This window comes from Caballeronia sp. LjRoot34 (assembly GCF_964253815.1).
Classification (GTDB): domain Bacteria; phylum Pseudomonadota; class Gammaproteobacteria; order Burkholderiales; family Burkholderiaceae; genus Caballeronia.
Window position 1 is genome coordinate 3,170,054 of record NZ_CAXUSB020000001.1, and the last position, 56,489, is coordinate 3,226,542.

56 protein-coding genes and 1 pseudogene (2 of these 57 running past the window's edge) are annotated in these 56,489 nt (G+C 63.0%); 22 read left to right on the plus strand and 35 right to left on the minus strand.

The annotated features are described in order from the left end of the window. On the plus strand, positions 1-226 hold the 3' portion of the coding sequence (locus ACSQ36_RS14255; protein WP_436182353.1) for a GIY-YIG nuclease family protein. The gene continues 80 nt to the left of window position 1, outside the view; 226 of the gene's 306 nt are visible here — the last part of the coding sequence; the start codon falls outside the window, past its left edge; the stop codon is at positions 224-226. A gap of 643 nt (positions 227-869) precedes the next feature. Here the strand turns inward: ACSQ36_RS14255 and ACSQ36_RS14260 are convergent. From ACSQ36_RS14260 to ACSQ36_RS14365, 22 genes and pseudogenes are all read right to left on the minus strand, one after another. Continuing rightward, entirely contained in the window at positions 870-1,211 is a 342-nt protein-coding gene (locus ACSQ36_RS14260; RefSeq protein ID WP_436182354.1) for a hypothetical protein, read from the minus strand. 29 nt (positions 1,212-1,240) lie between these two features. After that, positions 1,241-1,403 (minus strand): annotated as a pseudogene (locus ACSQ36_RS14265) (DNA adenine methylase); the annotation flags it as partial. Positions 1,404-1,420: 17 nt separating this feature from the next. Next, positions 1,421-2,434 carry a relaxase/mobilization nuclease domain-containing protein gene (locus tag ACSQ36_RS14270; RefSeq protein WP_436182355.1) on the minus strand — a complete coding sequence of 338 codons (1,014 nt, stop codon included), beginning with the start codon at positions 2,432-2,434 and terminating at the stop codon, positions 1,421-1,423. Position 2,435: 1 nt separating this feature from the next. Next, entirely contained in the window at positions 2,436-2,978 is a 543-nt protein-coding gene (locus tag ACSQ36_RS14275) for a plasmid stabilization protein (protein ID WP_436182356.1), read from the minus strand. 8 nt (positions 2,979-2,986) lie between these two features. Continuing rightward, positions 2,987-4,633 carry an LPD7 domain-containing protein gene (locus ACSQ36_RS14280; RefSeq protein ID WP_436182357.1) on the minus strand — a complete coding sequence of 549 codons (1,647 nt, stop codon included), beginning with the start codon at positions 4,631-4,633 and terminating at the stop codon, positions 2,987-2,989. A gap of 60 nt (positions 4,634-4,693) precedes the next feature. After that, complete coding sequence (locus tag ACSQ36_RS14285) at positions 4,694-6,625, minus strand: PriCT-2 domain-containing protein (RefSeq protein WP_436182358.1); 1,932 nt, start codon at positions 6,623-6,625, stop codon at positions 4,694-4,696. Further along, positions 6,625-8,430, minus strand: coding sequence for a type IV secretory system conjugative DNA transfer family protein (locus ACSQ36_RS14290; protein ID WP_436183178.1), 1,806 nt, complete (start codon positions 8,428-8,430; stop codon positions 6,625-6,627). Before ACSQ36_RS14290 ends, ACSQ36_RS14285 begins: the two co-directional genes overlap by 1 nt. An 8-nt stretch (positions 8,431-8,438) precedes the next feature. Further along, positions 8,439-8,924 carry a hypothetical protein gene (locus tag ACSQ36_RS14295; protein ID WP_436182359.1) on the minus strand — a complete coding sequence of 162 codons (486 nt, stop codon included), beginning with the start codon at positions 8,922-8,924 and terminating at the stop codon, positions 8,439-8,441. Between the two features lie 25 nt (positions 8,925-8,949). Beyond that, positions 8,950-10,071 carry a P-type DNA transfer ATPase VirB11 gene (gene virB11, locus ACSQ36_RS14300; protein ID WP_436182360.1) on the minus strand — a complete coding sequence of 374 codons (1,122 nt, stop codon included), beginning with the start codon at positions 10,069-10,071 and terminating at the stop codon, positions 8,950-8,952. Continuing rightward, entirely contained in the window at positions 10,068-11,291 is a 1,224-nt protein-coding gene (gene virB10, locus ACSQ36_RS14305) for a type IV secretion system protein VirB10 (RefSeq protein WP_436182361.1), read from the minus strand. The genes virB11 and virB10 overlap by 4 nt, the downstream gene beginning before the upstream one ends. Further along, a complete protein-coding gene (locus ACSQ36_RS14310; RefSeq protein WP_436183179.1) occupies positions 11,284-12,081 on the minus strand; it encodes a TrbG/VirB9 family P-type conjugative transfer protein in 798 nt (265 codons plus the stop codon). Before ACSQ36_RS14310 ends, virB10 begins: the two co-directional genes overlap by 8 nt. 23 nt (positions 12,082-12,104) lie before the next feature. After that, the gene (locus ACSQ36_RS14315; protein WP_436182362.1) at positions 12,105-12,827 is read right to left on the minus strand and encodes a virB8 family protein; all 723 of its coding nucleotides are present in this window, start codon (positions 12,825-12,827) and stop codon (positions 12,105-12,107) included. Then, entirely contained in the window at positions 12,824-12,991 is a 168-nt protein-coding gene (locus ACSQ36_RS14320) for a hypothetical protein (protein WP_436182363.1), read from the minus strand. The genes ACSQ36_RS14315 and ACSQ36_RS14320 overlap by 4 nt, the downstream gene beginning before the upstream one ends. A gap of 11 nt (positions 12,992-13,002) precedes the next feature. Next, positions 13,003-13,707, minus strand: a complete 705-nt coding sequence (gene virB5 / locus ACSQ36_RS14325) for a P-type DNA transfer protein VirB5 (protein WP_436182364.1) — start codon at positions 13,705-13,707, stop codon at positions 13,003-13,005. Positions 13,708-13,723: 16 nt separating this feature from the next. Then, positions 13,724-14,941, minus strand: a complete 1,218-nt coding sequence (locus ACSQ36_RS14330) for a type IV secretion system protein (protein WP_436182365.1) — start codon at positions 14,939-14,941, stop codon at positions 13,724-13,726. After that, on the minus strand, positions 14,938-17,406 hold the full coding sequence (locus ACSQ36_RS14335; protein WP_436182366.1) for a VirB4 family type IV secretion/conjugal transfer ATPase: 2,469 nt from the start codon (positions 17,404-17,406) through the stop codon (positions 14,938-14,940). The genes ACSQ36_RS14330 and ACSQ36_RS14335 overlap by 4 nt, the downstream gene beginning before the upstream one ends. A 1-nt stretch (position 17,407) precedes the next feature. Continuing rightward, complete coding sequence (locus ACSQ36_RS14340; protein ID WP_436182367.1) at positions 17,408-17,728, minus strand: type IV secretion system protein VirB3; 321 nt, start codon at positions 17,726-17,728, stop codon at positions 17,408-17,410. A 23-nt stretch (positions 17,729-17,751) separates the two neighbouring features. Further along, positions 17,752-18,093, minus strand: a complete 342-nt coding sequence (locus tag ACSQ36_RS14345) for a TrbC/VirB2 family protein (protein ID WP_436182368.1) — start codon at positions 18,091-18,093, stop codon at positions 17,752-17,754. Between the two features lie 48 nt (positions 18,094-18,141). Beyond that, positions 18,142-18,837 carry a lytic transglycosylase domain-containing protein gene (locus ACSQ36_RS14350; protein WP_436182369.1) on the minus strand — a complete coding sequence of 232 codons (696 nt, stop codon included), beginning with the start codon at positions 18,835-18,837 and terminating at the stop codon, positions 18,142-18,144. Beyond that, positions 18,837-19,403, minus strand: a complete 567-nt coding sequence (locus ACSQ36_RS14355) for a hypothetical protein (protein ID WP_436183180.1) — start codon at positions 19,401-19,403, stop codon at positions 18,837-18,839. The genes ACSQ36_RS14350 and ACSQ36_RS14355 overlap by 1 nt, the downstream gene beginning before the upstream one ends. Positions 19,404-20,756: 1,353 nt before the next feature. Further along, positions 20,757-21,083, minus strand: a complete 327-nt coding sequence (locus ACSQ36_RS14360; RefSeq protein WP_436182370.1) for a hypothetical protein — start codon at positions 21,081-21,083, stop codon at positions 20,757-20,759. Beyond that, positions 21,080-21,322, minus strand: coding sequence for a helix-turn-helix transcriptional regulator (locus ACSQ36_RS14365; RefSeq protein ID WP_436182371.1), 243 nt, complete (start codon positions 21,320-21,322; stop codon positions 21,080-21,082). The genes ACSQ36_RS14360 and ACSQ36_RS14365 overlap by 4 nt, the downstream gene beginning before the upstream one ends. Before the next feature lie 491 nt (positions 21,323-21,813). Here ACSQ36_RS14365 and ACSQ36_RS14370 point away from each other — a divergent pair, with 491 nt between their 5' ends. Further along, entirely contained in the window at positions 21,814-21,981 is a 168-nt protein-coding gene (locus tag ACSQ36_RS14370) for a hypothetical protein (protein WP_436182372.1), read from the plus strand. A gap of 67 nt (positions 21,982-22,048) precedes the next feature. Here ACSQ36_RS14370 and ACSQ36_RS14375 read toward each other — a convergent pair whose 3' ends face one another. The 8 genes from ACSQ36_RS14375 to urtB (ACSQ36_RS14410) all read right to left on the minus strand — a co-directional run bounded on the left by ACSQ36_RS14375 (position 22,049) and on the right by urtB (ACSQ36_RS14410) (position 29,800). After that, positions 22,049-23,083 (minus strand): porin, encoded by a 1,035-nt coding sequence (locus tag ACSQ36_RS14375; protein ID WP_436182373.1) that lies wholly within the window; start codon positions 23,081-23,083, stop codon positions 22,049-22,051. A 74-nt stretch (positions 23,084-23,157) separates the two neighbouring features. Beyond that, a complete protein-coding gene (locus tag ACSQ36_RS14380) occupies positions 23,158-23,703 on the minus strand; it encodes an amino acid synthesis family protein (protein ID WP_436182374.1) in 546 nt (181 codons plus the stop codon). After that, positions 23,700-25,130: an amidase family protein gene (locus ACSQ36_RS14385; protein WP_436182375.1), complete on the minus strand. Its 1,431-nt coding sequence runs from the start codon at positions 25,128-25,130 to the stop codon at positions 23,700-23,702. Before ACSQ36_RS14385 ends, ACSQ36_RS14380 begins: the two co-directional genes overlap by 4 nt. A gap of 54 nt (positions 25,131-25,184) precedes the next feature. After that, positions 25,185-26,363, minus strand: a complete 1,179-nt coding sequence (locus ACSQ36_RS14390) for an ABC transporter substrate-binding protein (protein WP_436182376.1) — start codon at positions 26,361-26,363, stop codon at positions 25,185-25,187. A gap of 18 nt (positions 26,364-26,381) precedes the next feature. Next, complete coding sequence (locus tag ACSQ36_RS14395; protein ID WP_436182377.1) at positions 26,382-27,125, minus strand: ABC transporter ATP-binding protein; 744 nt, start codon at positions 27,123-27,125, stop codon at positions 26,382-26,384. Next, on the minus strand, positions 27,112-27,846 hold the full coding sequence (locus ACSQ36_RS14400) for an ABC transporter ATP-binding protein (protein ID WP_436182378.1): 735 nt from the start codon (positions 27,844-27,846) through the stop codon (positions 27,112-27,114). Before ACSQ36_RS14400 ends, ACSQ36_RS14395 begins: the two co-directional genes overlap by 14 nt. Beyond that, on the minus strand, positions 27,846-28,919 hold the full coding sequence (locus ACSQ36_RS14405) for a branched-chain amino acid ABC transporter permease (protein WP_436182379.1): 1,074 nt from the start codon (positions 28,917-28,919) through the stop codon (positions 27,846-27,848). The genes ACSQ36_RS14400 and ACSQ36_RS14405 overlap by 1 nt, the downstream gene beginning before the upstream one ends. Before the next feature lie 5 nt (positions 28,920-28,924). Beyond that, entirely contained in the window at positions 28,925-29,800 is an 876-nt protein-coding gene (urtB, locus tag ACSQ36_RS14410; protein ID WP_436182380.1) for an urea ABC transporter permease subunit UrtB, read from the minus strand. 172 nt (positions 29,801-29,972) lie between these two features. On the opposite strand from urtB (ACSQ36_RS14410), the gene ACSQ36_RS14415 reads away from it, so the two are divergent. From ACSQ36_RS14415 to ACSQ36_RS14425, 3 genes are all read left to right on the plus strand, one after another. Continuing rightward, complete coding sequence (locus ACSQ36_RS14415; protein WP_436183181.1) at positions 29,973-30,323, plus strand: helix-turn-helix domain-containing protein; 351 nt, start codon at positions 29,973-29,975, stop codon at positions 30,321-30,323. Positions 30,324-30,387: 64 nt separating this feature from the next. After that, on the plus strand, positions 30,388-30,717 hold the full coding sequence (locus ACSQ36_RS14420) for a helix-turn-helix domain-containing protein (RefSeq protein ID WP_436182381.1): 330 nt from the start codon (positions 30,388-30,390) through the stop codon (positions 30,715-30,717). 332 nt (positions 30,718-31,049) lie between these two features. Further along, entirely contained in the window at positions 31,050-32,465 is a 1,416-nt protein-coding gene (locus ACSQ36_RS14425) for an amidase family protein (RefSeq protein WP_436182382.1), read from the plus strand. A gap of 64 nt (positions 32,466-32,529) precedes the next feature. Here the strand turns inward: ACSQ36_RS14425 and ACSQ36_RS14430 are convergent, their stop codons facing one another. After that, positions 32,530-33,366, minus strand: a complete 837-nt coding sequence (locus ACSQ36_RS14430; RefSeq protein WP_436182383.1) for a FadR/GntR family transcriptional regulator — start codon at positions 33,364-33,366, stop codon at positions 32,530-32,532. Positions 33,367-33,602: 236 nt separating this feature from the next. Here ACSQ36_RS14430 and ACSQ36_RS14435 point away from each other — a divergent pair, with 236 nt between their 5' ends. From ACSQ36_RS14435 to ACSQ36_RS14490, 12 genes are all read left to right on the plus strand, one after another. Then, on the plus strand, positions 33,603-34,901 hold the full coding sequence (locus ACSQ36_RS14435) for an acyl-CoA dehydrogenase family protein (RefSeq protein WP_436182384.1): 1,299 nt from the start codon (positions 33,603-33,605) through the stop codon (positions 34,899-34,901). Further along, a complete protein-coding gene (locus ACSQ36_RS14440) occupies positions 34,891-35,169 on the plus strand; it encodes an acyl carrier protein (protein WP_436182385.1) in 279 nt (92 codons plus the stop codon). Before ACSQ36_RS14435 ends, ACSQ36_RS14440 begins: the two co-directional genes overlap by 11 nt. Continuing rightward, complete coding sequence (locus ACSQ36_RS14445) at positions 35,153-36,169, plus strand: 3-oxoacyl-[acyl-carrier-protein] synthase III C-terminal domain-containing protein (RefSeq protein WP_436182386.1); 1,017 nt, start codon at positions 35,153-35,155, stop codon at positions 36,167-36,169. Before ACSQ36_RS14440 ends, ACSQ36_RS14445 begins: the two co-directional genes overlap by 17 nt. A gap of 2 nt (positions 36,170-36,171) precedes the next feature. After that, positions 36,172-37,119 carry a 3-oxoacyl-[acyl-carrier-protein] synthase III C-terminal domain-containing protein gene (locus ACSQ36_RS14450; protein WP_436182387.1) on the plus strand — a complete coding sequence of 316 codons (948 nt, stop codon included), beginning with the start codon at positions 36,172-36,174 and terminating at the stop codon, positions 37,117-37,119. 25 nt (positions 37,120-37,144) lie between these two features. Then, positions 37,145-38,749 carry an acyl-CoA ligase (AMP-forming), exosortase A system-associated gene (locus tag ACSQ36_RS14455; protein ID WP_436182388.1) on the plus strand — a complete coding sequence of 535 codons (1,605 nt, stop codon included), beginning with the start codon at positions 37,145-37,147 and terminating at the stop codon, positions 38,747-38,749. Then, positions 38,746-40,011, plus strand: a complete 1,266-nt coding sequence (locus tag ACSQ36_RS14460) for a pyridoxal-dependent decarboxylase, exosortase A system-associated (RefSeq protein ID WP_436182389.1) — start codon at positions 38,746-38,748, stop codon at positions 40,009-40,011. Before ACSQ36_RS14455 ends, ACSQ36_RS14460 begins: the two co-directional genes overlap by 4 nt. Next, positions 39,978-41,063, plus strand: coding sequence for an acyl-CoA dehydrogenase family protein (locus tag ACSQ36_RS14465; RefSeq protein WP_436182390.1), 1,086 nt, complete (start codon positions 39,978-39,980; stop codon positions 41,061-41,063). The genes ACSQ36_RS14460 and ACSQ36_RS14465 overlap by 34 nt, the downstream gene beginning before the upstream one ends. A gap of 82 nt (positions 41,064-41,145) precedes the next feature. Next, positions 41,146-41,697, plus strand: coding sequence for a GNAT family N-acetyltransferase (locus ACSQ36_RS14470; RefSeq protein ID WP_436183182.1), 552 nt, complete (start codon positions 41,146-41,148; stop codon positions 41,695-41,697). Continuing rightward, complete coding sequence (locus ACSQ36_RS14475) at positions 41,694-42,755, plus strand: 3-oxoacyl-ACP synthase (protein ID WP_436182391.1); 1,062 nt, start codon at positions 41,694-41,696, stop codon at positions 42,753-42,755. Before ACSQ36_RS14470 ends, ACSQ36_RS14475 begins: the two co-directional genes overlap by 4 nt. After that, positions 42,752-43,678 (plus strand): 3-oxoacyl-[acyl-carrier-protein] synthase III C-terminal domain-containing protein, encoded by a 927-nt coding sequence (locus tag ACSQ36_RS14480; RefSeq protein ID WP_436182392.1) that lies wholly within the window; start codon positions 42,752-42,754, stop codon positions 43,676-43,678. The genes ACSQ36_RS14475 and ACSQ36_RS14480 overlap by 4 nt, the downstream gene beginning before the upstream one ends. Before the next feature lie 399 nt (positions 43,679-44,077). Continuing rightward, positions 44,078-44,773 (plus strand): LuxR family transcriptional regulator, encoded by a 696-nt coding sequence (locus ACSQ36_RS14485; RefSeq protein WP_436182393.1) that lies wholly within the window; start codon positions 44,078-44,080, stop codon positions 44,771-44,773. 167 nt (positions 44,774-44,940) lie between these two features. Then, the gene (locus ACSQ36_RS14490) at positions 44,941-45,759 is read left to right on the plus strand and encodes an acyl-homoserine-lactone synthase (protein ID WP_436182394.1); all 819 of its coding nucleotides are present in this window, start codon (positions 44,941-44,943) and stop codon (positions 45,757-45,759) included. On the opposite strand, the gene ACSQ36_RS14495 is transcribed toward ACSQ36_RS14490, so the two are convergent. From ACSQ36_RS14495 to ppa, 4 genes are all read right to left on the minus strand, one after another. After that, a complete protein-coding gene (locus ACSQ36_RS14495) occupies positions 45,695-46,261 on the minus strand; it encodes a hypothetical protein (RefSeq protein WP_436182395.1) in 567 nt (188 codons plus the stop codon). The two genes, ACSQ36_RS14490 and ACSQ36_RS14495, sit on opposite strands and share 65 nt — an antisense overlap. 654 nt (positions 46,262-46,915) lie before the next feature. Then, the gene (locus ACSQ36_RS14500; protein ID WP_436182396.1) at positions 46,916-47,506 is read right to left on the minus strand and encodes a ferritin-like domain-containing protein; all 591 of its coding nucleotides are present in this window, start codon (positions 47,504-47,506) and stop codon (positions 46,916-46,918) included. A 139-nt stretch (positions 47,507-47,645) separates the two neighbouring features. After that, on the minus strand, positions 47,646-48,002 hold the full coding sequence (locus ACSQ36_RS14505) for a PKD domain-containing protein (protein ID WP_436182397.1): 357 nt from the start codon (positions 48,000-48,002) through the stop codon (positions 47,646-47,648). A 459-nt stretch (positions 48,003-48,461) separates the two neighbouring features. Then, a complete protein-coding gene (gene ppa / locus ACSQ36_RS14510; RefSeq protein ID WP_436182398.1) occupies positions 48,462-48,989 on the minus strand; it encodes an inorganic diphosphatase in 528 nt (175 codons plus the stop codon). A gap of 346 nt (positions 48,990-49,335) precedes the next feature. Here ppa and ACSQ36_RS14515 point away from each other — a divergent pair, with 346 nt between their 5' ends. From ACSQ36_RS14515 to urtB (ACSQ36_RS14535), 5 genes are all read left to right on the plus strand, one after another. Then, entirely contained in the window at positions 49,336-50,775 is a 1,440-nt protein-coding gene (locus ACSQ36_RS14515; protein ID WP_436182399.1) for an aldehyde dehydrogenase family protein, read from the plus strand. Positions 50,776-50,808: 33 nt separating this feature from the next. Further along, a complete protein-coding gene (locus ACSQ36_RS14520) occupies positions 50,809-51,567 on the plus strand; it encodes an SDR family oxidoreductase (protein WP_436182400.1) in 759 nt (252 codons plus the stop codon). Positions 51,568-51,714: 147 nt separating this feature from the next. Then, a complete protein-coding gene (locus ACSQ36_RS14525) occupies positions 51,715-53,034 on the plus strand; it encodes an MFS transporter (RefSeq protein ID WP_436182401.1) in 1,320 nt (439 codons plus the stop codon). A gap of 606 nt (positions 53,035-53,640) precedes the next feature. Further along, on the plus strand, positions 53,641-54,942 hold the full coding sequence (gene urtA, locus ACSQ36_RS14530; protein ID WP_436182402.1) for an urea ABC transporter substrate-binding protein: 1,302 nt from the start codon (positions 53,641-53,643) through the stop codon (positions 54,940-54,942). A gap of 226 nt (positions 54,943-55,168) precedes the next feature. Then, a protein-coding gene (urtB, locus tag ACSQ36_RS14535) for an urea ABC transporter permease subunit UrtB (protein WP_436182403.1) crosses the window boundary here: on the plus strand, positions 55,169-56,489 show its 5' portion. It continues 299 nt past the right edge of the window; the window shows 1,321 of its 1,620 coding nt (coding positions 1-1,321); its start codon is at positions 55,169-55,171; the stop codon falls past the right edge of the window.

Here is a 56,489-nt window from a genome sequence, read left to right on the forward strand (position 1 = left end):
CGCGAAGCATGCGAGCGGCGATGGCGCAAGATATACCCGATCGCGTAAGCCCGTGGCCGTGCGCGCTTCGTTTGAGCTGAGTGGCCGGGCGGAAGCGTCGCGTGCCGAGTACTGGGTGAAGCGATTACCAGTAGCGCGGAAATGGAAGTTGGTACGGGGAGATCTGGAATTGGCAGCAGTAATGCCGGCCGTGGAAGTGGAAACCGACTCCAGCACTCACGCCTAAACGCGATAAGCGATAAGCGATACACCCCGGGCGCTCACCACGTTGCGATTAATAAGCGGCAGCATTCAGACCGCTGACTCACGATCAACACAATCAGCTGCTGCGCCAACGATCGAAACCCGCTGGCGCAGAACCGTCTTTCTGCTTTTAAAGTGGGGCCGTCGTCAAAATGCCACCGCCGACTGCCAAAGCAGAACTTCCCAGAACTTTCCCACTGGCGCCGCGCGCAAATGAGGTGAGTCCGGACTCTGAACTGGCCATGCCAAGTTTTGCCCGGTTCAGTCCACCGTCCTTTGTGTCGTAGACCTCACCGAACATCTCGAGTGCGAATCCCTAAGCCGGGGTGATGAAAAGAAGATCCGTGATACGCGTGGTATCCGGAATCGTCAATGCACTCCATGTCACACCGCCGTCGATGCTCTTTAGTACAGGGCCGGAAGTTCTGTTGCAGATCGGAGCCGACGCGTATCCGGTTTACGCATCGACGAAAAACGGACTGGCGCCAAAATGCCACTCTGGATCCGGTATCTGAGCGGACGTCCACGTTGTTCACCGTCGGTCGTCCTCGCAATCTGCATTTTCGAAACGAGGTCGGTGCCCAAAATCTATCCATTGCGCATCAATTGCATGCGTCGGGCGTGCATCAGAGTATCCGCTTGGAAACTGCACGTTTACCGCCGTCGATCGTATTCGCCACAATCCCAGCGGCACGAACAATCCATCCGTTTTGACCAACAAATTGAACTGCTCGGATGCATCGCCCTTCGAGGGGTACACTCAAACGGACGTTTTCCCAAGAAACGCCTGCATCGGAGGAGTGCATAACGCCAGCATAGGTAAAATCAAGTCGCGATCCGCCTTCGACTGGAAGCAATTTCTGCTGTGGACAACCGACGACCCAGACGTTCTTGTTGTTCTTGTTGTCAGCGACTGCGATGTCGCCAAAGCCTGCACCGCCCTTGACGTCATCGGCCTTCAGCAGCATCCGTGTTGCCCACCGTTATCAGTCGACTTCACGTCGTTCAGGACTTCGACCTCCGCTGGTGGCCGCATAAGGAAGAGCACCGCGGCACCCGCGAAGACCTCAACGTAGCAGCTGTGCGCAGGAAAATCACGGAATCAGGATGTCGGCGAGACGTCGCTTGCCACCAAGCCATGGAACAATCGGTATCGCCATGGTCATCACCTCGCGTATCAGCGGTACACTTGCGGACCACCCGTGTTTGGCTGACTGTCACGATCCGGCAGGGGCCGGTCTGACCGCTCGCGTCGAGCCGGCGCCATGGGCGCCACCAACGGCCCATCCTGCTGCACCGGCATATTGCGTACGAAGTCGACAATCTCCACGGCCAAGCGCCGGTCATCGGGCTCCCGTGACGCGGCCATCGCCAGCGCCATCTCGCGCCACGCCGCGAACACGCCGTAATGTGCTTGCCAGCCCGCGCGCCGCTGCGTGTCCGTAGCCACCACGCGCCAGTACCGCGGCGTTTCTCCGCGGTCCAGCATGTGCACGACGGCCTGCTTCGGATAACGGCGCGCCGCCCCGCGCGTGCGCCGTGAGGTTGCATTCGCCTCGACACCGTGCGCCTGGAGCTGCTGCGCAAACCGCTCCCGCCAGCGCTGCAGATCGCGCTTTCCCGGATTGAGCCGTCGCCCATCCAGGCCCCTCACCTGCACGCACAGATGCACATGCGGATGCGCCTCGTCGTCGTGCGCGGCGAAGACGTAGTCGCGACCATCGCCGAATTCGAGCACCGCAAAATCGCGCGCCGCATCACGTACCGCCCGACGGTCCGTACCTGGGGGCATCGACAGCAGGATGTTGAACACCTCGCGACGCGTGCTGCTCTCCGGTACGCCCCAGCCGCCGAACTGCCACGCATCGGCCAGATCGTGCAGAGCGGCGACGCCCGCAATGGTCTGCCCGTCCTGGTCCTCGAGTTCGACCTTGCCGTTACGGGAGATGTAGCGCAGATGCCGGCGCACCGCACCCATGCCCTGCGCACCGGCTGCCCGGTTGGTGATTTTCACCATCACCTCGGGCGTATGTTTGAGCGTGCGCGCCAGCTGCTCACGCACGCGTGCCGCCTGGCTCCCGATCTGGACACGCGAGAGCCGCGGCGCCCCGACGTGCCGCAACGGATCGGGGAACAGCCGGTCGCCCCAGTTCAGGAGCATCGTGTCGATGTAGATCTTCGGAAAAGGCATGCTAGCGACTCCAGCGATCAATGTTCGCGCGAAGCAGATCCGACACCGCGCGCAGATGGGTATCAATCTGCGCCTTCAGCTCCACGAGCAGGCGACCGTTACCCGCAACGGCAGCCGTCCCATCCCGGTCGACTTCGCGAATCACCGGCCCCAGTGAGCGGCTGATCCTCGCGAGCGCGCGGTTCGAGGCGGCGAGTAGCGCCATCTCCTGCTCGCCAAACTGGGGGACATGCGTCAACTTCGCGCGGATCAGCGCAACGACCCAGCGATTCGCGGTGAACCCGCATCTCGTTGCCTGCCGCCTGACCGCGTGCAATTCGGATGCGGTCAGACCGATCTCGAGGCGTACGCGACGCTCGCCAACGGGGGGCGAGCGCATGACGTCGGCGCAGCCGGCCCGACACTCCGGCTCATCTGCGGCAACTGCATCGAGGATCAGTTGCCGCACACCTTCGGCTGGCGTGACATCATGCAGGGCGCACCAGTCATCCCAGCGCGGCTTTACCTCGCCGAGTTCAATGGACAGACGTGCACGGGCGTTCACGGCTGCTCCTACAGCGACAGCTGGTCAGGCCCGGACGGCGTACGCTCGACCTCGCGCTCGACCTCGCGCTTGGCCGACCGCCCAGGCGCCGGTCGCGGTGCGCGCAAACGCGTGGACGGTGCCTTCGGATCAAACACCCTCGGTGTGGGTACACGTACGCCCTCGGCGCGAAGCGTGTCGTAGAGCTTCCCGGCGTACGGTTCCACCCGCCCGATTGACCGGTCACTGAACCCCTGTGCACGCATGGCCGCGACGATGACCGCCATCTGCATTGCCCGCTGACCGTCGGCAGCATCCCCGGAACGGCCCGGATGCGGCGTTCGAGAAACCGCAGGGCTACCGCCTCGCGCATCGGCCGGCGATTCACGCCCAGAATCACGGCCAGAATCACGCGCCGACTGACGCCCCGACTCGGGCCCGGACTCGCGCCCTGACACCCCGCGCGAGGAAAGTGACGCCGCACGCACCTGTCCCTCGACGTCGACCTGCCAGGCATTGCGGTACACCTCCTTTTCCTCGTACCCGATAATCTGTCCGGTTGCCGCAACCACGGGAACGTCGATGCTCACCCGGCGTTTCTCAAAGTTCTGCAGCGTAACGCGTTCACCGGGCGTCGCCCCCGACTCGGCGATGGCCCGCTCCAGGTCCACGCCCCATACGGCGTGGTCCGCCCCTGCCCCGTCCCGATAGACCACATAGTACGAATCGCTGCGCGCCGGATTGTGCGGGTAAGGTGCGCTGCCATACTCGAGCAGCTCGCCCGTATAGCGATGGACATCGGGCTCGTCCTGGCCGCTCGTTTTGCGCTCCATCTCGCGGCCTGTCTCATGGCCCGGATCACGCCGCGTTTCGTTTCCGGTTGTGCGACGGGCCGCCGGGGTGGCCGTAGCTTCGCGCGCGCCGCCAGGCGCCGCCTGGGCCGGGGCACCGGTCTGAATATGAGACCTGGCTGTACGCGAAGCCGGTGCGGCATCCACTGCTGACGCGACGGACACCGGATCGGCAGCAGGAGCCGGTGGACGCGTGCCTTTCGTACGCGGGAGAATCTCCCCGGCATACGCGACACGGCTGTTCATGGGTTCGCGCCGACTCTCGCCAAGCCGTGCGAGATCGGCCGCCTTCGGCTGGTAACCATTCACCTGAAGACCGAGCAGCGTCGTCTGCAGCCAGACTTCGCGCCGGAACGCCTCGTGGCCAGACACGAGGATCCGCGCCCACGATTTCGCCATGACCATGTCCACCATCGACTCGACCACGTCGGGCGGGTTGTGCTGGCTCACCAGGTACGGTCCGAGATCCTCGAATGCCATCTGATACGGTGCATCCTTCAGAAAATACTGGTTGCCCGCTCGCAGATAACGCTTGCGCACGCGCTCCGGTGCCTGTCCAAGCGGTGCCGAGGCCCGGTCTGCGGCTTGGGTCCGGGAATCTCCGGGTTGCGCCTGCCCAGGATCGTTACGCATCGCCTGCTCACGCAGACGCGCCCGCACCGCATCGAATTTGCGGCGCCGGCGCGCATCCATTGCCTCTGCCGCCGCACGGTCCAGGCTTTCAGCAGTTCCAGCCGCGCCGCCCTCTTCCGGCAACGGTGCCCGCTCGATCACGTTGATCACCGGGTCCTGCGCGGCGCCCTCAGCCAAAGTCGTTTCGCTCATGATCTACCCTCGTATAGTCCGTTCCCGCTTGCCCGGGCCCTGCCCGATTGAAGACACGCCCTACCGGTCGGGATTTCCACCAGGCTCGCGTCCCGCACGCTCACGGGCTTGCGCGAGCGCTACGGCACGCGCCTCACGAAACCGTGTCCACGACACCGACTGCAACTGCTCGAGCGTCGGGTCGAGGTCCGTGCCGAAACCTGCCTCGCGCGCCGATTTCTTCAGCGACGCCACCACGCGTTCAAGCTGCTCGCGCGCACGGTCCCACGGATAGACCTTCGGCCGGTCACCCTCGTAGCCAATCTGCACCTCGGCGCCATTCATCCGCTGGTTCTGGTCCATCCACTTCAGCCGGTCCGAGACGAATTCCATGTGGTCCTTGCGGTGGAACACCACGCTTCGCGTCGCCACCTCCTGGATCACGTAGTGTTCGGTGTTCAACACCTCGCCGCGATAAGGGCCACCGTTCTCACGCGGCGTCGCCATCCGGATCTGCGCGCCGAACCGGTGCTGCGCCAGCGCCCGGATTTCGCCAGGCACATCATCCAGGCCGTACAATGCCTGCCCAATCTCGCGGCGCGGTGCCGCGCGGGATTGCGCCTGAGCCGGGTGGCCCGCGTCCCGTGCGTCCCGTGCGTCCTGTGCGAACGCAAGCCCGCTGTCCGTGTCCGCGCCTGCGCGAGCGGCATCCCGCTGCGGCACACCGGACGATCCCGCTTCCAGCGGCGCGTCCTGCACCGGCACATACTGTGTCTGCTGCCTTCGGCCCGTCCTGCGCCGCTTCGTGCCTGCGGCTTCATCCGTCATTGCGTCAGTCAGTTCCTCTTTCACGCGTCCCATGTCTGCGTCCTCCATCCATTCAACCGCTGTACTGCGAGCCGCCCACCCTGCATCGGCACCGGGTGCTGCACCGGTCACCGCAGGGGGGTCCCTATTGATCCTGCCTGCGGCGTCCCGTAAAAGATCACCGACGACATCCAGACCAGATAACACCGCCATGTCGTTGAAATCAGTCGGCGGCATGCCGCCGATTCGCGCATCCGGCGTGAACGACGGCAATTCGAGAGACGCCTGCGCGGCCTGCGCGGCCTGGCGTGCAAAGCGCTCTGCCTTGCCAGGTTCTCCAAGGACGATGAGCGAGGCACGCGGGTATCGCTCACGCAGGCCTGAAGCAACCCGGGGCAGGTTGCTGGCGGACAGCGCCGCCACCGCAACCCAGCCGGTCGCCCGATGTGCTGACAGTGCCGTCGCCATGCCCTCCGCGATCAGGATCGGCATGCTGCCCGCGTCCGCCGTCAAAGGTCCGCTCATCCAATAGCCGCCCTTTTTTGCACCACCGGCCAGCGACGATTTACGTCCCATATCGTCGATCAGCTCGAGCGTCGTCATAGCGTCGCCAACCCGCGCCGGCACGATCAGCACACGGCCCGCGAGCGGCTCTTCCGCACTCAGCGGCATGTAGCCAAGCAGCGCCTTCAGTTCGAGTGCCTCGAGTTCGCGCAACGTTGCAACCGGTTCGAGCTGCTTGCGCACGAGGTACGGATGCTCGGGGCCAACGGGCCGCGCCCATTCCCAGATCGACACGGCCGTCTGCGCCACAGCTGCGTGGCGCGCACGCACACGTGCCGCCTCACGTGCCGCCTCCCGGGCGCGACGTGCGAATTCCTCGCGGTCCGGACCCGGTGAGGCCGCCGTGATCGTGCCCGGCACGCGCGAGGCCTTGACATCAAAGCCGTGCTGCTGAGCGAGCCAGAAGAGGGAAGCCAGCGTCTTGCCACCCGACGCGCGTGCCGAGCGCCATGTCGTGCGCGCCGCACGCTCGTTGTAGTTTTGCGCGCTGCGACTCCATTCATCCCATATTTCAAAGCCCGCATCACCCAGCCCCTGCCTGACGGCGAACGCCATGTCCACCCAAGTGGCATAGTCGTCGGCCGGGATCGCCGCGAGCGCGGCACGAACACGGTTCGTTTCATCGATATAGGGCGCGTTCATCAATGGTCTCCCCTGATCGGCGCAACGTTCGACTCACACATCGACTCACGCCCGGACTCACGCCTGCGCCCCGCCTTGCGATCCGGTCGCGAAGCCGGGCCGGCCTCTTCCTTTGCCCCGCTCGCGTTGCCGCCCGTGCGCCGTTTGCGGATAGCCGGAGCCGGAGGCAATTCCGCCACGTCCAGTTCGGACAGCGAAAGCGTGTGCCTCGCCGCCACAATGCGATTGCGTGGCACACCCAGCAGCATGAAATGCCGCTCGACATAGGCACTCACGTCGTCCTCGCTGAGCTCGGCCAGATGCGCTGGCAGCTCGCGTGGATCCCAGGCCTGCAGCACCTCCAGATGTTCGACCGGCACATTGATGAGTCCCGCTCCGGCAGCATCGACCTCTGACGGATCAAGATCGCGCAGGCGCCGTTCGGTCTGCGCGGCAAAGCGCGCGAGATCCATCACCGCGACCCTCGGTGGCGCCGCAAGACGTGAGGTGAAGGCAGGATCACGCCAGTAGCAGATCTTGTCGGCGAGGATGGGCTTGGTGTTCTCGAGCAGAATGATCTCCTTGTCGCGCCCGAGCTCCTTGAGTTCCTGCGGCAAAAGCAGCGGCCGGCGCTGCTCCGAGATGCTCTCGCTCGAGCCGCCCCGGCCACCGAAGATCGCATTCGAGCGGCTCACGCTGCGGGACTTGTCGGTGAAGGTGCCGAGCATCTCCGAATATTCGTTTGCATCCTTCTGCTCGCGTGGCGCATAGAGGATCTGCATCGCGTGGTTCGTCACGAACGTGCGCGCATCGGCTCGCCCGTACACGGACTCGAGCTGCGAGACCGACTGCACGATCGACAGCATGCGCAGGTTGAACCCCGCCATGTACGCGACGGCCCGCGCGATGATCTGGATCTTCCCGATCGCGGTGAACTCGTCCATCAGCAGCAGGCACTGGAATTTCAGCGCCGGGTTGGCTTCCGGCAACTCCTTCGTATTGAGATTGACCAGTTGCGAAAACACAAGGTTGACCAGCAGCGCCGCCTCGATCAGGTGATCGGGCGTGATGCCGATATAGATCGTCATGCGACGCTTTCTCACGTCGCGCAGATCGAAGTCGTTGGCACTCGTCGCCGCATCGACGATGGGATTGGCCCAGATCGTGAGCGGCGCGTTGAAGGTCGCGAGGATGCTCGCAAGCACCTTGTCGTCGTTCGCGAGAAAGCGGTTCAGCGCATCGACACAGGGACCGGTGAGCAGGCTGCGGTGCTGCAGCAGCGCCCTCTGCAGGTACGCCTTCACCGGCATGCCGTTGCCCGAGGACTGTCGCAGCACCTCACCCATCGTGACCGGATAGTCCGGCACATCCACGTCGCCTGCGCGCCGCGCGTCCCGCCACTCACACAGCAGCAGTACAACCCCGAGAAAGAGATTGCGCGCCTGGTCCTTCCAGAAATCATCGTGACCGCCGACCGGATACAGGGCGTAGCCGATGGCGAGGATGTCTCCAACACGAAAAAGCCCGTCCGAGATCGCCGACAGCGGGTTATACCGATGTGTGCGGCCGTCCTCTGCGAAAGGATTGAACAGATAGACCGCCTGACCGTGTGCACGGCGGAACCCGGCGGTGACGCTGTAGTTCTCCTGCTTGATGTCGAGCACCACTACCGAGTCAGGGTAACTGAGCAGGTTCGGGATCACGATGCCCACACCCTTGCCCGAGCGCGCCGGCGCCGCGAGCAGCACAAACTGCTGTCCGGTAAAGCGCAGGTAACGTCCTCGCCACACACCGACAACGAGCGCGGGACCGGCATGGCGAATCATGGGCGTGTTCACAGCAACCCCGCCGCGCGGATTTCCGCTTCGCTCGCAAAGCGCGCACTGCCATACAGATGCCGTCGGCCGGAGGGAACCCACCAGGCGCATACCGCAGCACCCGGCGCGCCATACGCCAGCAGCATTCCGAACAGTGCAGAACCGGCGATCCGCCGGCCTTCCTTCGGCAGGCCTCCCGCGTACCAGGCACGCGCTGCATCGAACCACCCCCACATCCCCGCACGCAACGGATTGACCCGCAGGCTCGCGTACAGGAAAAACGAGGCGAACCACATGGCGGCCGCGAGACCAGCGGCGAATGCAACCAACACCACCAGCGTGATCGCGCCGCGGCGGGCGTGATGCCAGAGTTCATGCCGACCTGCTGACAGACCTTCAGACTGACCGGCCGCCATCATCGCCGTTGTGGCCGACGCGGCGCCGCCCTGCGCGCCAGGCTGCACGACGGACTGTCCAGCGGGATTCGGAATTGACACTTTCATCGGGATTCCTCCTTCCAGGTGCCGGTTACCCGAGCGCGGTCCGGTATTTGCGCACCGGATCGAACCAGATTTCGGTCATCGCCCAGCGCTTTGCGCTCTGCGTGCCTGTCCCGTCGAACACCGGCTGCGCCTCCATGTGCGCCACCACATCGATCGTGAGAAACAGCAGGCGCTTGAGCGCGGCATCGTCGTAGGCGGCTGCTTCGGGATGTTCCTTCGCCATCAGCGCAAACCGCTCGATGGCAACTGCAGCACTGGAGGCGTGGTAGCTCGTGATCGAACCGGAATGCCCGGTCGTCAGCAGCTTGAGGAAGTCGTACGCCTCCGCCCCGCGCAACTCGGCCAGCAGCACGCGGTCGGGACGCATGCGCATCGTGCTGGCGATCAGGTCCGCAGGCGTCACGCGCGCCTGGCCGTGGCCGCCCTTGCTGTAGACGAGATGCACGCAATTCTCGATGTGACGGATGAACAGTTCCCGGACATCCTCGATGGTCAGGATGCGTTCGCCCGCGGGAATGTGCTGGCACAGCGTCTTCATGAAGCTGGTCTTGCCCGAGCCCGTACTGCCGACGATCACGATGTTCAGACGACCGGTCACCGCGCGCTCGAAGAAGGCCGCAAAGTCACGCTCGTCGAGCCGATGTACGAGTTGCCGGTCCGATGGCCGCAGCAATCCAAGGGCGTCGTCATCGAGCCCTGCGGGACGAAGCCACGATGTGTCGTCAAAGAGCCCCTCGGCCCGGTAACTGCCGAGCGTCTTCTCTTTGGACGAGGGCCGGCGGATCGTGACCGACACGGTGCGCGGCGGCACCACTGGCGGCACCACGATCTGGATGCGTGCGTCGCCCGGCAGGAGCGCCGAGAGCACCGGATGCTCGGCCGACACCGCCTGGCTGGTCAGCGTCGCAATGGCCACCGCGAACGACATCAGCCGCTCGAAGTCGAGATCGGGATAGTCGTGGGCACGCCAGCCGAGATGCGTTTCGGTCAACACGCGCCGAGGCCGGTTGATCACCAGCTCGGTCACATCCGGGTCATCGAGCAACGGCGCAAACGGGCGCATCAGCTCCCGCACCGACGCATCGTCGGGCAGGCGTGCGAGCAACGCTTCGTCAAGCCGGTCTGGTGTGGAGACGTCGGTGTTCATCGGAGCGCCTCCGGCTGCAACGCATAGACCGTGCTGAAATCCAGATCCCGTGCGACGATAATCGTGAACTCCGCGCCCTGGTTCTGCGTGAGCGTCGGGGGGATGTTGATCGTGCTGTCGAGTATGCGCGTGGCCATGTCGTTGCCCTGCTGCTGCGTGTTCTCGAAGACGACGGATCCATTACTGTTCCCGCCACGCGTCGCGAGGTAACCGATCGCATCCTGGGTCATGCCGAGCAGCATCGCCGCGCCAATCCGCTCGCCCCAGTGGTTGTTCACGTAACCACCCACACCCATGCGTCCCAGCGCGTCGGCAGCCGGCGAGTCAATCTCGACCGTCACGCCATGGGGTGTCCTGATTCTGGCTGAGAGGACGAATACACGCGTCTGCCCCGGCGCCAAATTGGAGCGGTATTCGCTGTTGATCTGCGAGCCACGCTCGATGAGCAACACGCGCCCGTTATCCGAATACACGTTCCGGGTGACCGTGCAGGTGGAGAGGCCGGCTTCCGTCGAATCAAAGGCGGTGTCCCCCACACAGTCGATCTTCGCGCCCTGGGCCAGAATCAGGCTGCGATTGCCGAGGAGGCCCGCGGTGACCCGGGGTGTCAACGTGGGCGTCAGTGCCAGGCCAAGCGGACTGCCGGCCTGCCCACGCTCGGCATTGGGTGCAGTCACGATGCCCGATGCGGACGCCGGCGCAGGCGTGCCGGCGCTGCCCTGTGTGCTGGAACTGCCGGAGCCCTGCGTCGCCAGCAACGGCGCGTCGTAATAGCTGCGCACGGTCGGGGCGCGCGCGGAATTCGCCGGGGAAGGCGTGAGCACCGCCGCGGAAGCGGGTGTGCCCTGAGCTGCAGGTGCGCTCGCGGGGTGCGCAGCGGAGGCCGACATGCCGGCGGCCGACGCCGGCATGTCGCCGAAGATCCTTCCCTGCGCCGGCTGGTCAAGGGCGGCGTCGCGTCGGGCCTGGGCGGCCGCATCGTGCCGTGCCAGAAAGCCATGAACGCTCCAGACCGCCCCGGCCACCACGACCGCCACGATGACGAGCGGCGTCACCCACCACGCGCGCGGACGACCACCGCCGTGTTGTCCCAGTTCCGGCATGCCGCGCTCGGGCGGCGTGCGGTCCGGACCTTCGGCAATGACCGGATTATCAGGATTGCGGCTGCGCTCAGCGGGACCGTCCGGTTCGATCACGTTGCGCGGGATATCGTCACTCATGGCCGTCACTCCGCAGCACGCGCTGCACGCCAGTCACCGTCGTTCCATCCTGCGGTGGGACGCCGTCCATGTCGTACGCGTCGTTCCAGATGCCCACCGCCTCATCGGCGAGCCGCAGCACGAAGCGCTGTGCAACCTCATGGACGACGATGACGTCGCCCTCCATGTGCCGGTCGACCACGCTCTCGCTGCCGTCCTCCGCGACCCGGAAGATCGCGGGAATGCGGCGGTTGTTGGGGATGCGCAGGTACGTGAACCGCCCGTCGTCCCATGCGGCAGTCGGCGCTATGTCATCCGAGTGCGGCATGACCTGCATCGAGTAGCGGGCATTGCGCACAGCCGGTGGCTGCGCAAGGCGCTGCTCCACGAGTGCCCGATCTGCATCGGTGCGGGCTTTTTCCTGCACCTCATCCGGATAGCTGAAGGTGACGCGGTACACCTCCTCGTCATTGGCGAACTTCGCCTTCAGGGGCAGCACCACGAGATCGAAGCTGTAGCTTCGCCGGTCGGTACGGATTTCGAGGTTCGTGTCATGTGCGGCAAGCTGGGGCTTAAGCCACACGTCGTGATCGCCCCGGGTCGCCACGACCTGCCAGCCGTCGCGGTCTCCCGGGGCGACAACCAGAATCTGTTCGTGCGGATCGAGCGCAATATGGGTGGCAAAGCCGCGCTGTGCGTCGATGCGCACCACCTCATCCGGGCGGTATAGCACCTGGCGCACACGCGAATCGCGTGACCAGCCCGGCACGTCGTAGGCGTGTGCAAGCTGGGTGGCGAGCGACGCGAACATCGCCGCAATCAGGAAGCGTGGATTCATCGGGCACCTCCCGCTGCAGGTGACGAGGCCGGTGGTGTGGGTGGTGTGGGCGGTGTGTATTCGGGATCGCGGCTGTAGGCCGTCACCGTGAAGCCGAACGGGTTTTCGACCGCGGTGCTCTCCCGCATGAACACCGGTGGCCGGTAGGTGTAGGCGAGCGTCACCACGAACCGCTGGGGCGGTTCGGCGTTGTCTTCACCATGCTTGCGCGTGGTGCGCTCGATATGCACCACCGCCCGACCCGGCTCATCGGGTGGCAGTGTGGTCGACAGAATCCGGATGCGGCGCTCGGTGCCGGCACCGAGTTGCCGGTCAAGTGCATCGGGGCCGCTGTAAATCTGGCGGTAATCCCGTGCCACCGTATCCGCGCTCATGTCGAGCACCCGGTCGTAGTCCATCTGCAGCAGGCCCCAGTCATAGCGCTCACGCGAACGCACATAGACATCGACCCAGTGCTTGTCCTGGATCTCGCCGGTATGCACGTGCTTCGCATCGAGCACATCGATCACCTGCGACTCGCCCGTCAGACGGTCGACCTCGATGGGTAGCGGCACCACCCGGTAGAACGGCACCATCACCGCGAGCGCCACGGCGCTCAGTGCGGCCACGCCCACTGCCGCGTAGGCCACGTGCCAAGCCCGCCGCTCGGAACGCGCCTGCATATCCGTGAGCGAAGCCTCGATGTCCAGCACGCGCCGGTAGTCATGACTGGGTTTCATGAACTGGCCCCGTCCGTTGGTGTCACCGGTGGCACCGGCGGTACCCGATTCACCGGCACGCGATGCGAGCCGTCGGGCAACACCGGTTTGGGCGGATTGCCGCTACACGATTCGATAAGCATTACTAAACAGAACGCCAATATGGTCACCATTGGATTCTTCATGCTGCGCTCCTTCAGTTGCCGAACGTGGCCGGGACCATCTGGTCCTGCAACCGTGCCGTGTTGCCAGCCCGGCTCATCACGAGCTCACCCTGCTGCTCGGCGATCAGCCGGTCCTCGGTATCCGACAGCATCCTGAAGAGCTGCAGCTTCGTCATCTCGTTACCCACCGCGGTGCTCTCCGACTGGATGCGTGCCTGCAGCTCGGCAACGCCTTTGGGATCCTGCGTGATATCGATCTGCTGCATCAGGCTCTGGATCTGGTTCAGCTCCTGAAGCTCGGTCTGGTACGCCTGCATGCCGAATGCCTTGTCCTGGAAGGGCTTGTTCAGTGCCCGCTGACAGACCTGCTGGTCGATCCCGCTCTGGTCCTCGCAGTTGTAGATCTCGCCTGCCGAGCGCAACGCCTGCGCGCTGCCCGTCAAACCCGCATACCCGCCGTTCTGGATCGCCGTATAGACACCCGTCCAGTTCGACGGCAGGGAATTCGCCAGCACCGGATTGCCGAGCAGCGCGCCGAATCCGCGGGACCCGTTCATCGACTGGTAGAGCTGGATCTCCTGCTGGACTTCCTGTTCGAGCTGGGCGACCGTCGAAATCGCCTGCGCGACGTTCTGCGCGTCGAAAACCGGAATGCCCTGCGCATGAACCGGCCCCACGAAGGCAGCAGCGAGGACCGCCGCTGCGGCAACGCGCACCAGTGCGTATGGTTTGCTCATGATGTTTGCCCTCGCTTCAGTCACCCTGGCCACCCAGGTGTTCTCGGGCCGCACGTTGATACGCCGGCACTTCACCGCTGCCGCCCGGGGCACCACCGGTGCCCGCCCCGGGACCACCACCAGAACCACCACCAGAACCACCGCTGGAACCACCGCCGGAACCGCCGCGGTTGTAGATCGCTCCGCCCGGGCCCCGCGCGCCGTGCCCCCACTTCACCGCAGATGCGAGGCCCCTGATCACCTGACGCGAGGCAAGACCGGCGACAAATGCCCCGAAACCCGACAGCGTTGCGCCGCCTGCGAGGCCCGAAGCGACCGCCGGCAGTTGCCAGCCCACCATGGCGAGGAACGCGCCGGTCACGAAAAGCCCCAGTGCCGAGGCAAGCGTGGCCACGCCGGTCAGGCGCTGCTGTGCGCTCGCAACCAGGCTGGCAGCGTTCGCCCCAGGCGCGGACGTGGTCACGTGAAAGGTGGCGAGATCGCTCGAAAAGGCGGTCAGCGCCATGCCCAGGAAGGCGGCGACCAGTACCTGCAGCAGCGCATAGTTGGCGACCTTCGCCGTCCATGCCTCGAAAAAGCGTGCGCTCGGAGCGAACGCGCCGCAGGCGATGAACGCCGGCCCGAGCCCAAGAACGAGATCGAGCAGCATCCTCGCCATGACGACTTCGAATGCGAGGACCATCAGGAAGATGGAACCACCGAGCGCCGCCACAAGCCCGCACAGGAAGTCGCCCACGCCCGCGACGATGCCGCTCACACTGAAGCCTTCGTGCGTCGCCTGGTCAAAGTACGCGTCCATCACCAGATCGATCTGCTGGTCGTAGCAGTCGAGGGTCTGGTAGATGCCGGCCGCACTCGCGCCCGTCACGCTGCTGCCGCTGACCGAGCCGCATCCGGGGTTGCCGGCTCCGGTATTCGCGGCCGCGCTCTGGATCGTCTGCGCGAGTCCCGCCGTGACACCATTGACCGTGGTGACCACCTGCGCCTGGTAGATGCCCGTGCCGAGCGCGAACGCGAGGATGATCGCCAGTTTCAGGCCACGCCAGGCAAACGCGGGCACCGACTCATGGGCTTCACCCCGCACCACCGCGAGACCGTACGCGAGAACCCAGACCGTGACCGCCGTGGTGACCGCCGGCACGAGCGCACTGGAAAGCGCCGACGAAACATTCGTCACATACGTGCCCATGCCGTTTTCCAGCGTGCCCCCGACTGCGGTAAAGAGGCCGCTCATTTCACACCTCCTGCCAGCCGCGACATACTCAATGACATCGTCGCGCTCGCAGCCCGGCGCTTCGCCAGTTGCTCGTGAAAGACGGGCAGCCAGTCGTCCGGGTCGTCACCGACCTGCGCGCGTATCGTGTCAAGCAGCTCGACGTTGTCCGTCGTCCCCGACAGCACATCGAGCACGTCGCCCAGACCGGCAAGATCCAGCCTGCCAATCGCCGAGTGGTGACCCTGCTTGAAAAGGAAGAGCCGGCTGTTTTCGCCGAGATTGCGCACGATGTTGAACTCGGCCTCGGTGAGCTTGAAACCGCGCACATAATCGTCATAGTCGGCGCGCGGGTTCGGCAGGAAAAAGAACGTCGCGGTTTGCTCGACGAGCGCGCGCGCAATGTCGCTGCGAAGCACGTCCGCCGGCGACTGCGTATCGAAAATGCCCAGTCCGTTCTGCTTGCGGATCGTCTTCTGCTTGTTGTTGGCGAAGTCCGTGAAGACCGGATCGCCAAGCCGCTTCCAGAACTCCGTCATCACATACACGAAGCGCCGCCCGTCGATGAGGCTCTCCGTCAGGTGCAGCAGGTACATCGTGAGGGGCGTGGATACCTCGGGATCATCGAGCAGTTCGGTGTCGTCGAACCCGAAGAGACGCGCCTGGGTAAAGTCGAGTCGGTCCGAAGGATTGTCGAGCAGCCACCCGAGCCGTCCGCCCGCACACCATTTCGCGAGTCGCGCATGCAGGCTGTTCTCCCCGACATTGGGCAACAGTTGACGCACCACCGACAGGCGCCGCAGCGGCTTCGCCATGCGGGCCACCTCCCGCACAGCCCGCGAAATCTCCATCTCGTCTTTCGCCGGCAGCATCGACCCGTTATCGACCAGCTTGCGTACGAGCCGCTCCCAGAAGTCGATCACGGTTTCATCCGGTTCGAGCTGAAAGGGATTGAGCCCTGTTGGCTCCCCGCGGCGAAACACGGTATAGATGCCGCCCATCGCGCGGACCGCAATCTCGGCGCCGCGATCCTTGTCGTAGAGCACCGCAGTAATGCCGAATTTCATCGCCATCGCGAGCAGCTTGAGCTCCAGCACGGTCTTGCCGGTACCCGCCTGGCCGATGATCTCGACGTTGGCGAGCGCCTTCTCATCGAGCGAATCCTTCTTGTCCGGCGTGGCGTGGAAATTAAGGTAAAGCGGCTGGCCGCTGGGCGTCTTGACGATCGTGATCGCCTCGCCCCACGGATTGCCGTCGCGCTTGCCCGTGGCAAAGTTGTGCAGGCTCGCCAGTCCGCAGAAGTTGCGCGAGGTCAGCTTCGCCTCGCGCGGGCGATAGCGCCAGTTACCCGGCAGTTGCGCGAACCACGCGGCGTCCGCCACGAGATCGACCAGCGCGGCCTGAAAACCCGCATCGGCCAGTTGCGTGCGGGCCTTCGCCACGTGCTTGGCCACCTCATGAGGCGTCTCGCCCAGCACCGCGAGCGAATAGTGATATTCGCCCAGCACGAAATCGCCATTGATCAGGTCGTCGAGCGCCTGGTCCATCGCGGCCACCTGCGACACCGCTACATCTTCGCCGGCCATGAGCTGGTTGCGCTGCCGCTCGAGTGCCTCTTTGGCTGCCGGCCGGTCAAGGATGGTGAAGCTCTGGCTCTCGATGTACTCGAAGTCCCCATACAGCATCCCGTTGAGCATGCCGGGCTCGGTTTGCTGCGGATAATCCTTCAGGTCCAGCAACGCGGCGTAGCGCGTCGCCGACGGCATGCGGATTTCGACTTTCTCGGTACGGAAGAACAGGCGCGAGGTCGGCAACGCCTCGCGGATCACGCCAGAAGGCACCGGCACGGGCTCCCACACGGCATTGACCAGATAGCCGAGGAACTCCAGCGCTGAGGAAAAGCGGCGCGCTCCCCGGGTGTGCTGCATCTGCTTCGCATAGACCCCGAGCGCCACCGGGTCGTATGGCTTCAGGCCCGATTCGATCTGTGCGGCGATTTGCGCCATCACCTTGAGGGCCTCGTGCTGGTCGCGCCGGATATCGTCCAGCGTGCGCCGGGCGGCCTGGCTGAACAGGCGCCCGAGTCGTGTCCGGTTCGGCCGGTAGACGACGCTCAGGTACAGCTCGTTGGCCATCATCCGGTAACCGGCAAAGCTCGCGTAATAGCGTGTCGCCAGTTCCTGGCAGAACCGGTTGGCATACGGCGTCGCGAAGTGATCCGTGACGCGCCGGCGCAGCCGGTGCACCCACAGGCCCACGTGGCCGCCCGCCAGCCCGCGCGCGAGCTGGTTGAATCCCTCATGGCGCGCGAGGATGTCGGCAGGGTCGGCCGCCTCGAACGCGATGCCGGCGATCTTCCAGACACGCAGGTAGTCCCCCTCACGCGTGCGGATGACCTGATCGGTCACATGCGTCGAATAGGGAATGAAGTCGGCGAGCACCACTTCCCGGTTCGCCACTGCCACGAGCTTCGGATCGGCGTGCATCTCATGCCCTCCTCTTCAGGCGCACCGGCACATAGGCATGCGCCCCCCAGAACCGGCGGTTGCGCTGCCGCAGGCTCATGCGCAGACGCAGGGCCAACTGCGCGAGCCGCTGGTCGTCGTTGCGCGTGATCACCCGCATCGCGACGAATACCGGGATCATCAGCAGGAGAATGCCCACCCCGACCGGAGGACTCGCCAGCAACGCCCAGATGGCCGGGATCAGCATGCCGCCCCCAACCAGCAGGGCCGACACGAGCGGCACGCCCCAGAGCATCGCGGGACGTGTGCAGCCCTTGAATACGGGGTCCTTGAGCGGATTCATGGTTCGGCTCCGTCTCGCAGGAATCAGGAAGTCGGGATCAGCATCGCGGCGATCACCGTCGCGCAGCCGACGAAGAGGCCACCGATGAAGACGTTCGCGATGTCACCGAACCGGGCGTGCTGGAACATCATCTTGAAACCGGCCCAGATGATCGAGATCGAGCACACCACGCCACCCACGCCGAGCAGCGTCGTCTGGATCGTGGTCAACAGCGTGTTGACCTGGGACAGCTGTGCGTAAGCCGGTGAGACCAGCACCGCTGCCACGACCCCGCCTGCGAGAAGCTTTGCCGCCCGGCGCGCGAAGTCCTGAATCCTCCAGACCCGTTTTCCGGATTTACTCTCAATTAGGATAACTAAACTCATGACAGGCTCCTGTACATCGATAACCAGATCCTTGCCTTCACCTATGCTTCAGAACACCACCGCGCTGCTGTGCGCAGACTCGCCCTGCGGGTGCCCCGGTGGACTGCCCCGGGGCGCCTGGGGTACCTGTGGGCCCGGACCACTGGCAGACGCCGGTTGCGCCGTGCGCTGGCGTTGCACCCGATCCGGAAAACCACCGCCACCCAGAGGAACAACCGGGATCGCCGGGATCGGGCTCGCCACCGGGTCAATCGCCGGTACGCTCGGCACCGGATGCACGGACCCAATATCAGCTGCGTTCTGGACCACGCGCTGCACATATCCCGTCCTGTATCCCGTCGCGAAGTCGCCACTCGCGTAACACGACAGGCTCGCTCGCAGTGCGCCCTGAACTTCGGGGCGCGACCTGCGCGCCTGGGCGTAACAGTCCTGCAGGATTGCCGCACCGGCAGCCAGGTTGAGGCAAGGATCAAATGCGTTCTGCACGTTCATTGCATACCGCGACCAGTTCGCCCGGTTCACCTGTGCGAGGCCCACGCTGTAATCCCAGCCGCCCGCGTCGAGTGCGCGCGTCGTGGCCGTGGCTTCCCCGAGGCTGGCTGGCTGGCGCAGCAGCCGGCCGTGCACCACGCCGATGGCGTAGGGGTTAAACGACGACTCAGTGCGCACGATGGCCGCCATCGTTGCCGGTGAAACCTGGGGCGCGCACTGCTGCGCGAGCGTCATGAAATCGAGCGCCATCATTAGCCGCCTCCTCCCTCACCGTTCTCACCGCCCTCCTGCCGTTCCATGCGCTCGAGAAACAGGCGAGCGGACTGGGTCGGGTCATAGGGTGCGCCGGTACTTCCAGCACCATAGAATTCGGTGATCGTCCGGTCCTCGCCATCCGCGTCCCACCAGACCCGCGTATAAAGCTGGCCGTCGATCTCGACGTTGATGGCACCGCGCGCACCACAGAGCAGCTCACTCTTCTCCGGCCCACCCCAGTAAAGAAGATCCTCGCGGCAATACGCAACACTGGCGAAGATGTTCGACGCGGCCGTGCCCTGCGAGCCGCCTGCACCGAAGTCGCACGTCGGCAACGGATCGCCATGTCGCAACGCGCGCCAGAGTTTCTCGACCGGCGGCACGCATTCGGCGTACTGTTCCGGCCCGCCAGGGTTGGAGAGGCAGAGGATCACCTGGCAGCCCCAGTCGTCTGCATGGGCGAGGCTCGGTGTGATCACCGAGGTGCCGATGAAGCAGGCGAGTCCCAAAGACAGGCAGCGCATGAGGCGTAACACCCATGAACGGATCGACGCGTTACACATGTGCCGTCTCCGCCGGAGCGGGATTGAAGGCAGGCTGGCCCTGCGTTCCGGCGCCCGGCCCGCACGCTGCGACGCAGTCCAGCCGAAGCGCGATCTCATCGAAGCAGTGGCGCATCGCACGCCACGCAGAGCGTGCTGTCGCGTCCCGCCAGGCGATATCAAGCACCGATACCCCTGCGCCTGTGCAATCGCATCCAGTCGGGGCATCTGAAGAAAGCCATCGGGGTCGCGGGGATCCGGCATCAGCCACGCACCCATGTGCGCCTGAAGCGCCCGTGCCTGTGCCTGTGCCTGTGCCCTCAGGAGCGGCGTATCTTCCACCATGTTCGGCAGCAGCCCGAAAAAGCGCGGCGCGGGGTTCAACCGTGCTCGAACATTGCGTACACCGTGCGGAGCGTTGAGCAGATCGTCTGCACTGTCGAATGCGTCCCTTGACAGCACGATCGGGCTTAGCATCGCATCGGCGCTTGCCTCGGCGCACACGGCGTGCGGGTCCGGCAGTGGCGGACAGTCGATCAGGCACACGTCCACGAAAGCTGCCACCACCCGCAGCACGTGTCGCATGTTCGCGTAGTAGCGTGCGCTGCTCTCGCCCGCCTCCAACGGCAGGCCGCGCACTGAGCGCCCCGGCAGTACCGGGATGCGAGGTGCACGCGCCCTACGTGTCTGCGTGCGCGGCTTGCTCTCCACACACCCGTTGCCAGGTACCACCGCCCGGCCGGTGCGTGCAAGCGATGCCGTGCTGCAGGTGGGCTCCGCGAGATCGAGCACCAGTACTCTGGCCCTACGTACCCGGCGCAGAAAATGCGCGAGCTGGCACACCAGTGCGCTCCTGCCGGTACCGCGTTTTTCCGCTGCAACCAGAAGTGTCTTCATGGTCCGTCATTCCCATCGACAGGCGACCCGAAACACCAGAAAATCACAGGTGACGGAAAAAAGAACCCGCGGTGCCTGGAAGGCTGACCGCGGGCTCAACGGGGGATCGTTCCACTTGCGCCAGAAAACAGAAAAGCCTGCGGATGCAGGCTTTGGGATGTCTCACGGCACACCACGTCGTCGCAGTGACTTCGGTACTTCGGGGCCGCTAACGCGTACTCGGTCGTGCTTCGCACGTTGACCGGATCAGATTGTTGAGTTCACTCTAGGCGAGCACGTGGCGCAATGCAAGAGCCCCCGGACGCCTCGCTGGTTGTCCATTTGCCCACGTGTTCCCAGCTGTTCCCACGTGTTCCCAAAAAAATTTTCACGCGCGGGTGCGTCGATATCCAGGTCGGCATCAGACGACGACACCCACCACCGAAACCCCGGTCGATGAGCCGAGCTACCATCGTCCACCGGAAGTGGCCGCACGCCTCATTCTTCGCCGGCTGAAGGCAGGCCACCGGTGCCGGTTTCCTGGCTATTGCCGGCAAGAGCCTGCGCCAGTGCCAGGCGCGCCGCCGCGAGTTCCAGTTCGAAAGGTTGCGCCGGTCGCCAGGGTATGTACAACCGGCGGCAGACAACCTCCCGACGGGCATGCCAGAGATAGACCATCCTCAGCATCTCCCGATGTCTGGGATGCAACGTCTGCCAGGCTTTCGTCAGCCGCGCCGCATCGAGTGGATCGTAGGCGCCGCGCGACGTGTTTCCCCAGTTCTCGAGGCGACGGGCGAGCGGCGCAGCAGCAAGGTCTCGGCTCATGACCTCAGCTCCGCATGGTCCGGGCATTCCGGCACAGGAGCCCGGTAGCGGGCGGGATTCGCGAGGAACCGTTCGATGTCGGCGGCACGCCACCCGACCATCCGGCCACCCAGTTGTATCGGCAGTGGAAACGTGCTGGCGCGCATGCGCCGGTAGATGGTTGAGCGTGACAGCCCCGTCTTCGCCTCGACCTGCCACCGACGCAGGATGACGAGCGGTTCGTCTTGTTTGCTGGACATGGCTTGCCCCCAGAACGGCGCCGGCTCGAGACGGCCGGAACACGAGGGCATTCAAGCAGCGATTTCGCCCGTCAGCCAAACCCGTCTTATCGACGGGATTTCCCGACAGGCCGGCGGGGCGGGCGTCGCGAGAGGTAGTCCGTAGACCATGCAACTTGATATTTGTTATCGCAAAGTCCCAGAACCGAGCCCGGTGAAGGGAGAATCGCGATGATCAGTGCCGAGCTGAGGCAACATCCTGAAAGCTATGTCGCGCAGCCTGTCGAATCCGGGTGTGACAACCCGGAAAGCGAAGTGCTTCCCGAAGGCACCCGGCTCATCCATCACCGTGAAACGCAGCGCACCGCGCTCAATGCCTCGCTCTTGCGCGGCATCGAAAATGCAGACTGCGGCTTGACGAAGCCGACGAGGAAGTGTTCGACAAACTGGGGGCGAAAAACCAGTCGCTCGTGGAGCGGCCGAAGCGATTGTTCCGACCAGAGAAGTAGAGCATGACCTTCAGCAGATCGACGACTAGATCCGACTGGACAATCCGCGCTGCACACTGGTCGTACGCGAGCGACCCGATTTTCTACCGCACCGTCGGGACAGAGCAGCGCATCGGCGTGCTCCATGTGATTCATAGTGCGCGCAACTTCGCCGCGATCCTGTTTCCCTAACAGCCCAATGCCTCATCACACTCCCGCCCACCCGGACCACATCGCGAAGTGGTCACGGCCGTCTATGCTAGAACTTCATCCTGATACCGGCGCCCAGGCTGTTACCTGACGACACGCTTGTCATCGTGTCGTAGCGCCATGCCGCATACACGTCGGTGCGCTTTGAAAGCGGATAGTCGTAGCCGAGCGCCACCGTCGACCAGCGGATGTCACTGCCTTGCACCGGCCGCCGGCGCGTGCCTGCCCATGACACCAGCACGCTGCCAGTCCCGAGCTGGACGCTCGCGCCCAGTTGCACGGTATCGTCAGTCACCTCATTATTGTTATCCACCCGTTCGTACTGGAAGTAGAGTTTGACCGGGTCAAGCCGGTACGCGCCACCGACGAGCCATGCGGTCTGCTCCGTCGCACCGTTGAGAAACAGCGACGCCGTGTGCAAACTCTGGACCGCGGCCGTGGCCGAAAAAGGTCCAGCAAAGTACAGCACGTTCGCACTGTAATTGGCCTGGCCCGCATGGCCCGCGACTCCGGCGTTACTGTAGAGCAGACTTCCCGATAGGCCTCCGAGTTCCGGCGTCTGGTACACAATCGAGTCGTCGATTGCCGTATCACTCTGTACTGACGCCGCCCCCATGGCGGAGCCCAGAAAGCTGTGAACCACCATGGGCGAGAAAACGAACGAATTGCCAAACGGGTTGAACAGCAACGTGGACACGAACAGCAGGGAATCATTGCGCCCGAGCGTCAGTTCCCCAAATCGCCCACTGAGTCCGACGAATGCCCTGCGCCCGAAGAACGACTGCCCGTCGAAGGAACCCGTCTGACCACCATTGATGCGGTAAAAGCTCTCGAGCGTGAAGATCGCCTTCAGCCCGTCGCCCAGATCTTCGGAGCCGGACATGCCCCAGTACGACGTCGTCATCCCCCCAGAGCCCACCTGCCAGGCGTTGCCGGACGTCCCCGGCCCGCGCACCACGCCCGCGAACGAATCCGCTAGCCCATAAAGCGAAACAGATGACTGTGCGTGCACTGCCCCCGCCGATGCGCATAGCGCGAGCGCTGCGACACCTTTACTCCACCTTCCCCGACAATCCGTGTGCATGTGTTCTCCTTCATCTTTCTGAGTGATCTGTCCTGCGGTTTCGCCTTTTGCCGGGCACGCCCCCCAACCGGGTCTCAGCCCGGCCTCACGCGCGCAAGCGGTCTGCCGCGCTCGGCCAGTGCGATCGCAACCAGCACCTCGTCCGGCCCCGGTGAGTCGGGCACTGACAGGGACACCGTGTCGAAATGGTCGAAGCTCCACATATCGGCAACGCCGTGCGTGGGTACATCGAGACAGGCGCCCGCTGCGGCGCGTTTCGTCACCGACGGCATGATCGTGGTCGCACCGGGCAGGCATTCACGCACCGCCTTGCCCAGCCGCGGATGAAGCAGCGCCGCGCCACACTCCAGTGACACCCCGATGCCCACCAGCGCCCCTTTCCCGTAGCCCTGGATGTCGGCTGGCGCGCACCCCAGCACCTGCAGCGCGCGCCCGGTGAGGAGCGCTCCGAGTTCGGCACCCGTCGCGTAAAGCGTCTCCAGTGCGCCATCCGTGCCCTCATCTGCAATCTTCAGCACGGCAGCCGCGACAGCTTGGCGGTGCGGCGGCACGACCGGCACACCGAGTTCTGCATATCGCTCGACCAGGTGAACGACCACCCTCGTAACCTGCGGGCTCATGGCTGCGCCTCCATCCCGTCTGCCGGACGCTCCAGCATTACGTCTGGTGTCGGGAACGCTCCCCTCGCTGCCTCGTACGCCCGCGCTGCCCGCAGAACCAGGGCATCGCCGCCCCGCCGACCGATGATCTGCACGCCGGTTGGCACTCCTTCTGCAAACCCGCAGGGCACACTCACCGCAGGCAGCCCGGTCTGGTTACACCAGGCAGTCAGGGCGGGTGCCATACGCAAACCGGCAGGCAAGCCCGGCACGGGCGGCGGACCGCAGTGGAACGTCGGCATGACCAGCAGGTCGTAACGCTGAAAGAACATCTCCATCGCCGCCGTGAGGGCATGACGCGCAAGCAGTGCATCAGCGAAGGTTGCGGTATCCACCAGTTCGCCTGCGTTGGCAAGCGCCTTGAGATCGGGGTCGAGCAGTGTCCGGTCGGCGGCCTCCATATGCCGGACACGCTGCGCGAAGAACACTGACCACTGCACCGAATGCATGTGCCCATCGCCGTAATAGTCCGCAAGCGGTGTCACGTCGCTTTCGACAACCCGCGCGCCAAGCGCCTCAAGGACACCGGCCGCCTGCCTGACACAGTTTTCGATAGCCGGCTCGATGCGCACGCTGGCTGGAGCCGCACAGTACGCAACGCGAAGGCCTGCGACGCCATCGTCGAGCCCCGCACAATAATCGGCGCAGTGATCCGAACTGCCGCCAATGCCTGAATGCCGGTCGAAACCCTCATGCGCCATTACACTGAGCATGAGCGCGGCATCGTGCACGTTGCGTGCGATCGGCCCGAGCGTTGACAGCGCAGTCCATGACGCTGCTTTACCGGCCGGTACGAGCGAGAACGTTGGCTTGAACCCAACCACACCGCTCCAGCAAGCTGGAATCCGGATTGACCCGCCCCCGTCGGTCGCGAGCGACAACGCTCCCATGCCCAACGCAACCGCCACCGCAGATCCACCGCTGCTGCCCCCGGACGAGAGCCGCGTGTCCCACGGATTGCGGGTAGCACCGGTCAGCGGACAATCGGTGACGATCTTGTTGCCAAACTCTGCGGTCGTTGTCTTGCCAAACGCTATGGCGCCCGCAAGCCGCAGTCTCGCCACAGCCAGCGCATCCTCGCTTTCGCGTTCCGGCGATGACGTCCATGAGCCGTGCCGCGTGGGAAATCCCGCTACCGCGACAAGATCCTTGACCGAGACAGGCACGCCATCGAGCGGACCGCACGGCTCGCCCCGCCCCCACCTGCGCTCGGCGTCGCTGGCCGCCGACATTGCCCCTTCCTCGTCGAGCGCGCAGAACGCATTGACGACGGGATCGAGCTTCGTCACCCCGTCCAGCACCGCGCACATGACCTCCACCGGCGAGAGGCTCCGCTGCCGGAAGCCTGCAACCAGTTGAGTGGCACTTAACGTTAGAAGGTCATTCACTATGTAGTCCTTATTTTTTAATTCGTAAAAATCCGATATGCAGGAGGGCTGCGTCTATCCCTCGCAGACGGGCGTGACGGGGCCAATGGAATCGAGGATCGAAAAGCTGTTATCGGCGAGTGCCTGGCCGATCCGGGTCTGGCAAAGCACGTGGCCGCCGTCGTGGCTCACCCCGGTCCTGCCGCGCGGCAGTGCGACGGAGATGGCAGGCAGTGCGGCCTTGAGGCGGTTGGCGTCGATGCTCCCGGCCGACCTGACGGCCTCGGCAAAGAGACGAATCCCCGCGTAGGTGTTCTCGCCGTGCGGCAACACGACGGCATAACGGCCCAGCCGGGGATCGCGTGCATCGGCGTAGCGGGCCGTATAGCGCGTGAGGAACGCCTGGTTTTCCGGATTGTCGATGCTCATGAAGTAAGACGACACGCCGATGGTGCCGGTCGAGGCGCCCGTGGTCGCAATCGACAGCGATTCGTGCGCAATGTCCGTCACGAGCTGCGGTTTCATGGCGAATGACCGGTACTGCTTCACGAACGTCACGGGGTCATCGCCGATGCTGTGCCACACGATCTGCGGACTGGCACTGGCGACCCGTTGCAGAACCGCACCGTAGTCGCGTGTGCCGAAGGGTAGCCAGTAGACTTCGAGGAATTTCCCGCCGTGGCGCGCCACGGCCGCCTGCAACTGCGGGATCAGCACCTTCCGGTTGCTGCCGATGTCCGAGACGACCGCACAGACGGAACGTCCACCGCCGCGCATGAGCCACGTAATGAGTGGCTCGATCCGCTGGCTCGCGGCAAGCCCCGTCGTGAGCAGTTGCGGGTCGCACCGTCCTTCGTCGAAGTTCGGATAGACGACCAGTTTTCGCGCGGCTCTTGCCGCCTGGAGAGCGGCTTCGCGCTCCGACGGAAGCACCATGCCCGTGATCATCGCGACGTCGTCACGCATGAAGAGCTGCCGCGCCTTCTCGAGCGTGACTGCCGTGGACATCTGCGTGTCCTCGACGCTCAGTTGCAGGGGCCGCCCAAGCAGTCCGCCCGCCGCGTTGATCTCGTCGACAGCCAGTGCGGCGCAGTTACGGTTGGTCTGCCCCACGCGCGTGAGGGGCCCGCTCAGCGGTGCCAGCAGGCCGATCTTCAATGGGTCCGCCCCGCGTGCGAACGGAGAGACAGCCGATGCGGCGAGGGAGGCGGCAGCGCCAAGCAGCACGGTTCGGGAAAAGTCACGACGGTTCATACTTTTTCTCACTGGATTTCACTGGATGTTTTCATGATGGAATTCCGGCGCGAGCTCCGCCGCCGGGGACAGGTAGCGCGCGAGCGGGTGTTCGCCCGTGTCGCCCGATTGCGGTTCAACGATGCCGGCATGCACGAGCCGGCCGTTGCTCAGCACGATGCAACGCCTGGCGCTCTGCAGGACAAGGTCAAGGTTCTGCTCGACGAGGAGCACGGCCAGCTTTGAGCGGCGGCAGAGCTCCGGGATCACCTCGCCGATACGCTCGACCAGATTGGGCTGTACGCCGTCGGAGGGTTCATCCAGCAGCAGCAGCTTCGGACGTCCGCACAGGGCGCGTGCGATGGCGAGAACCTGCTGCTCGCCACCGGAGAGCGTGCCGCCCTGCTGCGACAGGCGCGCCTTCAGGACCGGGAAGTAATCGAACACCTCGTCGAGGATGCCGGCGCCACCCGCAGCCTGCGTGCCCATGAGGAGGTTCTCGCGCACGGTCAGTTTCGGAAAGATCCAGCGTCCCTGCGGTACAAGTCCGATGCCCCGGCGTGCAATCTCATGCGTGCGCAGGCCTGTGACCGGCTGCCCGAGGAAAGAAACCTCCCCGCTCACGCGCGGTAGCAATCCCATGATCGCCTTCACCAGGGTCGTTTTGCCCGCGCCGTTGCATCCCAGCACACCGACCACCTCGTTGGGCAGCACGTCCAGCGTGAGGTTGTGAACCACATCCACGTCCCCATATCCGGCGCACAGATTATCAATGCGCAGCATGTGTCGCCCCCCGCCCCAGATAGATGCGGCGGATCTCCTCGTCGTCCGCGATCTGCGCATACGATCCCCGTCGAACGACCTCTCCCCGGTGCATGACCCACGTCTCACATGCGAGAGACTGCACGAAGCCCAGGTCGTGTTCGATGGCGAGTACCGCACATCGCTCGCGCAACCGGTGAATAAGGCCCACCAGACGCTGCGCGTCCTTCGCGGACAGACCGGCTGCAGGTTCGTCGAGCAGCAGCAAGGCGGGCTGACACATGATCGCCATGCCTATTTCGAGCCACTGCCGCTCGCCGTGCGGCAGATGCGAGGCGAGCTCACGCGCCTGCCCGGACAGACCCACCTCCTCCAGCACCGCATCGGGATCGGGCATCGGCGAAGCCCGGTAAGCCGCAACCCCGAGACCGGCCACCACCAGGTTGTCGCGCACTGTCATCGTGAGGAAGGTGTTGGTGCCCTGGAACTTGCGCACCACGCCGCGCCGACTGAATACGTGCATCGGTCGGCCCGTCATCCGTTTGCCGTCGAGATACAGTTCGCCTGTACCGGGTGCAATGGCACCTGAGAGCAGACCGACCAGCGTGCTCTTGCCGGCCCCGTTCGGGCCAATCACGCACAGCAGATCGCGTGGGGCGATCGTGATGTCCACACCCGCCACGGCGTTGATTCCACCGAACGCGCGCGACAGACCGATGCCCTGTAGAAAATGGGCGTCCATTACCGTTCCTCCTGTGCGTGGCTCGTGCGGTGAAGCAGCGGCCCGTTCAATTTCGCTCTCAGGATGCGGCGTATGGCCGCCGCGAGACCACCAACACGCACGCCGTTCGGCATGAAGAGCACGCAGGCGAGAAACAGGCCACCGAGGATCAGTGGCCAACCGTCCGTGCTGTAGCTGGCGATGGTCTGCTTAAGGAGCGTCAGAACGACCGCGGCGATGACAGGGCCACCCGTTCTGCCCCGCCCGCCGATGGCCACCCAGAGAATGACCTCGGTCGCCAGCAGCGGCGAGAAGACGTCGGGCGCCACCACGCCCGAGCAGGACGCCATCAGCCCCCCGGCGATAGCCGCCAGCACTGCTGACACGACGAAAACAGACAGCAGATGAAACGAGGTGTGATACCCGCATGCCTTCGCCCGCCATTCATTGGTTGCGATCGCATCGAGCACTTTGCCGTAGTGGCTGCGGCACACGAACCACGTCAGGGCTATCGCTCCGAGGAGCACCACGGCCACGGCGTACCAGGACGCGCGGGGACCACCCAGATCAAATGCGTGAGCGCCTACGCCCACCAACAGTCCGGGGATGCCGAGGATTCCCGTGTCTCCTCCCGTGACCGACTGCCAGCTGACGGCGAGCTGCTGCGCGACGATCAGCACGGCCAAGCTGATGATCGCAAAGAAGTGAAGCCTGACGCCCGCAAAGAGCAGGAAATAACCCACCACTGCGGCGACACCCGCAGCGCAGAGCACGCCCGCCGCGAGCCCTGTCACGGGTGCCTGTCCAAACTGTACGGTCGCCACGGCAAATCCATACGCGCCCAGACCGAGAAACGTGGTGTGCCCGAGCGTAAGCACCCCGGCGCGGCCCCAGAGCAGGTCATAACTCAACGCGAGAATCCCCATGACCAGCGCATCACGCACGGTCGAGAGCAGCCAGGGGCCCACGAACAACGGCAGGATTGCAGCCGCTATCACTGCCGCACCCCACATCAGCAGGGGCTGTGCATCCTTGGGACCGAGAGCCGGCTGTGCGAGCCACAGACGCAGGCCGGCTGCGTGTTTTTCAGACATACGTTTTATCCTTTACCGAGAAGATGATGGGCCGCGCTGAATCCCGGAATCAGGCCCTGCGGCCTGAACCGGATCACCACGATGGAGAGGACCAGCACCACGGCTGATGCGAGCGAGGGATCGACGCGATAACCCAGCAGCGTCTCGGCCGTGCCGATGACTGCACTGCCCAGGATGCTGCCCGCAATCGAGCCGATGCCGCCCAGCACAATGACGAAGAAAGCCTTGGCGAGATACGAGACGCCCAGATGCGATTCCACCGAAACCATGGGCGCAACGAGCACACCAGCGAGTGAGGCAAGCGCCGCGCCGCCGCAGAACGCAATGCGATTCAGGCGTCGGGTGTCGATGCCGGTGGCCTCGGCCATCGCCGGGTGCTGGATCACGGCACGCAACTGCATACCAAAGCGCGTGCGGGCGAAAAGCAGCCAGCACCCTGCTGTTACGATGAGCGCGACAGCGATCACGAAGATCCGGTAGGCTGGATAGCTCCCCCCGGGGACCGAAACCGCTCCGTCTAACGGCGCGTACACCAGCATCGGCTGCGTGCCGAAGATGAGTTCGAGTGCCTTCTGCAGGATCAGGCTGACCGCGTAGGTCGCGAGAAGGGTATCCAGTGGCCGGTCGTAGAGAAACCGGATGATGAAACGCTCGAGGCACCATCCGAGGAGTGCCCCGGTTAAAGGTGCCGCCAGCAATGCGACCCAGAACGCCTCCTTCCCGGCGACCGCCTGCACAACAGCCAGTGTGTAAGCGCCGATCGTGACCCACTCGGCATGTGCAAGGTTCACGATGTCCATCATGCCGAATATGATGGCAAGCCCAAGCGCCACCAGCGCCAGAATGCTCACGTAACCAAGAATGTTCAGAATCGTCGTCATTGGCATAGGTCCAGGTCTTCATATCTGCGGGGCGTCACGCCCATCCGTGCAACTGGCAAACGAACGGCTTTTCAGTCCGGACGCGCTGCCCGTCATCACCCAAAGAATTGCTTAGGATCTATACTAAGAAATTCTTAGTATAGACGACGAGAAATTCCCAGAAACTCCGAGGATTCCGAGTAATCAAGCGACATCCTCTGTTTTTGCCAGACGCCTGGGTCAGGCCCGGTTACGCTCGGGCCTGACCCAGGAACAGCTCGGCATCCACGCCGGCATCAACGAATTTTCAGCCAGTGCCCGCATCAACCAGTACGAGAGAGGCAAGCACATGCCCCCTCTCACAGTGGGCCAGCGTCTGGCTAGGGCGCTGCACGTCCCGACGTCTTTTCTCTACGAGGAGGACGATCTGCTTGCAGCCCTCCTTGCAATTGCGGCCCGACTCACGCGGGGAAAGAAGAATATCCTCCTCACGAATGCCGAGGCGCTGGCACAACCATCTTCCATAATCCGAAAGGCAAAGTAATGCTTAATCTCCTAACTAAGAATTACTTAGTAAAATCCCTGAGCGAATCCGGGAAACTCACCGGATGCCGCACGATACACCCACCCCTGATGCCGTTTTCCCCAGACGCTTGAAACAAGCGCGGCTGCGCTCGGGCCTCACCCAGGAGCAGCTTGGCATCCATGCAGGCATTGACGAGTTCTCCGCCAGTACCCGCGTGAACCAGTACGAAAAGGGCAAGCACACCCCTGCTATACAGACGGGTCAGCGCCTGGCGCGCGCACTCCTTGTCCCCACCGGTTTCCTCTACGAGGAGGACGACCTGCTCGCGAGCCTGCTGGCAATCGCGGGCAGGCTCAGCAAGGAAAAGAAAAAAGCCCTCCTCGACAGTGCAGAAAAACTCGCGCAGGAATAAACTAAGAATTCCTGAGTCTCGCGGCCAGCGCTTACGGCGCGATGGCTGCGCCGCTGCTTCGATCGCAACACCGACCTTGATTGAACAACAATCCGGGCGAAATTCTTCGTGACGCCGCAACACAATGTCCGTCGAACTCCCGTCCCGAGACTAACGCTTCGTCGGTATCGCGCTTTCTCGCAATTTATTATCATTAAATTTACATCCTCAAAACGAGCGTGTCAACGCCGCGGAATTGCTCGTTTACCCCAATTATTTGTCATACATGGAATACTTGACATAGGTCAACACCTCTCCTATTTTCTATTTATGATGATTAAATAGGAGAGGGCATGAGCAGTGACATGTGTGATCTGACAGTGCAGGAGCTCCATGCGCTTTATGTGGGGGGTGGCACCTCGCCAGTGGAAGTCATGAACGCCGTGCTTCACCGCATTGAGCGACTCGACCCCACAGTGAATGCCTTCTGCCGGATAGCCGAGGATGCACTCGACATGGCGCGGGCGTCCGAGACACGATGGCATCGCAAACGGCCCCTCGGCCCCCTCGACGGCGTGCCCGTCAGCATCAAGGACAACGTCGCCGTCTCGGGCCTCGCCACGCGATATGGCTCGCGGGTTACGGACGAAGTACCGGCGTCCCACGACAGTCCATGCGTGGCGAGACTTCGCGAGTCAGGAGCAATCTGCTTTGCCAAGACCACCCTGCCCGATTTCGCCCACAAGATCGTCACCGACAGTCCGCTCACGGGCGTGACACGCAATCCCTGGGATATGGAGCGCACGCCAGGCGGGAGCAGCGGCGGTGCTGCCGCCGCCGTCTCGCTCGGCATGGCGCCAGCGGCGATCGGCACCGACGGTGGCGGGTCCATCCGGATTCCCGCCGCTTTCACCGGCACGTTCGGCTTCAAACCAAGCTTCGGACGCGTCCCGCATGCCCCGCGCGGCCCGTTTGGCCTGTTGAGCCATATCGGCCCCATGACCCGGTGCGTAGCAGATGCCGCGCGCATCCTGACCGTGATCAGCCGGCCTGACAGCCGCGACTGGTACGCGTTGCCATTTGACGCCAGCGACTACGAACTGGGTCTCAAGTGCAAGCCGGCGCCCGGCGGCATCCGTATTGCCTATAGTCCGTCTCTTGGGCTCGCCGTCACGCCCGAAGCCGCTATCCACGATGCGGTGATACGGGCGGCCAATACCCTGCGTCAGCTCGGCGCGTGGGTCCAGCAGGACGACCCGCCTGATATCGATCGCTGTAATGCAATCCACGCGACCCTCTGGCCGGCATGCTGCCGCCAGCTCACCGAAGGCATGGCCGACGGCGGTGCTGCACTCGATCCGTCATTGCGTGCCTACTCCGACGCAGGCGCCGGAATATCGCGACAAGCGTTACTTGGCGCGCTGATCGAGAGGGGCGAGCTTGGCGCCGGCGTCAACGCATTCTTCGAACGGTACGATCTCGTCATCTGTCCGGTTTATCCGCGCATGGCCATGCGACTCACCGAACTCCAGAGCAGTGACGAACTGTTCCCCCACTTCACCGCGTGGTGCAATCAGCTCGGGCTTCCCGCTGCCAGCCTCTACGCGGGCACAACCTCGGAAGGCCTGCCCGTCGGTATACAGATCGTCGGAGGCCGTCACGCGGATGCACTCGTGCTCTGGGCAAGCCACATTCTCGAACTCGCCTTTGGAAGGGCCCCATTCGCCGAGCTGGCACGTACACTTTCCTCATCCGTTGCTGGCGGTTAAGCGCACTGAAAACCTTGCGTCTGGTGGACATCCTGGCCTGCCGGAAGGGGGCCCGCTCGTCGTATCACGAACCGCCCTTCCTGCCCGCATGCAGACCAAGATCCGAATCCAGTACCAGCTTTTGCCGTAACGCTGCATGCACCTTGCGAAGCTGCGCTTCCGCCTCGTCCATGTGCGCCGCCATGAGCTTCTCCACCTCACCGGCGTCGCGCCGCCTTGCTGCATCCAGAATCGCCCGGTGCGCGGCGACGGTCTGCCGCCCGAACGCCTGGTATTCCTGCTGAGTGACGTTGCCCGCCACGATCACCAGGCTGTGCAGCATCTGGTTGATGATCTGGCACACGCAGCGAAGGAATGCATTCGGGTTAGCAGCCGCCAGCACATCATGAAAATGGATCTCCTCGTGTCGCTGGTCAAGCGCATGTTCGTGACTTGCGACAAACGGCTCGCACACCTCCACGCTACGCTCCAGCGCGTCCAGGTCCGCGTCCGTCAGATACTCCACCGCGCCTGCCGCAAGTAGCGGCTCCAGCACGCGCCGCACGCCGTAAATGTCCTCCAGACTGATGCTCTCGAAAAACAGATAGTTCTGCAACGACTGGAATGCGCGCGCAAACGGCACGCGCGTGATCGTCGCGCCTCCATCCGGTCCCGTGCTCAGGCTCACCAGGCCCTGCACCTCCAGTGCCTTCAAGGCCTCCCGCATCGAGCCCCGACTGACCTTGAACAGGTCCTGAAGCTCGGCTTCCTTGTTCAACCGTACGCCCGGACGCACCTTGCCATCGTTAATCCAGCTCTTGATGAGCTCGGCCACCTGATCGCCCCGCTTGGTCGTGCGCGGCCCCCTGTTGTCCGGCTGCAGCAACGGCTTTTTTGCTGTCGTCTGTTTTCGCCCTGCCATTCGTCACACCCGTAGTTGGCCAATCATCGTTCGGTAGGGACATCATTATCGGTCATCTACTGGCGACATGGCCGCCGTTACGCCACGTCACGCCGGCCAACGCCCTCCTAATGTTCGGGGGTAGCGATGCGACGTTCATGCTCCTACGCTCTAGACGAACGGCACGCGGGCAAGCGCCCCGTGATTCCGGTGCACGCCACGCCTCGGCGCACGCGCACCATTTTGGGAACCAGGTCATGACCCGAGACGAACCGACGTCACAACAAGTCCATGCGATCGAGTACATCGGAAGAGCTCTCGCGGATCGGGGACTCGATCTCGAACGGCTCGCCAGGAGCATGCGCGCCGTAAGTAGCGAATCGGACGCAACCGGCAAGATCGGAGGTCCTCCCTGGCGCCCAGATGACGTGCGGGCCCTGAACATGAACCTCGTGCCTGCCGGCCACGGGGGCTGCCCGGCCCTCCAGTCCCTCGTGGCGCAGGCGACATTGATGGCCTACCTCGGTGAAGCCGACGCAAGCCTGGCGCTTGCTTTGCCGGGCCCGGGGCTCGCCATGCCACCTGTCGTCGCGCTCGCTTCGGCTGAGCAGCGCGAGCGGTTCTTCGGGCGATTCGAATCCGACGCGCCGCGTTGGGGAGCCTTCGCCATCACCGAGCCCGACTGTGGTTCCGACGCGACTGCCATGCGTACCAGCGCAAGAAAGACCGGCCGTGGCTGGGTCCTGAATGGAACAAAGTGCTTTATCACGAACGGTGCGCGCGCCGACTGCGTGATCACGTTTGCAACGATCAACCGGCAGATGGGCCGCTACGGTATCCGTGCATTCCTCGTGGACTGCAATACACCGGGATTCACGGTGTCGCGCATCGAGCGCATGGCTGGCCTGCGCGCGACCCAGCTTGCCGTGCTCTCGTACACCGACTGCGAGGTCACCGATGACGCGCTGCTCGCCCGCGGCGACCAAAAGCCGCTCGATGACGCATTCTCGGGTGCACAGCGGTCCTGGGACTACTTCAGGCCACTGCTTTCCGCAGTCATGGTCGGTACCTGCCGGCGGGTACGCGCGGACCTTGCGGTCTGGCTCGATGCGGGCGGCACGCCCGCGGACAGGCATCGAGGCGTGGCCAGCGTGGAGGCGTCCCTGCTCGATATCGATCGCCAGATCGCGGCCGCATGGTTGCTTTGTCACTGCACGGCCTGGAAAGCGGATCAAGGCATCGCAACGTCAATGGATTCCTCCATGACCAAAGCGTTCGCCTCGCGTGTGGCCGCACGGGTGACGCGCGCTGCAATGGACCTCGCCGGTATCGACGGCATCGCCGCCTGTCCGTCACTTGAGCAAGGTTACCGGGATGCCAGGGCATTCGACATCATGGAAGGTACCGGCGACCTGCAGCGACTCATGATCGCGCGGGCAGCGCAGCGATCGACGGCACGTCCGTGGGACATTACGGACGTACCTGGCGACTGCTCCAGCGCGCCTGACATATCCAACGCCCACCGATCCGGGCAGGAGACATCTCATGACGCATAACACGCACGCCCCCCGACGCGAGGAAATCGCAGCCACCATCAGGTCATGCCTGCTGTCGGCCATCGGCAGCACGATGGCTGCGGACCTGATCGCGGACGACACGAACCTGTTCGATGTCGGCGTCGACTCCATGAACATGACAGACCTGCTTCTTCAACTCGAGCAGCGTTTTGGCTTCACGCTCGCGCCGGAGGATCTCTCTGCCGATCTGTTCATGCGTTTCGGCAACCTCGTCTCCTTCGTGGAATCCCATGTCCGTCGCAACTAACCACGTTCGCGAGCGAGCATGCATCGCGGCCACCGCGCGGTACGTCCCGCAAGCGCGCGTGCAGCCCGACGTGGCGTTCCAGCAGCCAGCGGCCACGCCTGCATCCGCGCGGGAAACCATCATGCGATCAGTGTATGCCGATACGCTGCGCTGGAGCCGCGAGGTGGCAGGCCCCGGTCCCGTCGATCATTCGTCGAAGTCGGTGCGCGTCGCCAGCGAGCCGCACCACCTCCTCTCGGAAATGGCCTCGACGGTAGCGAGGGAAGCTATCCGGCGGTGCCCCGGGAAAGACAAACTCGCGCCGGATCAGATTCTCGTCTGTGCGACAAGTTTCGAGCACGATCTCGCGCTCTCGTGCGCGGGTCGCCTGCACAGCGAACTGGGATCGACGGGCGTGCCGTTCGCGATCGGACAGCTCCAGGGCGTGTCGTTCTTTCTTGCGCTGCAGGTGGCGGCCGACATGATGGCCAGCGAAGAGCGCATGTACACCGCACTGATCGTCGCGGCTGAACGCTGGCTGCCGCCATTCTCCCGCCAGACCGGTTCGCTGGCCGCATTGGGTGATGGGGCGGCCGCCGTGCTGATCAGGCGCCACGCCGGACCCGGATGGCACGTGCGCAGCGTTATGGTATGCACGCCCTTCACCTCCGTTTCCATTCCGCCGCACGATCCCTTTGTCGACGAAGCGGCCGTGGTCGAAATCATCGGGACGACGTGTACGCAGGCGGGCCTGAAACCCACCGCACTTGACTGGATCGTGCCTCCGCGTATCAACGCAACCCTGGCATGTGAGGTCAACGCACGGGCCCGACTGCCTGCCGAGCGAATGTGGTATCCGGACCCGGGGGACATCGGGTACCTGTGTGCCGCAGACGCGCCCGTGCAGCTCGACATGCTGTTGCAGTCGGCTGCTCCGGCGGACGGTCAACGCATCCTGCTGTGGTCGGCCGGCTTCCAGGGACAGGCCGCCTGCGCGATCCTCGAGTTTCGCGGGAGCTAGCGATGTCTGCGCTCCTGCCCGACGCCATGCTGTCCCTGTCCGGAATCGCGTTCAGCCTTCCGTCCCGCACGGTCGATGCGACCACCTGGGCAAGTCGCTGCGGATTGCCCGAGGCGCGCGCGAGTGCACTGCTGCGCAACGGTGTGCAGCAGTTCCACGATGCTACAGCACAGTCACCGCTCACCTTTGCATGCGAAGCGGTTGCCGCCCTGCTCGAAGACACCGGCACGACACCGGCAAGCATCGATGCACTCGTGTACACGCACACAATCCAGAGCAGCGTCCTCGCACCGCCAGCCAGTACCGCGGCGTTCATCCAGTCCCGCATGGGACTGAATCGCGCGATCGCATTTTCGGTGATGCAGCAAAATTGCGTCTCGCCGATGGCCGCCATCCGCATGCTGCGCGTGCTCACAGTCGCAGGTCGCCCCATCCAGCGGGCGATCGTTGTCTGCGCGGATGTGATGGGCTCAGGCTGCGATCATCTGCGCGCCATCCAGGACCTTGCGCTGCACAGCGACGGGGCGTGCGCAATCCTCCTGGAGCGTGGTATCGGCCGCAATTGCATCGTGGGGCTGCATCTTTATACGGACGGTCGCTACTTCCGCGGCACCGACGACGACCTGCAGCCCGTGTCGGATGACCGTTACTACTGGTCGGCATTCACGACGATGCGTGCGGCACTGGGACAGGCAGGCATCACGAGTAATGAACTCGTCCATGTCCTGCCCCACCACGTCAACCTCCCCGGATGGTCCCGCCTCGTGACCATGCTCTCCGTACCACAGGAGTACCTTTTCACCGCGAACTTCGGGCGCCTCGGCCACGTGTTCGGCGCAGACCCGTTCATCAACTTGCACACCGCGCCACACGGGCAACCGGGTTCCTGCTCCCTGCTGTTCTCCAGCGGACTTGCCGGATGCTTTGGCGCGATGGTGATCCGCCACTGATCCTGAACTTCATAGCGACCCGGCCATGAGAAACCTCCTTGACCTTGTGCAGTCGGCAGCACGCCGCACACCTGATGCGCAGGCGCTCGTTTGCGGCGATGTCCGCGTGACCTACGACGAACTGCTGCGACGCAGCCACGCGTTCGGGCAGGCATTGTCTTCCCTCGGCATGGCTCCAGGCGCGCGCGTCGCGATCTTTCTCGACAAACGCATCGAGACCGTCGTCTCGATGCTCGGCGCTTGCGCGGCGGGTTGCGTGTTCGTCCCGGTCAATCCGCTCCTGAAACCAAACCAGGTGGCTCATGTGCTTCGCGACAGCGGCGCCCGGTGCCTCGTGACCACCGGGTTGCGCACCGGTCCCCTCGCTGCAGAAGGTGTTGCGCCGGTAACCGAGCTGATCCTCGTCGACGGGGCCGACCCGGCACTTTCCGGCCCGGAGACCACCTTCAGGGTGCATCGCTGGCCGCGCACCGACACCGCCGGCCCCGACGATGCCCCGATCCCGGAATCATCCGAAGCGGCGATTGACAGCGACCTGGCCGCCCTTCTGTACACCTCCGGCTCAACAGGCCTGCCCAAGGGCGTGATGCTCAGCCACCGGAACCTGCTCGAAGGTGCCTGGAGCGTGGCCGGCTATCTGCGTCACGAGCCGTCTGACCGCATCCTCGCCGTCCTGCCCCTGAGCTTCGATGCGGGGCTAAACCAGCTGACCTCAGCCTGGTCTGCGGGCGCGACAGCGGTCCTTCTGAATTACCTCACTGCACATGATGCCGTCCTTGCTTGCGAGCGGGAACACATCACTGCGATTACGGGTGTGCCGCCACTGTGGATGCAACTCGCAGCCGCGACCTGGCCGGATGGCCCGCGCAACACCCTGCGCTACTTCGCGAACACCGGGGGTCGCCTGCCGCTGCCAGTACTGCAGAGACTCAGGGCGCTGTTTCCGCAGGCCGCACCCTTCCTGATGTACGGGCTGACCGAGGCGTTCCGTTCCACGTTTCTCGATCCAGCACAGGTCGACCGGCGGCCCGACTCAATCGGCAAGGCCGTGCCCAATGCACGGGTCCTCGTCGTCCGGGAGGGCGGCACACCGTGCGCGCCCGACGAACCCGGCGAGCTGGTGCACGTGGGCGCGTGCGTCACACTCGGTTACTGGAACGACGCCGCACGCACCGCGCAACGCTACCGCCCTTCGCCCGAAGCAAAAGCAGGTGGCGCGCCACGTGACGTGGCGGTCTGGTCCGGAGACCTCGTACGGCGCGACAACGAGGGCTATCTCTATTTCATCGCGCGCAATGACGCCCAGATCAAGAGTTCCGGCTACCGGATCAGCCCGGAAGAAATCGAGGAAACGATCCACGCAAGCGGGCTCGTCGTGGAAGCGGTCGCCCTGGGTATCCCCGATGACGAGCTTGGCGAAGCTGTCGCGCTGCTCGTCGTCCTGGCAGGTGACTCAGGTGTCGACGATCTGCGCAACTGGTGCATGCAGCGGCTGCCACGTTACATGGTCCCCCGAGACATCGTGAGCTGTGCGGAGATTCCACGCAATCCCAACGGGAAATTCGACCGGGTGGCGTTGCGTACAGGGCTTGCCTCGTTTGCGCGCACTTCTGGGGAGAAATCATCGTGAGCCTGACTTTCATCCGGCGGCCTCCCGGCCTGCGGTTCAGTGGCCTGGACGTGTGCCAGCTGGCCGAGCGCGCCGGGCGCACCCCGTTTTTCGCGTACGACCGCTCAGCGATCGATGCCCGCATCCGGGAACTGCGCAGCCTGCTGCCCTCCGGCATACACCTCCACTACTCGATCAAGGCGAATCCGATGCCCGCCGTGGTCCACTACCTCGCCGCACGGGTCGACGGTTTCGATGTCGCCTCGGCACAGGAGATGGCCCTCGCGCTCGATGCTGGCACGACGCCAGCCGCAATCGGCTTTGCCGGGCCGGGTAAGTCTCACGACGACCTGCGGCGCGCCATCGCCAGCGGAGTCAACGTGCACGTTGAATCACAAACCCAGCTGCGGCTCGTCACCGCGCTCGGATGGGAGCTCGGCGTGCCGCCCAGCGTGGCGATCCGCATCAATCCCGACTTTCAGGTCGGGCAGAGTGGCATGCGCATGGGTGGCGGTGCGGCGCCATTCGGCGTCGATGTCGACCAGGTGCCGGCGCTGCTGCGCGAACTCGAAGCGCGGGAAGTCGGACTCGCCGGTTTTCACATCTTCTGGGGCTCGCAGTGCCTGCACGCCGCGACCGTCATCGAGGCGCAGCGCCAGAGTGTTGAACTCGTCTTCAGGCTGGCCAGCGCTCTGTCCCAACCGCTGCGGTTCGTGAACCTTGGCGGCGGCTTTGGCATCCCCTACTTCCCGGGAGAAACACCACTCGACGTGAAGGCAGTCTGCGAGGCGATGCACGACTGGCTGCCACGGCTGTGCGAACGTCTGCCCGGAACGACGCCGATCCTGGAGCTCGGCCGTTACCTGGTGGGTGAGGCGGGGATCTACGTATGCCGCGTGATCGACCAAAAGCTCTCGCGCGGCAAAACCTTCGTCATCACGGATGGCGGCCTGCATCATCACCTCGCTGCCTCCGGCAACTTCGGTCAGGTCCTTCGCCGTAACTTTCCGGTCATCATCGGAAACCGTCCCGAGGGCGTGGCACGCGAACGCTGTCACGTCGTGGGCTGCCTGTGCACGCCGCTCGACCGTCTTGCGGACGATATTGAACTTCCCGAGGTCCATATCGGCGATTTCGTCGTGGTGAAACAGTCGGGCGCGTACGGGCGCTCGGCCAGCCCGCTACGTTTCCTGAGTCATCCCGAACCCGTCGAAATGCTCGTAGACACCGCGATATCCGGAGAAACATCATGGCATCCCGTGAGTCCGTTGTGGCAGACCTGACACCACCATCCTGGGCACTCAGCGACGACCAGCGAGGGCAGGTTACTGCCGCAAGGCAGTTTGCGCGCGAGCGTCTCGAGCCTTTGCTGGGCCGTCCACTGGACCCTGCCCTGTGGTGCGAGAGCGTCAGGCTCGCTGCGACGCTCGACCTCGCGACGATGATCCTGCCGCAGCAGGCCGGGGGCATGGGAATCAGCCGCCACGACCTGGCACTTGTCGTTGAACAGTTCGCAGCGGGTCCGCTGGAACGCGCGGCCGAGCTGACCCTCAGCAGCCCCGCACTGATGACGCTGCGCGAATACGATGCACTCGACCGGCTACCCGATCGGGATATCCAGCATTACTTCGACGGCACCACATCCATTGCACTGGGTATCCCGGACATCGATGCTTCGGGCCTCTGGGTATTGCGCCAACATCCGGCATCGCCCGCAATAGTGGTCCGCATGGACGATGAACGTCCGCGGCTCGTGCTCGCGACGATGCCTGGAGGGCCGGACACCCAAAGGGCCGCTCCCGTTGCCGCGCTCGGCGCGTTATACATCGAGCGATACACAACCGTGCCCACTGGCGATGCTCCCCTCTTGGGCGTGTCCAAGAACGCGAGCCACGTCGGCCGGGATCCGGTACGGCAGTGGCTCGTCGATACAGCAGTCTACCTCGCCACGCTGCTTTCTGGCGCCGTGCAGCAGGGCATTAACTTCGCTCTTGCCTATAGCGTGACCCGACAGGCCTTCCGCAAGCCGATCGTCGCCCATCAACTTGTCGCTGCCCGGCTCGCCGACATGCTCGTGTCAGCGCACACCATCCACCTCGTTCTCCGGTCGGTTGCAGCGCAGGATACGCAGGCGCAGATCGTCCCCGTGTCGCAAATGGCCCGCCACGTTGCCGCCGAAGCGATGGACATTGCGCAGAACCTTGTGCAGCTTTGCGGTGGTCATGGCTACGTGGAAGGCCTCCCGCCAGCTGCACGGCTCCTGACGGTGCCCTGGTTTGCGATGCTGTTGATGAAGGTCGAGGCCGCGCTGCAGACATTTACCGCGTCTGCGTGAGGCATTCACCAGCAGGAGATTCGACGTGAGCAGCGAAGGTCAGGCACGAACACCCGCGCACCAGACTGAGGGATCCCGCCAGATGGGCGGAGGATCCAGTTCGTGCTGGCTTCGTGAACCTGCGAGCAACGATGTGAATGACATCGCGGCTTGGCTGGCCGAACCGGATATCAACCAGTGGTTCGATTTCGGGCAGGGACGTCAGACGCTTCCCGTGCTCGCCGTGCAACTCATGATCCAGAGCGGTCGACATCGCCTACGGGTCTTTGGATGCGCAGGCGAGGAAGCCGCAAGCGGTCTTGTTGTGGTCAGCGATCTAGCACATGCATTCGGCACCGGCTCGTTCTGGGTACTTCGCGACAGCCGGCGGCCCGCCTGCAGGAACATGACGTTTGTCGCCTCCACCACGCTTCTGCGCGAGGCGTTCGCAACCGACCGGCTGCACTGCATCACCGCGTGGGCCGTGGACTGCAACGTGCGCTCGCGGCGCCTGCTCGAACGGATCGGCTTTCGCCTGATCGGACTGCAACGCGATTGCCACGTCATGCACGGATCGCGGTTTGGGCGCGTACTCTATGATCTGCTGCCAGTTGATCTCGCCAATGGCTCTGGCTCGCCCGCGGGTGGCGCATGAACACGCCCGTCATCACCGCAGTTGCGACCTGGGTGCCAGACCCCATACCGCTGTCCCGATGGAGGGCGATTGAGTCAGCACCGCGCGCGAGCGGGCATCCCGGCTGGGATGCCTGGATGAGGTCCTGGCATCCCGACTACGTGCACTGGCTGGAGGCATGGCCGGGTGAGGAAAGCGGTGAGTCGCTCCTTGTACATTCCGATCTGCCACCACCCGACATGACCTGCGCGGTGCCAGTCGAAACCGGTACGGATCTTTCGGGACTCGCCGCAAGAGTGGCAAACGTGATCTGCGCCGCCCGCCCGCGCAGCGCACGCGCGGTCGACGTCGTGATGTTCTGCCATAGCAGTCCGGACGAACACGTTTCGACCACGATTGCCGGACGGCTGTGTGCCGAAGTCGGTACACCGTGCTTTCCTTTTTCGCTCTCGCAGCAACATGGCGTGTCGCCATTCACGGCATTGCGGCTTGCGTCCGACCTGTTCGTCGCTGAACCAGATGCCCACACGATACTGGTTGTCGCTGCGGAGAAGTGGTGTCCACCGTTTTCCAGAATATGCGGACCTGGCATCGTGCACGGTGACGCCGCAGGTGCCCTGCTCGTTGAAAGAACCGACCGCGGAGCAAGTGGCTTGCAGCTGCTCGATGCTGCAGCCCGGCACGTTCCCGTTGACATCTGCCGCCGTGCAGGCGGAACCCCCGATGCCCGGACATTCACCCTGCTATCGATGATCGAGTCTCTGCTCGCGCGACACGGTCTTCGTCACGATGAAATTGACGAGGTTGTCGGGCACCCGGGTATTCCATCGCTCACGGATGCAGTATGCGACCTGCTCGGCCGGCCGGACGCCGGAGTGCAGCAGAAACATCGTGTTCATCTCGGCGCCGCCGAATCCATCGTACGCCTTGCACACACGCTCACCCGCGCCGCCTGTTGCGGGACACACCGCGTGCTGCTGTGGGGCCACGGGATGGGCGGCTTTGTGGGCACCGCGCTGCTTGAAGCGCACGGCTCACCCTACCTCTATCGGCACGACGATATCCGGTCCATCTCATGATTCCCGATCTCGGCATACCGCACGTCGCCTTCCATCTTCCCCAACGCATCCACGACGTCCGGGGCTGGGGAAAGCGAACCCGGCAGAAGACCACCACCGTGCTGAACCTGAAGCGGGCAGGGATGCGTTACTACCGCAGTGCGGATGGGCAGAGCGCAATCGGACTCGCGGCCAGCGCGATCCAGCGTCTCCTGCTCGCCTCCGGTATCTCACCTGGTGAAGTCGACTGCATCGTCTACGTGCATACGCTCCAGGGCAGCATTGCGCCACCGCCGCAGTCGCTACCCGGTCTGCTCTGTGACCGGTTCGGTTTCACCAACGCCGAGGCCTTCTCGTTCGCGCAGCAGCATTGTGCATCCGCCCTTGGTGCACTGCGTGTGATTCGCGCGATGTTCATCGCCCGGCCCCGTCTGAAACGGGTCCTGCTTGTCGGTGCCGACGTCATGCCGATCGAATCGGAAAGGATAATGAAAGATGAGGGAATTCTGAGTGACGGCGCATTCGCTGTCATCGTTGAGCGCGGCGCTGCCGTGAACCGCCTGCTTGCGGTCGCGACGCAAGCCAGCGGCTTGGGCTGGCGAGGGGTACTGGCAAATGACGAACCGCGCCTGGCGGCGCAGAACTTCTTCAGGGCGCGCAGCCTGATCAGGCAGACAGTCCAGCAGGCACATTTCACACTGGACGACATCCAGCGTATTCTGCCTCACCATCTGGATCTGCCTGCGTGGCACCGCCTGCTCGATTCGCTTCACATCCCGCAAGACCGACTGTTCGCGGAGAATTTTGCCCGCATCGGCCACGTCACCGTCAGCGATGCGTTCATCAATCTCGCCCAGTGTCATGGCCTGGTGCCGGGCAGGCCACTCCTGCTCTTTGCTCAGGGCGTAGGAGGGTTTTCAGCAGCAGCGTTGCTGGTCCGTTAGCCTACCGACTCGGCCCCCGCTTCGTCCCCGTGCCCCAACCGCACCATTGGTATGGTTGTAACCCCTAACATGAATCACCGGGCGGCAATCTTCAGACTATAATAAAAATGAATGCACTCGGGCGGGTGCATAGTATGCGTCCAGTTGGCCATTACCGATGCCGCGACCTGCGACAATCGGAGGCGGGCCTCTGACTGGTCCCTCACTCCCGGAAACGGGTGTCGCATGAACCGCACAGTCGTTGGACGCGGGCCTCGTCTCATGTGGCATTTGGACTTCCAGACTCTTTGGCGCAGCGCCGGGGTAGTGAACATGAAACACGTCTCTCGATGCCGTTCGAACGAGGGCCAGCGCAGGCCGTCACCCATATCTGATCGTCTGCAAACTGACACGCCGGTCATGCGTCTTGCATGTGCTACCGACATTCCTTCCCTCGTCGCGTCTTTCGGCCATGCGGCTCGGAAACTCGGCTTCCCGCATTACGTGATCAGCCGCGTTACGCGGAGCCGTTCGAGCTGCACCCGGCGAACGGCGCTCGAGATGATTGGCTCACACTATCCGCAAGAGTGGGTACGGCACTATCAGCGTCGGGATTACGCAGCCACCGACCCCGTTCATCGGGCTGCGTTCCTCCAGTCGGCTCCCTACCGGTGGCACGACATCATCGGCTTGAGCAAAGCCGAGCGTCGTCTACTCGACGAAGCAAGAGAGGCCGGACTACCCGCGGGAATCAGTATCCCGGCCCACCAGTCCGATGGCAGTATCCTGCTGTTCAGCCTGTCCGGCTCTCCACATTCCGTCAACAATGCAAGCAACTCGCGGCTGGCATATCTGATCAGCGCGCAGTTTCACTTCGAACTGCATCGCCTCGCACAGATACCTTCAAGAAGAGCCGCACACCTGCTTACACCGCGTCAGCTCGAATGTCTGACCTGGGTCGCCCGGGGGAAAACCTCGGCCGAGATTGGCGAGATCCTCGGGTGCTCCCGCTATACCGTTGACTACCACATCGAAGAAGCAATGGGGGCTCTCAACATCCGCAGCAGGACGGCCGCTGCAGTCCACGCGACCGTACAGGGCATCATAAAACCCTAAATCTGTTTTTCCTGCAATTCCACCGCACGTCTTACCCGTCTCCGTATAAGCGGCGTGCATGACTGCACGCTCGCGGGTACTCATCGACACCCTCCCAAAGCTCAGAGTTTCCGGGGGCACAGACACGCTGATAGCGTCGTGTCAACGGCTAACATCAGGAGGAGCCCATGTCATACATCGTTGCCGGCAGGCTTGATGAGCTGCCATCGGATATCCGTCACCATCTCGGAACCTTCCGCCACAAGGTCTTTGTCCAGCGCCTGCACTGGGAAATACCCGGCGTGTCCCACGATACTATGAGCGAATGGGATAAATTCGACGGAGACGCTACGGTCCATCTGGTCGCACTGTCCGCAGATTACGAGGTGTGCGGATGTGCGCGGCTCATGCCCACCACAGGACCCTATCTGCTCCGTGACGTCTTTCCGGAACTTGCAGGCCCTGGTGCCCTGCCGTCATTACCTTCGATATGGGAGATGTCGCGATTCGCAGGATCGGGACTGCCGGATCATCGAGCCGGCTCAAGGTCGGGCATGTCGTTGTTCCCTTACGCCATGGCGCTCGCCCTCTCGTTCGGCGCGACACGCGTGATCGGCGTGGTCTCGCACTCCGTTGCACGTCTGTACCGACGCTTCGGGCTCGATCTGCACGATATCGGGGTTGGCACGGCGCCGGGCTGCGCCAATGTCGTTGCGTGCTCAATCGATCTGGACCCTGCCGCGTTCCACAAACTCCAGCGCGATCCTGTCACGCTGCTGAACTCGATCACCCGCTTCGGACAGCTCCCACTCGCGGATCCTGGCATGCCGGGTCATCTGCATCCGACTGAAGCGAGCGCGCCCGCGGCGACGTGCCCCTCGCAGTTTGGGACAACAGAACGGCACACGCAAGCAGCGACAGCTAGACGACCGGCCCCTGACATCAGCGCATGCCTGCAGGGCGGCAATGATGCCGGTTGTCGGCCTCCTTCACCCAGTCCGGCCTAATAGCCGACGCATAGGCCTGGCCGCTGCGCGAAGCATCTCCATTCCGCTGTGAGCTCAAGCCCAGGCGCTCGTCGATCTCGTGCGCGACGGTCGCAGACTTCGGAGGATGATCGCGATCGCAGTCTGCCCAGAACGTACACATCGCATCGAACAGGACAGACAGTATCAACGTCACGTAGGGCAGTTTCACGACGATGCCCTCCCCTGGTCGGTCGCTAGCGGACTTGCCCCGATGCTCCTGGAACTCGTTCACGGGCATCATGATCCGCAGGGAATCGAGTTCACGCTGCAGGCGATTTTCAAACGAGTAGTGAACAGTCGCCGAATGCGCAAGCGCCTTGCGCAGCTCGCAGAGCTGCCGGTCCTTCATCTCCATGCATCTGGTTAGCCGACGGACTTCGGCTTCGGCCCGCTGCAAACGCTGATCAGGAGCAGCGTTTGCCGATAGCATGAGTGAGGCGCTCTCCATGCCAGTGACTGTCCATGCATTGAGTTCTTTCATGATGTTCCCTGCCTCAAATGCGCATGCTTGTATCGTTCCGGCCGCGCCCCGTCCCGCTGTCCAGCGCGAAGGGGAAGGCACCGGGAGTCTCCGTCGCAGGTCAATCGTGACGGTTAATCGCGGCGGAGTCATCGGACTTCAGCCACGTATCCTTTTTCGGATTTATCAGACGAAATATCAACTACGAAAAAAGGCAGGGTGTGCCATATCGGAGTCAGCATGGATATGCAGCAGGAGTATCGACAGTTTTGGTGACCACCGGTCACCAAATCGATGGGGCCACCGTCAAGCAGCGTGCATGTCCTGCCATTAAGCGGCGAACATACAGAACCCGCTGTCATCAGGCCGGAATGGTTCGCCGAAGATTGTTGCAGAGAAGACTTCTCCATCGCTCGCAGGCCAGAGCGATCCGTAAAGACCGCCGAAACACGGCACCGCACTGGTAATGCCGCGGCTTTGATGGCCGAAGCGGAAGGCACGTATCAAACACAATGTCGTCCAGCGAACTGTGACGCTGGCCGGCGGCCAAAAAGGGAGAACTTCCAGACGACCGACGAAGCGTGATTTGACCTGTCTTTCGCAAACGAGGGGGTCCGCACACATTGGTATTCGTATGTTTGCGGCGGCGATTCCGAGCCGGCATTCGTCTCGCAGTCACCAGAGGCCTGGCGCACACCGTTGTGCGCGACAGCCTACCGGGCCATTCATCGAACCGATGCCCGATTGCTGATAATTTTCTATTCCAATCTTGTCAATGAGACCGAGCTGGATTTCGAGCCAGTCGATATAGTCTTCAGTGCCGTCCAGAATGTCCACGAGGATCTCTCTCGACACGAAATCCCGTACAGACTCGCAGTAGGTGATCGCCTCCTCGCACGTCGCCTGGGATACCTGTTCGAGTTTGAGATCGCACGCGATAACCGCACTCGTGTGCTCCCCCACGAGGAGCTTGTTCAGGTCCTGCAGATTCGGCAATCCGTACAGCATGAAAATCCGCTGGATCAGTTTGTCTGCATGTTTCAGCACCTGCGGCTTGTCGATCGGCAACGCCCAAGTGGTTCCATTTGCGGAAACGCGCATCCAGCCCAGGCCTGCCCGGTATGGGTTGCCTTCCAAACGGCATAGCCTCCCGGCATCGGGGTAACCGGAGAAAGTGGCAAGCGGATGGCATCCGGCATTCTCAAAGGTAACAGGGAAATCCTGGCTGGTCTGGCCACCATATTCGTCCATCACAACGACCGTCACAACGTGCGCGCCGCCGGTCGCAAACGTATAGGTTAGCGTGTTTCGCTGTTTTTCCCCCGTGGGCGACACCGTCAATCATCCACTTGTACGTGTGCCCATCGCCTTGCGGATCGGTCGCAGACGACCTTGACGGCCGATCCTATAGGTCCTGTCTGCCGATGCTAATGGCGCTCCCAGATCCGATTTGCCCGGTGTCAAAAACGTTGCCAGGCCCATTTGCCCCAATGCTTACAACGCCGCTGATGTGTGGCGGCTGATTTTGGACAATCGTGACTAATCGCGTCTCGACGCTCTTCTGGTTACTCGCGTCTGTTGCCGTCACTTTGACCGTGAACGTAGCCCGCTTCGAATACATGTGCGTAGCCGAGACACCGTTTGATAGAGCCGAGGAATCGCCGAAATCCCAACGTAAGTCGGCGTACTCGGAAAGGTACCGCTCACGATGAAATTGCTTTCGTCCCAGGCTGCAATGCGGACAAGGGCGTAATGCCGACATCGGCAATCTGCGGTGTCGCCACCTTCAGCTGGAAAACATGGTCCTTCTTTGCCTGAGCCGAAGGAGTGGCCGAGGAATCTCCATTTCCATCTCCGCCTGCTCCACATCCTACTAGAGCAAGTGCGCAATCGCTGCACTGATTCCACCCCTGAGTCGCCTGTTCATTCTTTAAACCTTGTTCATAAGGTAGCGACCTTTCTCAGTGTTCGATCTTCTCCTGATCGATTCAACGTCACGCTCTCGATGAAACCCGCAGTAAACGCAGGAAGGTCACCCCTTTTTGTGGAAATCGTACTTTTCTGATTACTTGGAATTTGGTAGGAGCGGGTGTTTTTACGCGATGGCTCAGCAGCGCTGTGGATCGCAGCAACATCAATTTTTCAGCATAAAAAAACCGCCCGGTCCTGCCTCATGGCAAGACCGGGCGGTCTTCAACACCTCAACAATCAGCCGCTAACCTTACTTCTTGAAGTTAGCCACGCCTTCCGTGATTTCCTTGTGGGCAGCTTCCACGCCCTGCCAGCCTTCGACCTTCACCCACTTGCCCTTCTCCAGCGCCTTGTAGTGCTCGAAGAAATGCTTGATCTGGTCCTTCAGATACTCGGGCACGTCGTCCACCGTCTTCATATGCGCCGTCATCGGGCAGATCTTGTCGTGAGCGACCGCCACCAGCTTCGCGTCGACACCCGATTCATCCGTCATCTGCAACATGCCCAATGCGCGTGCCCGGACCACCGAGCCTGCCAGCAGCGGGAACGGCGTGATCACCAGGACATCGACCGGGTCGCCGTCGCCTGAAAGCGTCTGCGGAATGAACCCGTAGTTCGCCGGGTAGCGCATTCCCGTACCGATGAAGCGGTCGACCACGAGGATGCCCATCTCCTTGTCCGCTTCATACTTCACGGGATCGCTCTGCGCCGGGATCTCGATGATCACGTTGAAGTCTTGCGGAAGATCCTTGCCTGCGGGTACGTTGTTAAAGCTCATATGCACTCTCTTCAAAGTGGAAATTCGGTGTCGGAGATAAACGCATTCGGTAGGCGCTAACGTCACGTTTTGCTGCATTGCGACAATACACGTGAAGCGCGAATGCCTTGACTGCACCGCTGCGTCCAGGCGCTTCGTTCGCCCATGAAACAGCGAAACAGCGCAATTACGTCATTATAGCCAATCGAGGGGGTTGCTCCGGCGTCAGCGGTGTGCCATAAAAACGGCGCAAAATGGCTGCTGGCATCGCGCCCGAGAGCACGAATCAACGCAAATGAAAGCACCGCGCCACGAACTGACGCGCGGTAGTGCATCCCGACAACCGCCACGGAGACAGGAGTCAGGCATGGAAGAGGCAAAACATTTCATCGGCAATCAGTGGGTGGCGGCGGCGAGCCACGAGACAATTGCCGTCATCGATCCCTCCGATGGCCAGGTCTTCGCGCAACTCGCGCGCGGCAACGCAGCCGATATCGACCGCGCCGTCCAGGCGGCGCGCCACGCCTACGAAGGCTCGTGGGGCCACGCAAGCGCCGCCGATCGCGGACGTGTGTTGTACCGGCTATCGATGATCATCGCCGCCCATCAGGACGAACTGGCGCATCTCGAAGCACGCGACACCGGCAAACCCCTGAAGCAAGCCCACGCGGACGCGGCCGGCATCGCGCGGTATTTCGAGTTCTACGCAGGCGCCGCCGACAAGCTCCACGGCGAGACACTGCCCTATCAAACCGGCTACACCGTCCTCACGATCCGCGAACCGCACGGCGTGACCGGGCATATCGTGCCGTGGAACTACCCGCTGCAGATCTTCGGGCGCAGCGTCGCCGCGGCGCTCGCGGCCGGCAACGCGTGCGTGGTCAAGCCGGCCGAAGACGCGTGTTTATCGATACTGCGCATAGCCGAACTCGCCGCCGAAGCGGGCTTGCGGGAAGGCGCGCTGAACATTGTCACGGGTTATGGATACGAGGCCGGCGCGGCGCTTGCGAGACATCCGGGCATCGATCACATCTCGTTCACCGGATCGCCGGCGACGGGCGCGGCGGTGGTCAAGATGGCCGCCGATAACCACGTCCCCGTTACGCTCGAACTCGGCGGCAAGTCGCCGCAGATCGTTTTCGCCGATGCCGACTTCGACGCCGCCCTGCCCGTGCTCGTCTCGGCGATCGTGCAGAACGCGGGGCAGACGTGCTCGGCGGGCAGCCGCGTGCTGATCGAGCGATCGGCGTATGAGCCGCTGCTCGAGCGGTTATCGGAGGCGTTCAGTGCGTTGAAGGTTGGCCCGAGCAAGCTCGATCTCGATTGCGGTCCGCTCATCAGCGCGAAGCAGCAGCAACGCGTGTGGGATTTTCTCTCCGATGCTCAGCACGATGGCATCGCGATGGCCGCCCACGGTGAAGTGGTTTCCGAAGCGCCGGAAGCGGGCTTTTATCAGGCGCCTACGCTCTTGCGCGATGTTCCGCCGGCGCACCGTCTCGCACGCGAAGAAGTGTTCGGTCCGGTGCTCTGTGCGATGCCCTTCGATGACGAAGCCGACGCGCTAAAGCTCGCCAATGGCACGGACTTCGGCCTGGTCGCCGGAATCTGGACACGCGATGGCGGCAGGCAAATGCGCATTGCGCGCAAGGTGCGCTCGGGGCAAGTGTTCATCAATAACTACGGCGCGGGGGGCGGCGTGGAGTTGCCCTTCGGCGGCGTCAAACATTCGGGCCATGGCCGCGAGAAAGGCTTCGAAGCGTTGTATGGTTTCACACTGCTCAAAACCATCGCCATCAAGCATGGCTAATCAGCAACCATTTTGCATGGGACCGGAGACAACATGAGACTGCAAGGCAAGACCGCGATTGTGACTGGCGGCGGATCGGGATTCGGCGAAGGGATTGCGAAGACATTTGCGCGCGAAGGCGCGAACGTCGTGGTGAACGACCTCAACGGAGCATCGGCCGAGCGCGTGGCCAGCGAGATTGCGGTGAGCGGCGGCAAGGCGATCGCGGTCCCCGGTGACGTGACGAAACAAGCCGACTGGCAAACGCTTTTCGATGCTGCCATCGAAGACTTCGGCAGCGTTCAGGTCGTGGTGAATAACGCGGGCACGACACATCGGAACAAGCCGGTGATGGAAATTACCGAAGCCGAATTCGATCGCGTTTATGCGGTGAACGTGAAGAGCATCTACTTCAGCGTGGCGCAACTCGTTCCCTACTTTCGCAAGGTCGGCGGTGGTGCGTTCATCAATATTGCATCGACGGCGGGCGTGCGGCCACGGCCGGGTCTGGTTTGGTACAACGGCAGCAAGGCGGCGGTGATTATCGCGAGCAAGGCGTTGGCGGTTGAGCTTGGGCCAGACCGGATTCGCGTCAACTGCATCAACCCGGTGATGGGCGAAACCGGTTTGTTGTCCGAGTTCATGGGCATGGAAGACACGCCCGCGAACCGTCAGAAATTTCTGGCAACTATCCCGCTGGGACGGCTTTCGACGCCACAGGATATTGCGAATGCGGCGCTCTATCTCGCCTCCGATGACGCCGAGTTCATCACCGGCGTGGCGTTGGAAGTAGATGGCGGACGGTGCGTTTGACGTGCTTGCCAGAGGCGCATCCGGCGACTGCAGCCGGATGCCTTTGATCGGTGTTTTCCCCATATAAAACAGACGGTTGCGGCCTGGAGCGAGCGGATAGAATCGGACAGCACGTTTTCCCATCGATAAAAATAGTCAGGAGACGACATGGCCAGTACTGCGGGTGAATTGCATCGACCGGGCGCGGGCGCACCGCCCTCCGCGTTCGAAGCGGCGACGTATCGCAAGGTCGCGTGGCGGCTCTCGCCGTTGCTGCTGATCTGCTACGTAGTGGCGTATCTGGATCGTGTGAATGTGGGCTTTGCCAAACTTCAGATGACCACCGATCTCGGGCTAAGCGATGCCGTCTATGGCTTTGGCGCGGGCATCTTTTTCTTCGGTTATTTCATCTTCGAAATTCCCAGCAACGTCATCCTGCACAAGGTCGGCGCACGCGTGTGGATCGCGCGGATCATGATCACGTGGGGCATTATTTCCGCCCTCACGATGTTCATCACCACGCCCGCCATGTTCTATGTCATGCGCTTCATTTTGGGCGTGGCCGAAGCGGGATTTTTCCCCGGCGTCATTCTCTATCTCACCTACTGGTTTCCGGCTGAACGGCGCGGGCGGATGACGACATTGTTCATGACGGCGATTGCTTTATCAGGGTTGATCGGCGGACCGGTATCGGGCTGGATCATGAAGAACTTCGATGGCGTCAACGGCTGGCACGCGTGGCAATGGCTGTTCCTGCTCGAAGGCATTCCATCGATCGTAGTCGGGATTGTTGTGTTCATCTTCATGGATGACCGGATAGCGAAAGCGAAATGGCTTACCACTGAGGAGCGCGAACTGCTGGAGCGGAATATCGCGAAGGACAACGTCGAGAAGGTGGATATGCCCGTGCGCGAGGTGCTCAAAAGTGGCCGCGTGTGGCTGATGAGCCTGACGTACTTCTCATTCGTGATGGGGCTTTATGGCGTGAGCTTCTGGCTGCCGACGATTATCAAGGCGACCGGGGTGACCGATGCACTGACCATCGGCTTGTTGTCCGCTATTCCGTTTGGTGCGGCGGTGATTGGCATGCTGCTCGTCGCGCGCAGTGCCGATAAAAGAGGCGAACGGCGGTGGCATATCGCCATTCCTGCCGCTGTGGGGGCGTTGGGGCTGGTGTTGTCGGTGGTGTGGTCGACGAATACGCCGATGGCAATGCTCGGGCTGACGTTGGCGACGATGGGGATTCTCACTACGCTGCCGCTGTTCTGGAGTTTGCCGACGGCGTTTTTGGCTGGGACGGGTGCCGCTGCCGGTATCGCGATGATTAACTCGCTGGGGAACCTCGCGGGGTTTTTGAGTCCTTATCTTGTGGGATGGTTGAAGCAAGTAACGGCATCGAACGCGAGCGGGATGTATATGCTCGCCGCGTTCATGGTGTTGGGTGGATTGCTGGCGCTGAGTGTGCCAAAGCGGGTGGTGAATCGGTAATCGCAGGGAAAACTCCTGAGATAAACGGGAGTTTTCTTTTGCCTCCCAGCAACGAATACTGCGAACATGCTTATTTTTAGGCAAAGCTTTCAAGATCCTATATTTCAATGAGACGTGCCCAAATTAATCTTTGAGGCGCTTGTCGAGGTACATCGAATTTATTTGCGACGTACCCATCCGATTAAGATCAATCGGATCTACTCACGAAGTATCTGAGCAGAACCAGGTGAAGTATCTGAGCAGAACCAGGTCGCGCGATTAAAATCCAGTAATGCCTGTATTTGCAGAATCAGGGAGCAACGACCGATCGGTTCCTGACCCGGCCCAAACTCGGATATCGACGACAGATCGGCCTTCCACGCTCCACCCCCTCGCCTAGCGCACCGCCAAAAGGCGTCTGATTCGCCTTTGCACCAAATTAATGCATTACTGCTAGCCCCGACATTCCGCCTGCTGCCCTTTCCACCTTCAAACCCGCTAACCATCAGTACAAACAACTCACTGGCATATCCCTTGCAGTGTCCGAACGACTGACTCTCCGTCAGCGATATTAAAAATATCCACCAGATACCCGCCTCCAACAAATAAATCGGCAAGGGAAAGACCATGAAACGACGCAGCCTCCTGAAGTTCGGCTCTATGTCGGGCGCGCTCGCGATTGCGGGACAACTGCCCATTTCAAAAGCACACGCCGCCGATACCGGCCCCATCAAAGTGGGCGTACTGCATTCCCTGTCCGGCACGATGGCGATTTCGGAAACGTCGCTCAAAGACACGGCGCTGATGACCATTGCGCAGATCAATGCAAGCGGCGGCGTGCTTGGCCGTCAACTGGAACCGGTGGTAGTCGACCCCGCTTCGAACTGGCCGCTGTTCGCCGAGAAAGCGCGTCAACTGATCTCGCAAGACAAGGTCGCGGTGACCTTTGGCTGCTGGACGTCGGTGTCGCGTAAATCGGTGCTGCCGGTGTTCGAGGAACTCAACGGCCTGCTCTTCTACCCGGTGCAGTACGAGGGTGAAGAGATGTCGAAGAACGTGTTCTACACGGGCGCCGCACCGAACCAGCAAGCCATTCCCGCCACCGAATACCTGATGAGCAAGGAAGGCGGCGCAGCAAAACGCTTCTTCCTGCTGGGCACCGACTATGTCTATCCGCGCACGACGAACAAGATCCTGCGCTCGTTCCTGCACTCCAAGGGCGTAAAGGACGATGACATTCAAGAGGTCTACACGCCGTTTGGGCACGCGGACTATCAGACGATCGTCGCGAACATCAAGACGTTCTCGCAAGCCGGCAAGACCTGCGTGATCTCGACGGTGAACGGAGACTCGAACGTGCCGTTCTATAAAGAACTCGGCAATCAGGGGCTCAAAGCCACCGATGTGCCGGTCGTCGCGTTCTCGGTGGGCGAAGAGGAACTGCGCGGCATCGATACAAAACCGCTGGTGGGCAATCTCGCCGCGTGGAATTACTTCATGTCGCTGAAGAACCCGGAGAACACGAAGTTCAAGGCGATGTTCGCGGACTGGGTCAAGAAGAACAACCTGCCCGGCGGCGACAAGCGCGTGACGAACGATCCGATGGAAGCGACCTTTGTCGGCATCCATATGTGGAAACAGGCGGCCGAGAAAGCGAAGAGCGTCGATGTCGACAAGATTCGCGTGGCGATGATCGGCCAGAAGTTCGCCGCCCCGTCGGGCTTTACGCTTGAGATGGATGGGAACCACCACCTGCACAAGCCGGTGATGATTGGTGAAGTGCGTGCCGACGGTCAGTTCAACGTCGTGTGGCGCACGAAGACGACGGTGCGCGCGCAGCCGTGGAGCCCATACATTCCGGGCAACGAAGGCAAGCCGGATGTGGTGAGTTCGATTCCGGATTTCCTGCGTCGGCGGCGTGTGGCTTAAAGGCTCGGGGTTAAGGTTAAGTCTTTTGCCTGAGTCCTGAGTCTAAAACTAAGGCCTGAACCTCGGGCTTAAGCCTTAGCAAGTACGAACTACCAACGTTGAAACATCGAACCGCCGCAATCAAGCACAAGAACCCCGCGGCGGTTCATACGAGTCCGGGCAGCATGGAACACGCAACACATCGCACCACGCCGCCCCGCACTCCGCTCTACCTGACAGGCCATTCATGACTGATTCGATGCTTCGCTTCGCTCGCCGTGGCCTCTGCGCAATCCTGATTGCCTGCATGCCGTTGGTTGCCTTTGCGGCGCTGAGCGCCGACGATCTCGCGCCGCTCGCGGCTGACGACTTCGACGCCAAATCCGCCGCCATCGACAAGCTGATCGCCAACGCCGACGCCCCTTCAATCGCTGTGCTCAACGCACTCTCCGATGGTTCTCTGGTCGCCACCGACGCCGGCAAGGTCTTAATCCAGACCGACGACGGCAACAAGGACCCGCTCACCAACAAGATCGTGGACGCGCCCGATGCGCAACCGGTCACCTTGAACAATCTGCTGCGCTCGAAGGTGTCGGGTGCGGTGTCGGGCTTGCAACTGGCATCGCCTGATATCGCCACGCGGCGCGCGGCCATCGACGAATTGCTCAAGAACGCCGATCCGTCGATCAAACCTTTAGTCGATAAAGCCCGCACCAAGGAAACCGATCCGACACTTAAAAAACGTCTCGATACGCTCTGGGCCACTACAGCCTTACACGATACCGATCCGAACAAGCGCCTCGAAGCCGTGCAACTGGTCGCCGCGCGTCACGACCTCGATATGAACGAACTCTTGCGCCCGATCGTCGTCAAGAACGCCGACGGTACGTTTAACGAACCGGATGCCCGCGTGCGCGCAGCAGCCCAGGCGGGCATTGAAGAGCTGAACTCGATTCAACGACGCGGCGAGATTGTCGGCACGATCTTCGCGGGTCTGTCGCTAGGCAGCGTGCTCTTGCTCGCAGCGCTCGGTCTTGCGATCACCTACGGCCTGATCGGCGTGATCAACATGGCGCATGGCGAATTCCTCATGATTGGCGCGTACGCCACGTACGTCGTGCAAAACCTCGTGCAGCACTACGCACCCGGCGCGTTCAACTGGTATCCGCTGTTCGCGGTGCCCGTGTCGTTTGCCGCCGCCGCCTTGGTCGGCATTGTGCTGGAACGGCTGGTGATAAAACATCTCTACGGCCGGCCACTCGAAACGCTGCTGACCACCTTCGGCATCAGCCTGATTCTGATCCAGGCCACTCGCACCATCTTTGGCGCGCAGAACGTGCAGGTGACGAACCCCTCGTGGATGAGCGGCGGCGTGTCCATCATGCAGAACCTCATATTGCCTTACAACCGCCTGACCATTCTCGGCTTCTCGCTCGTTGTCGTGCTGCTCGCGTGGGTCGTGCTCACCAAGACGCGCTTGGGCCTGTTCGTGCGCGCCGTGACGCAGAACCGCCGCATGGCCGCATGCGTGGGCGTAAAAACCGCCCGCGTGGATTCGTATGCATTCG

Bases quoted from the DNA above. Each gene is read 5' to 3' on its own strand.
- ACSQ36_RS14340 (WP_436182367.1), bottom strand. From the start codon at position 17,728: ATGAATCCGCTCAAGGACCCCGTATTCAAGGGCTGCACACGTCCCGCG.
- ACSQ36_RS14515 (WP_436182399.1), top strand. From the start codon at position 49,336: ATGGAAGAGGCAAAACATTTCATCGGCAATCAGTGGGTGGCGGCGGCG.
- ACSQ36_RS14285 (WP_436182358.1), bottom strand. From the start codon at position 6,625: ATGAACGCGCCCTATATCGATGAAACGAACCGTGTTCGTGCCGCGCTC.
- ACSQ36_RS14355 (WP_436183180.1), bottom strand. From the start codon at position 19,403: ATGTGTAACGCGTCGATCCGTTCATGGGTGTTACGCCTCATGCGCTGC.
- ACSQ36_RS14320 (WP_436182363.1), bottom strand. From the start codon at position 12,991: ATGAAGAATCCAATGGTGACCATATTGGCGTTCTGTTTAGTAATGCTT.
- ACSQ36_RS14335 (WP_436182366.1), bottom strand. From the start codon at position 17,406: ATGCACGCCGATCCGAAGCTCGTGGCAGTGGCGAACCGGGAAGTGGTG.
- ACSQ36_RS14430 (WP_436182383.1), bottom strand. From the start codon at position 33,366: ATGGCAGGGCGAAAACAGACGACAGCAAAAAAGCCGTTGCTGCAGCCG.
- ACSQ36_RS14465 (WP_436182390.1), top strand. From the start codon at position 39,978: ATGGCATCCCGTGAGTCCGTTGTGGCAGACCTGACACCACCATCCTGG.
- ACSQ36_RS14390 (WP_436182376.1), bottom strand. From the start codon at position 26,363: ATGAACCGTCGTGACTTTTCCCGAACCGTGCTGCTTGGCGCTGCCGCC.
- ACSQ36_RS14380 (WP_436182374.1), bottom strand. From the start codon at position 23,703: ATGAGCCCGCAGGTTACGAGGGTGGTCGTTCACCTGGTCGAGCGATAT.
- ACSQ36_RS14330 (WP_436182365.1), bottom strand. From the start codon at position 14,941: ATGAGCGGCCTCTTTACCGCAGTCGGGGGCACGCTGGAAAACGGCATG.
- ACSQ36_RS14315 (WP_436182362.1), bottom strand. From the start codon at position 12,827: ATGAAACCCAGTCATGACTACCGGCGCGTGCTGGACATCGAGGCTTCG.
- ACSQ36_RS14290 (WP_436183178.1), bottom strand. From the start codon at position 8,430: ATGATTCGCCATGCCGGTCCCGCGCTCGTTGTCGGTGTGTGGCGAGGA.
- ACSQ36_RS14505 (WP_436182397.1), bottom strand. From the start codon at position 48,002: ATGTCGGCATTACGCCCTTGTCCGCATTGCAGCCTGGGACGAAAGCAA.
- ACSQ36_RS14445 (WP_436182386.1), top strand. From the start codon at position 35,153: ATGTCCGTCGCAACTAACCACGTTCGCGAGCGAGCATGCATCGCGGCC.
- ACSQ36_RS14280 (WP_436182357.1), bottom strand. From the start codon at position 4,633: ATGAGCGAAACGACTTTGGCTGAGGGCGCCGCGCAGGACCCGGTGATC.
- ACSQ36_RS14360 (WP_436182370.1), bottom strand. From the start codon at position 21,083: ATGAGCCGAGACCTTGCTGCTGCGCCGCTCGCCCGTCGCCTCGAGAAC.
- ACSQ36_RS14370 (WP_436182372.1), top strand. From the start codon at position 21,814: ATGACCTTCAGCAGATCGACGACTAGATCCGACTGGACAATCCGCGCT.
- ACSQ36_RS14490 (WP_436182394.1), top strand. From the start codon at position 44,941: ATGTCATACATCGTTGCCGGCAGGCTTGATGAGCTGCCATCGGATATC.
- urtB (WP_436182380.1), bottom strand. From the start codon at position 29,800: ATGACGACGATTCTGAACATTCTTGGTTACGTGAGCATTCTGGCGCTG.
- ACSQ36_RS14395 (WP_436182377.1), bottom strand. From the start codon at position 27,125: ATGCTGCGCATTGATAATCTGTGCGCCGGATATGGGGACGTGGATGTG.
- ACSQ36_RS14455 (WP_436182388.1), top strand. From the start codon at position 37,145: ATGAGAAACCTCCTTGACCTTGTGCAGTCGGCAGCACGCCGCACACCT.
- ACSQ36_RS14270 (WP_436182355.1), bottom strand. From the start codon at position 2,434: ATGCCTTTTCCGAAGATCTACATCGACACGATGCTCCTGAACTGGGGC.
- urtA (WP_436182402.1), top strand. From the start codon at position 53,641: ATGAAACGACGCAGCCTCCTGAAGTTCGGCTCTATGTCGGGCGCGCTC.
- ACSQ36_RS14470 (WP_436183182.1), top strand. From the start codon at position 41,146: ATGGGCGGAGGATCCAGTTCGTGCTGGCTTCGTGAACCTGCGAGCAAC.
- ACSQ36_RS14350 (WP_436182369.1), bottom strand. From the start codon at position 18,837: ATGATGGCGCTCGATTTCATGACGCTCGCGCAGCAGTGCGCGCCCCAG.
- ppa (WP_436182398.1), bottom strand. From the start codon at position 48,989: ATGAGCTTTAACAACGTACCCGCAGGCAAGGATCTTCCGCAAGACTTC.
- ACSQ36_RS14480 (WP_436182392.1), top strand. From the start codon at position 42,752: ATGATTCCCGATCTCGGCATACCGCACGTCGCCTTCCATCTTCCCCAA.
- ACSQ36_RS14450 (WP_436182387.1), top strand. From the start codon at position 36,172: ATGTCTGCGCTCCTGCCCGACGCCATGCTGTCCCTGTCCGGAATCGCG.
- ACSQ36_RS14420 (WP_436182381.1), top strand. From the start codon at position 30,388: ATGCCGCACGATACACCCACCCCTGATGCCGTTTTCCCCAGACGCTTG.
- ACSQ36_RS14375 (WP_436182373.1), bottom strand. From the start codon at position 23,083: ATGCACACGGATTGTCGGGGAAGGTGGAGTAAAGGTGTCGCAGCGCTC.
- ACSQ36_RS14435 (WP_436182384.1), top strand. From the start codon at position 33,603: ATGACCCGAGACGAACCGACGTCACAACAAGTCCATGCGATCGAGTAC.
- ACSQ36_RS14485 (WP_436182393.1), top strand. From the start codon at position 44,078: ATGCGTCTTGCATGTGCTACCGACATTCCTTCCCTCGTCGCGTCTTTC.
- ACSQ36_RS14425 (WP_436182382.1), top strand. From the start codon at position 31,050: ATGAGCAGTGACATGTGTGATCTGACAGTGCAGGAGCTCCATGCGCTT.
- ACSQ36_RS14475 (WP_436182391.1), top strand. From the start codon at position 41,694: ATGAACACGCCCGTCATCACCGCAGTTGCGACCTGGGTGCCAGACCCC.
- ACSQ36_RS14295 (WP_436182359.1), bottom strand. From the start codon at position 8,924: ATGAAAGTGTCAATTCCGAATCCCGCTGGACAGTCCGTCGTGCAGCCT.
- ACSQ36_RS14310 (WP_436183179.1), bottom strand. From the start codon at position 12,081: ATGTTCGCGTCGCTCGCCACCCAGCTTGCACACGCCTACGACGTGCCG.
- ACSQ36_RS14260 (WP_436182354.1), bottom strand. From the start codon at position 1,211: ATGCTGCTGAAGGCCGATGACGTCAAGGGCGGTGCAGGCTTTGGCGAC.
- ACSQ36_RS14440 (WP_436182385.1), top strand. From the start codon at position 34,891: ATGACGCATAACACGCACGCCCCCCGACGCGAGGAAATCGCAGCCACC.
- ACSQ36_RS14365 (WP_436182371.1), bottom strand. From the start codon at position 21,322: ATGTCCAGCAAACAAGACGAACCGCTCGTCATCCTGCGTCGGTGGCAG.
- ACSQ36_RS14495 (WP_436182395.1), bottom strand. From the start codon at position 46,261: ATGAAAGAACTCAATGCATGGACAGTCACTGGCATGGAGAGCGCCTCA.
- ACSQ36_RS14520 (WP_436182400.1), top strand. From the start codon at position 50,809: ATGAGACTGCAAGGCAAGACCGCGATTGTGACTGGCGGCGGATCGGGA.
- ACSQ36_RS14400 (WP_436182378.1), bottom strand. From the start codon at position 27,846: ATGGACGCCCATTTTCTACAGGGCATCGGTCTGTCGCGCGCGTTCGGT.
- ACSQ36_RS14525 (WP_436182401.1), top strand. From the start codon at position 51,715: ATGGCCAGTACTGCGGGTGAATTGCATCGACCGGGCGCGGGCGCACCG.
- virB10 (WP_436182361.1), bottom strand. From the start codon at position 11,291: ATGAGTGACGATATCCCGCGCAACGTGATCGAACCGGACGGTCCCGCT.
- ACSQ36_RS14405 (WP_436182379.1), bottom strand. From the start codon at position 28,919: ATGTCTGAAAAACACGCAGCCGGCCTGCGTCTGTGGCTCGCACAGCCG.
- virB11 (WP_436182360.1), bottom strand. From the start codon at position 10,071: ATGAACACCGACGTCTCCACACCAGACCGGCTTGACGAAGCGTTGCTC.
- virB5 (WP_436182364.1), bottom strand. From the start codon at position 13,707: ATGAGCAAACCATACGCACTGGTGCGCGTTGCCGCAGCGGCGGTCCTC.
- ACSQ36_RS14345 (WP_436182368.1), bottom strand. From the start codon at position 18,093: ATGAGTTTAGTTATCCTAATTGAGAGTAAATCCGGAAAACGGGTCTGG.